At 74.2% G+C, this 56666-nt stretch carries 50 protein-coding genes (1 of these 50 running past the window's edge); 29 read left to right on the forward strand and 21 right to left on the reverse strand.

The genetic code is table 11. The features are described 5' to 3' along the window. The 3 genes from BMW99_RS11860 to BMW99_RS11870 form a co-directional block, all read left to right on the forward strand. Positions 1 to 1771, forward strand: a 1771-nt coding sequence (locus BMW99_RS11860; protein ID WP_177226070.1) for an RICIN domain-containing protein, incomplete at its 5' end; no start/stop codon positions are given. A 145-nt stretch (positions 1772 to 1916) separates the two neighbouring features. Further along, positions 1917 to 3044 carry an SGNH/GDSL hydrolase family protein gene (locus tag BMW99_RS11865; protein WP_075016760.1) on the forward strand — a complete coding sequence of 376 codons (1128 nt, stop codon included), beginning with the start codon at positions 1917 to 1919 and terminating at the stop codon, positions 3042 to 3044. A gap of 32 nt (positions 3045 to 3076) precedes the next feature. Then, positions 3077 to 4738 (forward strand): glycoside hydrolase family 27 protein, encoded by a 1662-nt coding sequence (locus BMW99_RS11870; protein ID WP_079176020.1) that lies wholly within the window; start codon positions 3077 to 3079, stop codon positions 4736 to 4738. A 65-nt stretch (positions 4739 to 4803) separates the two neighbouring features. On the opposite strand, the gene BMW99_RS11875 is transcribed toward BMW99_RS11870, so the two are convergent. After that, the gene (locus tag BMW99_RS11875) at positions 4804 to 5820 is read right to left on the reverse strand and encodes an alcohol dehydrogenase catalytic domain-containing protein (RefSeq protein ID WP_075016761.1); all 1017 of its coding nucleotides are present in this window, start codon (positions 5818 to 5820) and stop codon (positions 4804 to 4806) included. 317 nt (positions 5821 to 6137) lie between these two features. Between BMW99_RS11875 and BMW99_RS11880 the strand changes: the two genes are divergently transcribed. Both BMW99_RS11880 and BMW99_RS11885 read left to right on the forward strand, forming a co-directional pair. Next, positions 6138 to 6962: a hypothetical protein gene (locus BMW99_RS11880; protein ID WP_069466824.1), complete on the forward strand. Its 825-nt coding sequence runs from the start codon at positions 6138 to 6140 to the stop codon at positions 6960 to 6962. A 19-nt stretch (positions 6963 to 6981) separates the two neighbouring features. Then, complete coding sequence (locus BMW99_RS11885; RefSeq protein ID WP_069466823.1) at positions 6982 to 8295, forward strand: copper amine oxidase; 1314 nt, start codon at positions 6982 to 6984, stop codon at positions 8293 to 8295. A gap of 140 nt (positions 8296 to 8435) precedes the next feature. On the opposite strand, the gene BMW99_RS11890 is transcribed toward BMW99_RS11885, so the two are convergent. Continuing rightward, complete coding sequence (locus tag BMW99_RS11890) at positions 8436 to 9047, reverse strand: CGNR zinc finger domain-containing protein (RefSeq protein WP_069466822.1); 612 nt, start codon at positions 9045 to 9047, stop codon at positions 8436 to 8438. 113 nt (positions 9048 to 9160) lie between these two features. After that, positions 9161 to 10204, reverse strand: a complete 1044-nt coding sequence (locus BMW99_RS11895; protein ID WP_075016762.1) for a hypothetical protein — start codon at positions 10202 to 10204, stop codon at positions 9161 to 9163. Between the two features lie 246 nt (positions 10205 to 10450). Here BMW99_RS11895 and BMW99_RS11900 point away from each other — a divergent pair, with 246 nt between their 5' ends. The 4 genes from BMW99_RS11900 to BMW99_RS11915 all read left to right on the forward strand — a co-directional run bounded on the left by BMW99_RS11900 (position 10451) and on the right by BMW99_RS11915 (position 13627). Beyond that, positions 10451 to 11020, forward strand: coding sequence for a TetR/AcrR family transcriptional regulator (locus BMW99_RS11900; protein ID WP_069465780.1), 570 nt, complete (start codon positions 10451 to 10453; stop codon positions 11018 to 11020). 177 nt (positions 11021 to 11197) lie between these two features. Beyond that, entirely contained in the window at positions 11198 to 11401 is a 204-nt protein-coding gene (locus BMW99_RS11905) for a cold-shock protein (protein WP_031512004.1), read from the forward strand. Positions 11402 to 11497: 96 nt separating this feature from the next. Continuing rightward, positions 11498 to 13192 carry a DEAD/DEAH box helicase gene (locus BMW99_RS11910; protein ID WP_075016763.1) on the forward strand — a complete coding sequence of 565 codons (1695 nt, stop codon included), beginning with the start codon at positions 11498 to 11500 and terminating at the stop codon, positions 13190 to 13192. Positions 13193 to 13213: 21 nt separating this feature from the next. Continuing rightward, entirely contained in the window at positions 13214 to 13627 is a 414-nt protein-coding gene (locus BMW99_RS11915) for a nuclear transport factor 2 family protein (RefSeq protein WP_069466006.1), read from the forward strand. A gap of 113 nt (positions 13628 to 13740) precedes the next feature. On the opposite strand, the gene BMW99_RS11920 is transcribed toward BMW99_RS11915, so the two are convergent. Next, positions 13741 to 14886, reverse strand: coding sequence for an SLAC1 family transporter (locus BMW99_RS11920; RefSeq protein ID WP_407640286.1), 1146 nt, complete (start codon positions 14884 to 14886; stop codon positions 13741 to 13743). Further along, entirely contained in the window at positions 14883 to 15341 is a 459-nt protein-coding gene (locus BMW99_RS11925; protein WP_069466008.1) for a DUF6884 domain-containing protein, read from the reverse strand. The genes BMW99_RS11920 and BMW99_RS11925 overlap by 4 nt, the downstream gene beginning before the upstream one ends. Before the next feature lie 347 nt (positions 15342 to 15688). Between BMW99_RS11925 and BMW99_RS11930 the strand changes: the two genes are divergently transcribed. After that, positions 15689 to 18454, forward strand: coding sequence for a multifunctional oxoglutarate decarboxylase/oxoglutarate dehydrogenase thiamine pyrophosphate-binding subunit/dihydrolipoyllysine-residue succinyltransferase subunit (locus BMW99_RS11930; RefSeq protein WP_079176021.1), 2766 nt, complete (start codon positions 15689 to 15691; stop codon positions 18452 to 18454). Between the two features lie 36 nt (positions 18455 to 18490). Next, entirely contained in the window at positions 18491 to 20419 is a 1929-nt protein-coding gene (dxs, locus tag BMW99_RS11935; RefSeq protein ID WP_075016764.1) for a 1-deoxy-D-xylulose-5-phosphate synthase, read from the forward strand. Positions 20420 to 20509: 90 nt separating this feature from the next. Here the strand turns inward: dxs and BMW99_RS11940 are convergent, their stop codons facing one another. Next, positions 20510 to 21604, reverse strand: a complete 1095-nt coding sequence (locus tag BMW99_RS11940; RefSeq protein ID WP_107485358.1) for a GlxA family transcriptional regulator — start codon at positions 21602 to 21604, stop codon at positions 20510 to 20512. Positions 21605 to 21686: 82 nt separating this feature from the next. On the opposite strand from BMW99_RS11940, the gene BMW99_RS11945 reads away from it, so the two are divergent. Then, a complete protein-coding gene (locus BMW99_RS11945; RefSeq protein WP_069466329.1) occupies positions 21687 to 22139 on the forward strand; it encodes a winged helix-turn-helix transcriptional regulator in 453 nt (150 codons plus the stop codon). Between the two features lie 75 nt (positions 22140 to 22214). On the opposite strand, the gene BMW99_RS11950 is transcribed toward BMW99_RS11945, so the two are convergent. Beyond that, the gene (locus BMW99_RS11950; protein WP_069466328.1) at positions 22215 to 22613 is read right to left on the reverse strand and encodes a nuclear transport factor 2 family protein; all 399 of its coding nucleotides are present in this window, start codon (positions 22611 to 22613) and stop codon (positions 22215 to 22217) included. A gap of 308 nt (positions 22614 to 22921) precedes the next feature. Here BMW99_RS11950 and BMW99_RS11955 point away from each other — a divergent pair, with 308 nt between their 5' ends. Further along, the gene (locus BMW99_RS11955) at positions 22922 to 23677 is read left to right on the forward strand and encodes a DUF1206 domain-containing protein (protein ID WP_245791399.1); all 756 of its coding nucleotides are present in this window, start codon (positions 22922 to 22924) and stop codon (positions 23675 to 23677) included. Positions 23678 to 23777: 100 nt separating this feature from the next. Here BMW99_RS11955 and BMW99_RS11960 read toward each other — a convergent pair whose 3' ends face one another. Next, positions 23778 to 25253: a bifunctional aminoglycoside phosphotransferase/ATP-binding protein gene (locus tag BMW99_RS11960; protein WP_075016811.1), complete on the reverse strand. Its 1476-nt coding sequence runs from the start codon at positions 25251 to 25253 to the stop codon at positions 23778 to 23780. Positions 25254 to 25699: 446 nt separating this feature from the next. On the opposite strand from BMW99_RS11960, the gene BMW99_RS11965 reads away from it, so the two are divergent. The 3 genes from BMW99_RS11965 (at position 25700) to BMW99_RS41280 (ending at position 28050) form a co-directional block, all read left to right on the forward strand. Next, entirely contained in the window at positions 25700 to 26113 is a 414-nt protein-coding gene (locus BMW99_RS11965; protein ID WP_075016766.1) for an SHOCT domain-containing protein, read from the forward strand. 146 nt (positions 26114 to 26259) lie between these two features. Continuing rightward, positions 26260 to 26961, forward strand: coding sequence for a response regulator (locus tag BMW99_RS11970; protein ID WP_069465265.1), 702 nt, complete (start codon positions 26260 to 26262; stop codon positions 26959 to 26961). A gap of 93 nt (positions 26962 to 27054) precedes the next feature. Then, positions 27055 to 28050, forward strand: coding sequence for an Acg family FMN-binding oxidoreductase (locus tag BMW99_RS41280; RefSeq protein ID WP_069465261.1), 996 nt, complete (start codon positions 27055 to 27057; stop codon positions 28048 to 28050). 130 nt (positions 28051 to 28180) lie between these two features. Here BMW99_RS41280 and BMW99_RS11980 read toward each other — a convergent pair whose 3' ends face one another. Then, positions 28181 to 29920 carry a sensor histidine kinase gene (locus BMW99_RS11980; protein WP_069465264.1) on the reverse strand — a complete coding sequence of 580 codons (1740 nt, stop codon included), beginning with the start codon at positions 29918 to 29920 and terminating at the stop codon, positions 28181 to 28183. A 204-nt stretch (positions 29921 to 30124) separates the two neighbouring features. Between BMW99_RS11980 and BMW99_RS11985 the strand changes: the two genes are divergently transcribed. The 5 genes from BMW99_RS11985 to BMW99_RS12010 all read left to right on the forward strand — a co-directional run bounded on the left by BMW99_RS11985 (position 30125) and on the right by BMW99_RS12010 (position 34960). Then, positions 30125 to 31390, forward strand: coding sequence for an APC family permease (locus tag BMW99_RS11985; protein WP_069465263.1), 1266 nt, complete (start codon positions 30125 to 30127; stop codon positions 31388 to 31390). 333 nt (positions 31391 to 31723) lie between these two features. Beyond that, positions 31724 to 32380 (forward strand): helix-turn-helix domain-containing protein, encoded by a 657-nt coding sequence (locus BMW99_RS11990; protein ID WP_069465260.1) that lies wholly within the window; start codon positions 31724 to 31726, stop codon positions 32378 to 32380. 200 nt (positions 32381 to 32580) lie between these two features. Further along, the gene (locus BMW99_RS11995; protein WP_075016767.1) at positions 32581 to 33156 is read left to right on the forward strand and encodes an Rv1733c family protein; all 576 of its coding nucleotides are present in this window, start codon (positions 32581 to 32583) and stop codon (positions 33154 to 33156) included. A gap of 324 nt (positions 33157 to 33480) precedes the next feature. Continuing rightward, the gene (locus BMW99_RS12005; RefSeq protein ID WP_069466451.1) at positions 33481 to 34353 is read left to right on the forward strand and encodes a universal stress protein; all 873 of its coding nucleotides are present in this window, start codon (positions 33481 to 33483) and stop codon (positions 34351 to 34353) included. Positions 34354 to 34444: 91 nt separating this feature from the next. Next, positions 34445 to 34960: a flavodoxin domain-containing protein gene (locus BMW99_RS12010; protein WP_069466450.1), complete on the forward strand. Its 516-nt coding sequence runs from the start codon at positions 34445 to 34447 to the stop codon at positions 34958 to 34960. Positions 34961 to 35041: 81 nt separating this feature from the next. On the opposite strand, the gene BMW99_RS12015 is transcribed toward BMW99_RS12010, so the two are convergent. Both BMW99_RS12015 and BMW99_RS12020 read right to left on the reverse strand, forming a co-directional pair. Next, positions 35042 to 35719: a helix-turn-helix domain-containing protein gene (locus BMW99_RS12015; protein ID WP_069466449.1), complete on the reverse strand. Its 678-nt coding sequence runs from the start codon at positions 35717 to 35719 to the stop codon at positions 35042 to 35044. A gap of 350 nt (positions 35720 to 36069) precedes the next feature. Beyond that, a complete protein-coding gene (locus BMW99_RS12020; RefSeq protein WP_069466448.1) occupies positions 36070 to 36435 on the reverse strand; it encodes an SgcJ/EcaC family oxidoreductase in 366 nt (121 codons plus the stop codon). A gap of 361 nt (positions 36436 to 36796) precedes the next feature. Between BMW99_RS12020 and BMW99_RS12025 the strand changes: the two genes are divergently transcribed. The 3 genes from BMW99_RS12025 (at position 36797) to BMW99_RS12035 (ending at position 39978) form a co-directional block, all read left to right on the forward strand. Next, positions 36797 to 37210: a VOC family protein gene (locus BMW99_RS12025; protein WP_069466447.1), complete on the forward strand. Its 414-nt coding sequence runs from the start codon at positions 36797 to 36799 to the stop codon at positions 37208 to 37210. Positions 37211 to 37256: 46 nt separating this feature from the next. After that, positions 37257 to 37907, forward strand: a complete 651-nt coding sequence (locus tag BMW99_RS12030; RefSeq protein WP_069466446.1) for a mycothiol-dependent nitroreductase Rv2466c family protein — start codon at positions 37257 to 37259, stop codon at positions 37905 to 37907. A gap of 82 nt (positions 37908 to 37989) precedes the next feature. Then, positions 37990 to 39978 carry an AfsR/SARP family transcriptional regulator gene (locus BMW99_RS12035; protein ID WP_265737202.1) on the forward strand — a complete coding sequence of 663 codons (1989 nt, stop codon included), beginning with the start codon at positions 37990 to 37992 and terminating at the stop codon, positions 39976 to 39978. Between the two features lie 32 nt (positions 39979 to 40010). Here BMW99_RS12035 and BMW99_RS12040 read toward each other — a convergent pair whose 3' ends face one another. Together BMW99_RS12040 and BMW99_RS12045 are read right to left on the reverse strand one after the other, a co-directional pair. Continuing rightward, positions 40011 to 41966: a multicopper oxidase family protein gene (locus BMW99_RS12040; protein ID WP_245791400.1), complete on the reverse strand. Its 1956-nt coding sequence runs from the start codon at positions 41964 to 41966 to the stop codon at positions 40011 to 40013. Positions 41967 to 42241: 275 nt separating this feature from the next. Beyond that, a complete protein-coding gene (locus tag BMW99_RS12045) occupies positions 42242 to 43216 on the reverse strand; it encodes an aldo/keto reductase (RefSeq protein ID WP_069467583.1) in 975 nt (324 codons plus the stop codon). Positions 43217 to 43427: 211 nt separating this feature from the next. On the opposite strand from BMW99_RS12045, the gene BMW99_RS12050 reads away from it, so the two are divergent. Next, entirely contained in the window at positions 43428 to 44339 is a 912-nt protein-coding gene (locus BMW99_RS12050; RefSeq protein ID WP_069467581.1) for a helix-turn-helix transcriptional regulator, read from the forward strand. Between the two features lie 112 nt (positions 44340 to 44451). Here the strand turns inward: BMW99_RS12050 and BMW99_RS12055 are convergent, their stop codons facing one another. The 5 genes from BMW99_RS12055 to BMW99_RS12075 all read right to left on the reverse strand — a co-directional run bounded on the left by BMW99_RS12055 (position 44452) and on the right by BMW99_RS12075 (position 49017). After that, the gene (locus BMW99_RS12055) at positions 44452 to 44862 is read right to left on the reverse strand and encodes an SgcJ/EcaC family oxidoreductase (protein WP_075016770.1); all 411 of its coding nucleotides are present in this window, start codon (positions 44860 to 44862) and stop codon (positions 44452 to 44454) included. 51 nt (positions 44863 to 44913) lie between these two features. Next, on the reverse strand, positions 44914 to 45939 hold the full coding sequence (locus BMW99_RS12060; RefSeq protein ID WP_107451396.1) for a sigma-70 family RNA polymerase sigma factor: 1026 nt from the start codon (positions 45937 to 45939) through the stop codon (positions 44914 to 44916). 26 nt (positions 45940 to 45965) lie between these two features. Next, positions 45966 to 46175, reverse strand: coding sequence for a hypothetical protein (locus BMW99_RS12065; protein WP_069461783.1), 210 nt, complete (start codon positions 46173 to 46175; stop codon positions 45966 to 45968). A 28-nt stretch (positions 46176 to 46203) separates the two neighbouring features. Beyond that, on the reverse strand, positions 46204 to 47169 hold the full coding sequence (locus BMW99_RS12070; protein WP_079138153.1) for a MurR/RpiR family transcriptional regulator: 966 nt from the start codon (positions 47167 to 47169) through the stop codon (positions 46204 to 46206). A gap of 84 nt (positions 47170 to 47253) precedes the next feature. Then, positions 47254 to 49017: a serine hydrolase gene (locus BMW99_RS12075; RefSeq protein WP_069461782.1), complete on the reverse strand. Its 1764-nt coding sequence runs from the start codon at positions 49015 to 49017 to the stop codon at positions 47254 to 47256. Positions 49018 to 49298: 281 nt separating this feature from the next. On the opposite strand from BMW99_RS12075, the gene BMW99_RS12080 reads away from it, so the two are divergent. Continuing rightward, complete coding sequence (locus BMW99_RS12080; protein ID WP_069461786.1) at positions 49299 to 50417, forward strand: tyrosine-protein phosphatase; 1119 nt, start codon at positions 49299 to 49301, stop codon at positions 50415 to 50417. A 105-nt stretch (positions 50418 to 50522) separates the two neighbouring features. On the opposite strand, the gene BMW99_RS12085 is transcribed toward BMW99_RS12080, so the two are convergent. Then, positions 50523 to 51509 (reverse strand): alpha/beta hydrolase, encoded by a 987-nt coding sequence (locus BMW99_RS12085; protein ID WP_069461781.1) that lies wholly within the window; start codon positions 51507 to 51509, stop codon positions 50523 to 50525. A gap of 308 nt (positions 51510 to 51817) precedes the next feature. Here BMW99_RS12085 and BMW99_RS12090 point away from each other — a divergent pair, with 308 nt between their 5' ends. After that, complete coding sequence (locus tag BMW99_RS12090; protein ID WP_069461780.1) at positions 51818 to 53338, forward strand: GMC family oxidoreductase; 1521 nt, start codon at positions 51818 to 51820, stop codon at positions 53336 to 53338. 245 nt (positions 53339 to 53583) lie between these two features. Here BMW99_RS12090 and BMW99_RS12100 read toward each other — a convergent pair whose 3' ends face one another. Beyond that, complete coding sequence (locus tag BMW99_RS12100) at positions 53584 to 54204, reverse strand: TMEM175 family protein (RefSeq protein WP_079138151.1); 621 nt, start codon at positions 54202 to 54204, stop codon at positions 53584 to 53586. A 289-nt stretch (positions 54205 to 54493) separates the two neighbouring features. Between BMW99_RS12100 and BMW99_RS41285 the strand changes: the two genes are divergently transcribed. Both BMW99_RS41285 and BMW99_RS12110 read left to right on the forward strand, forming a co-directional pair. Further along, complete coding sequence (locus BMW99_RS41285) at positions 54494 to 55117, forward strand: TetR/AcrR family transcriptional regulator (RefSeq protein ID WP_069461778.1); 624 nt, start codon at positions 54494 to 54496, stop codon at positions 55115 to 55117. A gap of 227 nt (positions 55118 to 55344) precedes the next feature. Next, positions 55345 to 55725, forward strand: a complete 381-nt coding sequence (locus BMW99_RS12110; RefSeq protein WP_069461777.1) for a hypothetical protein — start codon at positions 55345 to 55347, stop codon at positions 55723 to 55725. A 61-nt stretch (positions 55726 to 55786) separates the two neighbouring features. Here the strand turns inward: BMW99_RS12110 and BMW99_RS12115 are convergent, their stop codons facing one another. Continuing rightward, a protein-coding gene (locus BMW99_RS12115) for a PucR family transcriptional regulator (protein WP_069461776.1) crosses the window boundary here: on the reverse strand, positions 55787 to 56666 show its 3' portion. Its footprint extends 386 nt past the window's final position; the window shows 880 of its 1266 coding nt (coding positions 387-1266); the start codon falls outside the window, past its right edge — the gene reads right to left on this strand; its stop codon occupies positions 55787 to 55789.

The raw sequence follows: 56666 nt of genomic DNA on the forward strand, positions 1-56666 counted from the left end.
CACCTGGGCCACCGCCCAGGTCACCCAGTTCGCCCAGCCCGGCTGGACGTTCGTCGACTCCGCCTCCGGCTACCTCGGCGGCACCGAGTCCAACGGCAGCTACATGACGCTGAAGTCGCCGAACGCCTCCGACTACTCCACCGTGCTGGAGACCACCACCGCCACCGCCGCGCAGACGGTGAACGTCCACGTCCAGGGCGGTCTGTCCACCGGGACCGTCCACGTGTGGGCGACACGGGTGAACAGCCCCAGCGCCGCGACGGACTTCGTCCACACGCAGGACGTCACCCCGTCCGGCGGGTCGTACACGCTGACGCTCCAGCCCGGCTGGATCTACACCGTGAGCACTACCACCGGCCAGGGCAAGGGCACCGCCACCGGACCGGCCGCGCACGCCCTCGCGCTGCCGTACACCGACTCCTTCGACGGCGACGCGACCGGTGCCGAGGCCCGCTACCTGTCCGACATGCAGGGCGCGTTCGAGGCGCGGTCTTGCGCCGACGGCCGCACCGGCCAGTGCGTGCAGCAGGTGGCACCGGTCAAGCCGATCGAATGGCAGGACGACTCCGACGCCTTCTCCCTGGTCGGCGACCCCACGTGGACCGACTACACCGTCACGGCCGACGTCGACCTGCAGCAGGCCGGGACCGTCGAACTCCTCGGCCGGGCCAACACGCAGAACCGTCCGCAGAGCCACCAGGCCGCCGACGAACTCCGCGTCGCCGACACCGGGGCCTGGTCCCTCGTCAGGACCTCGGCCGCCGGCACCACCAGCACGCTCGCCTCCGGCACGCACGCCGCGCTCGGCACCCGCTCCTGGCACACCCTCGCCCTCGGGTTCTCCGGCGACCAGATCACCGCGTCGCTGGACGGTGCGACCCTGGGCACCGCGACCGACGACGCCTACTCCGCGGGCCAGGTCGGCATCGGCGTGGCCGGCTACCAGACCGACGAGTTCGACAACCTGTCCGTGACCGCCAACCCGCCCGGCAACCACGGCGGCATCCTCAAGGGCAACGCCTCCGGGCTGTGCGCGGACGTGCCGGCGGCCGGCCGGACCAACGGCACCCAGGTCGCCCTCTGGGACTGCAACGGCGCCGACAACCAGTTCTGGACCCTCACCCCCGCCGGCCGCCTGACGGTCTACGGCGGCGCGAAGTGCCTCGACGTCAACGGCGGGGCCACCGCCGACGGCACGGCCGTGCAGATCTGGGACTGCAACACCACGGCCGCTCAGCAGTGGACGGTCAACCCGGACGGCACGGTCGTCAACCCCAACTCCGGCAAGTGCCTGGACGCGACCGGCAACGGCACCACCCCCGGCACCCTGCTGGAGATCTGGACCTGCAACGGCGGACCCAATCAGGCCTGGGCGCGGGGCAGTGCCGCAGGCCTGGTCAAGGGCCAGGAGTCGGGGCGCTGCGTCGACGTCCCCGGCTTCAGCCAGACCAACGGCACCCGGCCGGCGCTGTGGGACTGCAACGGCGGCACCAACCAGACATGGACCTCCACCGCCACCGACCAGCTGACCGTCTACGACACCAAGTGCCTGGACGTCACCGGCGGTGCCACCGCCGACGGCAGCCCGGTCGAGATCTACGACTGCAACGGCACCGCGGCCCAGCAGTGGCGCGTGCGCTCCGACGGCACCATCGTCAACACGGGCTCCGGCAAGTGCCTCGACGCCGTCGCCGACGGCACCGCGAACAGCACGGCGCTCGACATCTGGACCTGCACCGGCGGCGCCAACCAGATCTGGCGACGCGCCTGACCGTCCCCGTCCCCGCCGGGCCCGCGCGCGGGCCGCTCCCGACCGGGCCCGGCGGGCCCCCACCCCGGACGCACCACGGCGCGCACCGCATCCTCGCCCCCACGGGACCCCGGGCGCGCCGTTCCCCCCACGAAGGAGACCAGCGATGACCACGTACGCGTTACGGGCCGCGGTGCCCGCGCTCGCCCTGCTCGCGGCGGCAACCGTCGGCGCCGCGTCGCCCGCCCTCGCCACCACCGGCGCGGCCGCCGCCCCCGCGGCCGTACGCCAGGCCGCGCTGCGCGTGATGCCGCTGGGCGACTCCATCACCTGGGGCGTCGGCAGCAGCACCGGCAACGGGTACCGCGGCCCTCTGTTCGGCACCCTCGGCGGCGAGGGCTACGTCCCCGACTTCGTCGGCTCCGGCCGCGGCGGCACCATGACCGACCCCGACAACGAGGGCCACTCCGGCTGGCGCATCGACCAGATCGCGGGCATCGCCGACGCGGAGCTCGCCGCCTACGAGCCGAACGTCGTCACGTTGATGATCGGCACCAACGACCTGAACCAGAACTACCAGGTGCCCACCGCCCCGGACCGGCTGCACGCCCTCGTCGACCGGATCACCGCCGACGACCCCGGGGCCACCGTCCTGCTCGCCGACCTGATCGTCTCCACCGCGCCCGCCGTCGTCCAGGCGGAACCCGCCTACAACACCGCCGTCGCGCAGATCGTCCAGTCCGAGCAGGCGGCCGGCAAGCACGTGTCCTACGTCGACATGGGCGCGCTGACCAGCTCCGACCTCGCGGACTCCCTGCACCCGAACGACACCGGCTACCAGAAGATGGCCGACGCGTGGAACAAGGGCGTCCAGGCCGCCGACGCCGCCGGCTGGATCCAGCAGCCGCCGGCCGTCACCGGGCCGGTTCCCTCCGGCATCGCCGGCAAGTGCCTGGACGTCAACGGCGGTTCGTCCACGAACGGGACCGCCGTGCAGATCTGGACCTGCAACTCCACCCCGGCGCAGTCCTGGACCGAGGCCACCGACGGCACCCTGCGGGCCGTGGGCAAGTGCCTGGACGCCACGGCGAACGGCACCACGAACGGCACGCCGGTGGAGGTCTGGGACTGCAACGGCGGCGGCAACCAGCAGTGGCAGCCCTACAACGGCGGCTTCCGCAACCCCGTCTCCGGCCGCTGCCTCGACGACCCGAACCGGTCCACCACCGACGGCACCCACCTCGTCCTCTGGGACTGCAACGGCGGCGCCAACCAGCAGTGGACCGTCGGCTGACCCCCTTCCACCCCGACCAAGGAGCTACGCCCATGCCCCTCAGCGAACGCCTCTTCTCCCGGCCTCCGCGCCCGTCCCGCTCGCCGCGCTCCAGATGGTCGCGGCTCGCGGCCGGCGCGACGGTGCTCGGGCTCGCCGCCGTCACCGCGCCGGCCCTCGTGCTGCTGGCTCCGGCCCCGCAGGCCCAGGCGCTGTCCAACGGACTGGCCGCCACGCCGCCCATGGGCTGGAACGACTGGAACTCCTTCGGTTGCAACGTCACCGAGCAGAAGGTCAAGTCCGTCGCCGACTTCATCGTCTCCTCCGGGCTCGCCGCGGCCGGCTACGCCTACGTCGACATCGACGACTGCTGGATGTCGGGCAGCCGCGACTCCGGCGGCCATCTCGTCCCGGACCCCGCGAAGTTCCCCGACGGCATCAGCGGCACTGCCGCCTACGTCCACGGCAAGGGCCTGAAGCTCGGCATCTACGAGAGCGCCGGGACCAAGACCTGCGCCGGGTACCCCGGCAGCCTCGGCCACGAGCAGACCGACGCGAACAGCTTCGCCTCGTGGGGCGTGGACCTGCTCAAGTACGACAACTGCAACGGGGACGGCTCGTCCCCGCAGTCGCGCGACACCACCATGCGGGACGCCCTGGCGAAGACCGGCCGGTCGATCCTCTACAGCCTCTGCGAATGGGGCCAGGACAGCGTGTGGACGTGGGGCGCGGGCGTCGGCAACATGTGGCGCACCACCGGCGACATCAACGACAGCTTCGGTTCGCTGCTCTCCAACTTCCACACCAACGTCCAGCTCAGCGCGTACGCGGGTCCGGGCGGCTGGAACGACCCCGACATGCTCGAAGTCGGCAACGGCGGCATGTCGTTCACCGAGGACCGCAGCGAGTTCAGCCTCTGGGCCGAGATGGCCGCGCCGCTCATCGCCGGCAACGACCTGCCCGGCTCCTCCGCCGCGACGCTGTCCCTGCTCGGCAACCGGGACGTCATCGCCGTCGACCAGGACTCGCTGGGCAAGCAGGGCACTGAGATCTCCTCCGCCGGCGGTCTGGACGTGCTCACCAAGCCCCTGGCGAACGGCGACCGGGCCGTCGTGCTCTTCAACGAGAACGCCGGCGCCGCGACGATCTCCACGACCGCGGCCGCGGCCGGCCTCCCCGCGTCGTCCTCGTACACGCTCAACAACCTGTGGTCGCACGTGAAGACCACGACCAGCGGCGCCATCTCGGCCACCGTGCCGGGACACGGCAGCGTCATGTACCGGGTGTCCACCGGCTCCTCGACCACCACCGGCACCACCCACCCGCTCGTCGGGGCGTCCTCCAACCGGTGCCTCGACGCCTTCAACAACCAGACCGCGCCCGGAACCAAGATCGAGATCTGGGACTGCAACGGCGGCACCAACCAGCAGGTGACGGCCACCGCCGCGAACGAACTCCGGCTCTACGGCGGCACGCAGTGCCTGGACGCCACCGGCGGTGGCACCGCGACCGGCACCGCGGTCGAACTGTGGACGTGCAACGGCGGGGCCAACCAGCAGTGGCGCCTCAACCCGGACGGCACGATCACCGGCGTGCAGTCCGGCCTGTGCCTCGACGTCACCGGCGGGGACCAGGCCGCCGGCAACGTCAACGGCACCGCGCTCGAACTGTGGACCTGCAACGGCGGCGCCAACCAGCAGTGGCGCCTCGGCTGACCTGACGGGGGGTGCCGGGCGGGCACGGCCCGCCCGGCACCCCCCGGGGCCCACGCTCCGGGGTCTCAGGCCGCGGTGTCCAGCACGACGCGGAACCGCGCCTCGCCCGAGAGCATCCGCGCGTACGCCTCGGGCGCGCGCTCGAACGGCATCACCTCGACGCTGGGGCGAATGCCGTGGGCCAGGCTGAACGCGAGGTTGTCCTCGTTCTCGATGGACGAACCCGTCAGGCTGCCGACCACGGAGCGCGTGCCGAAGATCAGGTCCGGGGTGGCGAGCGTCAGCGGGTCGGGTGCGGCCCCGACCACGACCAGCGTCCCGTTCGGGGCGAGCCCGCCGACCAGCGGGTTCATCGACGCGCCGCTGGAGGCGGTGGCGACGATGACGGAGGCGCCGCCGAGGGCGCGCAGCGCGGCGCCGGGGTCGGTGGCGGCACTGTCGATGTACGCGTGGGCGCCGAGCTTCCGCGCGAACTCCTCCTTCTCCGTGCCGCGGGCGACGGCGGCAACCTGGTAGCCCAGGCTGCGCGCGTACTGCAGCGCCAGATGGCCCAGGCCGCCTATGCCCTGCACGGCGACCAGGGCGCCGGCCCGGGCCGGCGCCTGCTGGAGGGCGGCGAAACTCGTCAGGCCCGCGCAGAGCAGGGGAGCGGCGTCGATCGCCGAGAGGCCGTCGGGAATCCGCACCAGCCCGCTGGCCCGGGCGTGGACGATCTCCGCGTAGCCGCCGTCGATCGTGGTCCCCGTCTGCTCCTGGTCGCGGCAGTTCACGAAGTCGCCGCGGCGGCACGGCTCGCACTCCCCGCACTGGCCGTTGAGGAAGCCGACACCGGCCCGGTCGCCGGGCCGCCAGGCCGTGACACCGGCCCCGACCGCGTCGATGACGCCGACGATCTCGTGCCCGGGGACGAGGGGCACCGACGGGTCGGCGCGCAGTCCCTCCACCGCCAGCACGTCCGTGTGGCAGACACCGCAGGCCTCCACCCGCAGGCGCACGTGCCCGGGCGCCGGATCGCCCAGCTCGCGTTCCACCAGCCGCAGGTCGCGGACGCCGGTGGCCTCGAAGGCCCGGTAAGTGGACATGACTGCTCCTTGACGTCGCTTGACGATCCTTGCCGACGCGCGTCACCGCCCGCGCCGGACCTCGATGAGGTTGATCCGCCCATGGGAAAATGACCGGTCATCTTGAGGGTAGCCCACGCCGCACCGACCGCGCCTGTGCCCCCGGTCACGTCCGGGACCTGCCGTGACGCCCGCGGCGAGCCGGCCCTCGCGGTCTTTGGCGCCAACTCACGTACGGCTGACGTCAGTTGGGCTGGATGTGTGACGAAATCGGGACAACCCCGAGTGCCGGGAGCGTATCTGCCTCGGTGACCGCACCACACACAGGGGAGTCACAGGTGACCGAGCAGGGGGAAGACCAGCGCTCCGGAGCACGGGACGGAGCGAGGGCACGCACGCTCAGGCGGGCACTGTGGGGCGCCGGCGCAGCCGTCGCCGCCACCGCGGCGATGATCGCCGTCACGCTGCCGAACGGAGCCTCGGCCCACGGCGGTCCCACCGCCGCGGGCGCCGCGGCGTCGACCGGGGGAGCGGACGGCGCGGGCGCCGCCGCCGTGACCGAGAACGCCGCACCGCAGGGACCGCAGACGGGGATCGGGCCGCTGACCGAGGCCGAGGTCGACCGCGCGAAGTCCCTTGCGGCGCGGCACGGAACACCGCCCGGTTACCGCACCGCGGAGGGCACGCAGGGCGCGGAGTACCTGGACACCGATCTGGTGGACGCACCGGACGCCACGTCCGGCACGCCCCGCCGCGTCGAGGTGCTGTTCTACGACTACGGGCACGACCAGCTCGTGAAGCAGACCGTCGACCTCACCACCGGCACGGTGGAACGCACGGACACGGCGACCGGCGTCCAGCCGCCGCCGTCGAACGACGAGACGCGGCAGGCGGCCGCACTGCTCATCAGGGATCCGCTCGGCCAGGGGCTGCGGGCCGACTTCGCCGCCGCCACGAAGGGGCAGACCCTCACCTCGCCCGCCCAACTGCGGCTGCGCGGCATGTCCTTCAACGCCGGCGAGCAGTCCGCGCCGGCCGGCCTCGACCAGTGCGGGACGCACCGCTGCGTCCGGCTGTTCACGCAGGTGAGGGGCGGTCCGTGGATCGACACCACGGACTACGTCATCGACCTCAGCGACCACACCGTCGGCCGGATCCACTGAGAGCGGAGAACAGGCAACCATGAACATCCTCGACGCCCGCCGCGCGCTCGGCGCGACCTCGGCACTCCTGCTGCTGCCCGCCCTGTTCACCGGGACCCTCGGCGGCACCGCGGCCGCCGCCGCCCGCACCGCGCCCGCCGCGGTACGGCGGACGGCGCCCGCACCGGCCCCGTGCGGCACCGCACGGCCGATCACCAGGACGCTGCCCAGCGGCACCAGGTGGACGATGTGCTGGCGGATGAGCGGAACGAAGGGGCTGGTCCTGGAGAAGATCTCCTACCAGCCGAAGAAGGAGCCCCGGCCGATCACCGTGCTGGCCTCCGCCGCCCTCGCCCAGGTCGACGTCCCCTACGACTCCGGGTCGGTGGAGTACAACGACCTGTCGGACATCGGCTTCGGCAACACCGCCGTCGACATCGGCCCCTCCGAGTGCCCCGGCGGCAGCATCGGTTCGGCGTACATCCCGCAGCAGGGGCAGAACGTCAAGGCGCTGTGCGTCACCACCGCGCCGCACGGCTACGCCTACCGCAGCGACGTCACCGACGCCCACGGCAACCCGAAGAAGTACACCGCGCAGGGCAGCGACCTCGTCGTCTTCTCGGTGTCCCAGCTGGGCTGGTACGAGTACGTGACCCAGTGGAACTTCTCCGACGACGGCACGATCACCGCCAAGGTCGGTGCCACCGGCGACCTCTCCCCGAGCGACTACAGCGGACAGGGCACCGGCTGGCCCATCGGCAGGGGCGACCACGACCGGGCCACCAGCCACTACCACTCCGTCTTCTGGCGGCTGGACTTCGACCTGGACGGCTCGTCCCGGGCGAAGGTCGAGCAGTACGACACCAAGAGGGCCGGCCAGGGCAGCGGTTCGGCCGTCCTGAAGACCACCGCGACGCCCGTCACCAGGGAAGTCGCCGCCACCTCGGCGTTGCGGCGCTGGTGGCGCGTGGTGTCCACGGCCGGCCGGAACGGCGATCAGCACCCGCGGTCGTGGGAGCTCGTCCAGCAGCACTCGGACCACTACGACGCCCACGCCTACACCTCGAAGGACCTGTACGTGACCCAGTACCGGGCCTGCGAGCAACTGGCCAGCGGCAACAGCGACCCCGCGTGCGCGGGGCGCGGCACCTCGGTCGACCGGTGGGTCGACGGCGAGACGCTCTCCCACCCCGTCATGTGGGTCAACGTGGGCTTCCACCACATCCCGCGTGACGAGGACCAGAGCCCGATGCCCCTGCACTGGCAGGGCTTCCAGCTGTCCCCGCGCGACGTCACCGCGATGAGCCCCCTCACCCCGGACGCCCTCTCGGGCGACGACGGCCAGGGCCACTGACCGTCCCAGCGACCCGCGGCGCCCGCCCGGCCCTCCCGGGCGGGCGCCGCGGCGTGCGCGGTCCGCGCCGGCGGTGCGTGGGACGGGCGAGGTCGGCTTCCGGCATCGGGCGGGCGCCGGGCAGTCGCCGGCCGGGTCCGTCAGACCGTCTCCTGGCGCAGCCGCCGACGTGCACGATAGGCCCGCAGGTTGGCCGCGTTGCCGCAGACCTTCACGTCGTGCCAGACACCGCCGTTGTTGCGGGAACGGTCGTAGAACGGCACCCCGCAACGGGAGTTGCGGCAGGTCTTCAGCCGTTCCCAGGTCCCGTCGCGCTGGGCGGAGAACATCTCCACGGCCACGACCGAGGCCACCTTCCGCCACCCCGAACCGCGGGGGAGGAGCCGCACACGGCCGGCCTCGTCCCAGCGGGAGCCCAGCGCGACGGTCGGCAGGGCCACGGAGTGCGGGGGGACGCCGTCGTGCGTGCCGTCGTGGGACGCGGCGACCAGGCGGTGCAGGTCGTCGCGGAAGCCGCGCAACTGCTCCAGGTCGTCATGGGCGAGGGTGACGCCGACCGGCGCCGTACCCGCCGCCTCCGCCCACGCGGCCAGCGCGCCGCCCAGCCAGTCCTGGGCGGTCGCGAGGTCGGCCAGGAGGTCCTCCCGTTGCTTCCCGCCGGCGGCGACGGTGGCCAGCAGGTCCTGGACGAACGCCAGACCTTCCGGCGCCGGGTCCACGCCGTAGCGGCCCAGAGCTGCCCAGGTCACCATCGACTTCCTTTCGCTCAGACATAAGTATGACGGCTTCACATCTTACTGTGGTGTTCCTCACTCCCCGCAGGGTCCCGGACGGATCCCCCGGAGCCTCCGGAACGCAGCCCGTCTCAGGCGTTCCGGCTCCGGGCCCTTCCGGCGGCCGAGCGGGCCCACACCAGCAGCGCGGGACCGACCGCCCATGCCGCGAGGGTGGCGAGCGGGACGAGGGCGTGGGCGCCGCCGAAGTAGCTCAGGTCGGTGATCGCCCGCACCGCGGCTCCCGGCGGCAGGACGCCCGACACCAGCCGCGCCGCGCTGGGCAGCAGGTCCGCGCCGACGGACGCGCCGCTGGTCGAGTTGCCGACGGTGAGCAGCAGCAGGGTGGCGAGGGGGATGCCCACGGAGCCGAAGAAGGTGCCGAGGAGCTTGGTGGTGAAGGCCGCGGCCGCGCTCAGCAGGGCCAGCGTCGCCGCGAGGGGGAGGAAGGGTGCGGGCACGGCGCCCAGGACGGGTCCGGCAAGCGTGGCGCCGACCGTGCCGGCGATGGCCGCGAACACCGTCATCAGAGTGAAGCGGTGCTTCAGGTGCAGCAGCCTGGACAGTCCCAGGACGTTCTGGGCCAGGACGAAGCCGGACAGCGTCACCCCGAAGGCGACGTAGAAGCCCGCCAGGCCGCGGCTGTCGTAGCGGGTGAGCGGGACGTCGTCGTGCACGCTCACCGTCGTGCCGGCACCGTGGGCGTAGGCGGAGACGACGTTCTCCACGGCCGTGGTCGTCGACAGGCCGTTGGCTCCCGCGACGTTCAGCGACAGGCCGTCGGCGCCGTGCGCCGTCAGCACCGCGACGACGTCCCGGTGCTTCAGGGCCTGGTCGGCCGCCGCCCCGCTCGGCTCCGGATGGACGTCGACGCTCGCGCCCAGGGCCTGCTGGACCTGGGTGGACAGCTGGCCGCCGACCACGGCGACCGGCAGCTGGTGCGGCTTGGGGGACCGCGCCAGTCCCACGTAGCAGCTGATGAAGGCGGCGACCACGATCAGGGCGATCAGTGGCGGCTGCAGCCAGGCGCGGACCGGCGGCCGGGCCGGGGGCGCGGCGGGGCGTGCGGCGCGCGGCAGGGGAGCGGAGGCGTCGGTGTCCGGCTCGGTCGTGGGAGTGGCGGGTGCGGTGTCCATAAGCGGGGCCCTTGGGGGTCTCGGGGGTGGCGGGTGCTGCGAGGCCCTGTCCTGAGGCGGTTCCGTGTACGCCCCACCGACAGAGGTGTACAGGGATAGCATCTTTCGTTGGCTCGTTCTTCCCGCCTCTGTGGGGGCGGGCGATCCCGGACCCCGTGAGGCGGAGCCGGGCACTTGACAGATCAAAAATGACCAGTCATCTTGGAACGAGGACTGTGCCGCACCGATCGTCGAGGAGCGTGGGTCATGCCCAGGGCCAGCATGCGCGAGCAGTTGATCGAAGCCGCGTCCGACCGCTTCCACGAGCACGGATTCAACGCCACCGGCATCAAGGACATCACCGACGCCGCGGGCACGCCCAAGGGCTCCTTCTACAACCACTTCGAGAGCAAGGAGTCCATGGCGCTCGAAGTGATGCGCCGGTACTCCGACACGCGCGAGATGGCGATGCTCGCCGACACGTCGGTCGCCCCCGTCGAGCGGATGCGCCGCCACTTCGCCCACCTGCGGGCGGACCTGGAGCGCTTCGGCTACGCCCGGGGCTGCATGTTCGGCAACTTCGCGACGGAGCTGTCCACGCAGAGCACGGTGATACGGGACCAGGTGGGCGACCGGCTCGAGCGCTGGGAGACCCTGCTCGGCTCGGTGCTGGACGAGGCCCGCGCGGCCGGAGCGCCGGTGGCCGAGGTCGAGAGCGCCACGCTGGCACGCTTCCTGGTGAGCGCGTGGGAAGGCGCGGCGATGCGGGCGAAGGTGCTCCGCAGCGGGGCGCCCCTCGACGACTTCTTCGCCGTCTTCGACTCCCTCACCGCGTAGACGCTCCCCGTCGATGTGGGAGTGCCCGGCGGGCGGCGCCCGGCTGTGCTACGCTTTCCTTGTTGCAGTTGTGGTACCCATGAAACTATGTGCGCCTAACGGAGATAATTCCTGCAGGCGCATTATTTGTTATCCGGCATCTCCGGATGGGGCCTCTGCCTACAGAAGGAGAATGTCATGGCACAGGGAACCGTCAAGTGGTTCAACTCTGAAAAGGGCTTCGGCTTCATCGAGCAGGACGGCGGCGGCCCGGACGTCTTCGCCCACTACTCGAACATCGCCTCCCAGGGCTTCCGCGAGCTCCACGAGGGCCAGCGGGTCAGCTTCGACGTCACGCAGGGCCAGAAGGGCCCGCAGGCGGAGAACATCGTCCCCGCCTGATCGCCGGACGCGTCGTCACTCACCGGGGTCCGCACCTTCACGGTGCCGACCCCGGTTTGTGCTGTATTCGCTGTATCCAGGAAGGCAGATAGCTGCATGTCCCGCAGGCCCCAGAAGCCCACCCGGCGCGCCTTGTCGCCCGCACCGTCCCCGTCGTCCCCGAGGGAATTCCGGCTGCCGGAGAACACGACGCCCGCACTTCCCGCCGTCGCCGACTTCGCCGACCTGGACATGCCCGCGGCTCTGCTGAAGACCCTCACCGCGCAGGGCGTGACGACCCCGTTCCCCATCCAGGCCGCCACGCTGCCGAACTCGCTGGCCGGCCGCGACCTGCTGGGCCGTGGACGCACCGGCTCCGGCAAGACCCTCGCGTTCGGGCTCGCGCTGCTGGCCCGCACGGCCGGACAGCGCGCCACCCCCAAGGCACCGCTGGCCCTCGTGCTGGTGCCCACCCGTGAACTCGCCCAGCAGGTGACGGACGCGCTGACCCCGTACGCGACGGCGGTGAACCTCCGGATGGCCACCGTGGTCGGCGGACTGTCCCTCACCAAGCAGGCGGCCACGCTCCGGCGCGGCGCCGAGGTCGTCGTGGCGAGCCCCGGACGGCTGAACGACCTGGTGGACCGTGGGGACTGCGTGCTGGACGACGTCCGCATCACCGTGCTGGACGAAGCCGACCAGATGACCGACATGGGCTTCCTGCCGCAGATCACCCGGCTGATCCAGCAGGTGCGGCCCGACGGCCAGCGCATGCTCTTCTCGGCCACGCTCGACCACAACATCGACCGCCTGGTGCAGCGCTTCCTGACCGACCCGGTGGTGCACTCCGTGGACCCGTCCGCGGGAGCGGTCACCACGATGGAGCACCACGTGCTCCACCTCCAGGACGAGACCGACAAGAAGGCCGTCACCGCGCGCATCGCGGCCCGCGACGGCCGGGTCATCCTCTTCCTCGACACCAAGCGGTCCGCCGACCGGCTGACCAAGCGGCTGCTGTCCGTCGGCGTCCGGGCGGCCGCCCTGCACGGCGGCCGCTCCCAGCCGCAGCGCAACCGCACCCTGGAGCAGTTCAAGAGCGGCCAGGTCACCGCGCTGGTGGCGACGAACGTCGCGGCCCGGGGCATACACGTCGACGACCTCGACCTCGTCGTGAACGTCGATCCCCCCACCGACCACAAGGACTACCTCCACCGGGGCGGCCGTACGGCCCGTGCCGGCGGTTCCGGCAGCGTGGTCACCCTGGTCCTGCCCGACCAGAAGCGCGACTTCACCCGGCTGATGACGCACGCGGGCATCCGCCCTCGGACGGCTCGCCTCACCTCCGCCGACGCGGAGCTGGCGACGATCACGGGCGCCCGCGAGCCGTCCGGGACGCCCGTCACCATCGAGGTCCCGCAGCCCACCGCCCCCGCGTCGTCCCGCCCGGAGCGGCAGCCGGGCAGCAAGCCCGCGCGGCGCCGCCGCGGTGGCGGGGGAGCGGGCACGGCGAACGGAGCGACCGCCGGGACCGGCGGTCGCGGCACGACCGGCGGAACGCGGAGCGCGGGCGGCCGCGGCTCCACCCGCCGCGCGGCGGCGGGCGGCGCGAAGGCCGGTGCGGTGGGCGCGAGCGGCCGTGGCGCCGAGCGCGGCACCGCGGCGGGCGGCTCGGGCGCGGCCAAGTCCGGCGGTGGTGCCGCCCGCCGGACCACGGCCGGCAACACCACGGCCGGCAACACCACGGGCGGCACTGCCGCGGGCACCGGCCGCAACGGCGGCCGCCGAGGCGGCCGGCGCGGCTCCACCACGTAGGCGCGACCAGGGAGGACCGGTATGGGCACAGCGCAGGGGGATCTCGTGGCCGCACTCCACGAGGCCGAGCAGCGGCTGCAGACGGCTGTTCGCTCGGGGGACGTCGAGGTGCTGGACGTCCTCATGGACGACCGTGCCGTCTACACCGGGCCCGACGGCCGGTCCTTCACCAAGGACGAGGACCTGACGGCACACCGGTCCCGGGCCCTGGCCGTCGACGTGCTCGACCAGCACGACCTGCAGGTGACGGTGGTGGGCGCGACGGGCGTCACCCGCCTGCTCGCCTCCCTCCAGGGCACGGCCGCGGGCACTCCCTTCGCGGCGCGCCTGCGCTACACCCGCACCTGGGTCCACACCGACGGCATCTGGCGCGTCCTCGCCGCCCACGCCAGTGCCGCCCCGGACACCCTCCCGGGTCTGTCCGCAGCCGAGTAGAACGGCGTGTGCTCCCCGGGCGGGTAAGCGCCCGGTGGCAGGCCCGGCGCCCGCGGGAGAGCGGGCGCCGCACCGGTCGACCGCCCAGGAGCGAGGGCGCCCCTGGGCTGCCGCTACCTCACGAGCCGTGGCGCGGGCGGCGTCCTCCCACGTCGGCGGCCCCCTCCCGGCGCGTGCGCGGCGGCGTGTCCGAGGGAACGGGCGGCCACCACGGCCCAGGCCGCGACGAGCGCCACGTAGAGCACGACGGCCGCCCACACGAAGACCAGCGAGCCGGTCCGGACGGCCAGGGCGGTGGTGCCGGTGACGTACGCGCCCAGCGGGAAGATGAACGACCACCAGCTCGGTGCGAAGGGGAGCCGGCCCGCGCGGAGCTCGCGCAGGGACAGCGCAGCCGCCAGCCAGAGCCACAGCAGGGCGAAGCCCCACACCGCCAGCCCGCCGAGCAGCGCCGCGGCCGCCGCGCCCTGGGCGTAGGCGGGCGCCAGCGTGCCGGGCACCACCGTGGCCAGCGCCCCCAGGGCGGTCACCACCTGGCTCAGTGCGCCGAGGCCGATCCACAGGGTCGGCACCACGGTGCCGGTCGGCGCCTCATGGTGCACCATCCGGCTGTAGACCATGGTGATCACCAGCAGGACCGCCACCAGTCCGAGCCCCAACACGGCGTAGCAGCCCAGCAGCATGGCCAGCCGCACCTGTCCGGCCGGCGCGTGGACGACGAGCAGCGCACCCGTCGTGGCCGAGACCAGCGGAGGCACGACCGGCATCAGCCAGCCCCCTGACGCGGCGTCAGGCGCGTAGTGATGGCGGGTCACCATGAGGTACGGCACCGTGCACGCGGTGGCGAGGCCGAGCCCGGTACCGAGCAGCCACAGCACCCAGTCCGCGGTCAGCGCGGCGTGTGCCCCGATCACCGGCCCCCCGAGTTGCAGCGTCCCCGCGCCGACCGTGAGCAGCGCGACGGCCGGCGCGCCGAAGAACTGCAGCTGCGCCGGGTCCGCGGCGTGGTGCCGTACGGTCCGCTGCCGCAGGTAGGCGGCGGCCAGCACGACCAGCAGAAGGGCGGCCGCCGCCCAGACCACCGTCGCGGCGGTCCGGAGTCCGGGGACGCTCCGCGGCAGGGCGACCGCCGCGTTCGCGACGATTCCCGTGCCCATGACCGACGCGAACCAGCTCGGGGCGAAACCCGGCCGGCCTCCGGTGCGGCCCTGCCGAGGTGCGCGCCTCGGCGCGTCCGGCTCCCGCACGGCAGGCGTCACCGGGAGGCCCCCGGAGCGGCGGAACGGGCGATGGCCGCGAGGCGGGCGACCTGCTCTCCCATGCCGCGCGTCCCGCGCAGCGGCGTCAGCGCGTGCGGCCACACGGCCGACGCCAGCGCGGCGTGGCGGGCGCCGCCGAGGACGATGACCGGGTCGAGACCGGCGATGCCTTGCCGTACGGCCTGATCGCGCAGTACCGCGGCGGTCACCGAGCCGGTGTCGCCGTGGCGGGTGTCGTAGGGGTCGATTTCGTCGTCGGGGTCGAGCAGCCCGTAGCGGGCGGAGAGGATCACCAGCCGATCGGGCCGCAGCGACGCGGCAGCCCTTCGACAGGCCCGATGGTACGAACCGACGTACATCTCGCCCGCGCGGGCACGGTGGTCCAGCTTCCGTGCACCGCAGGGGACGACGATCAGTTCGGGGGCGAAGGCGACCGTGGGGTCGTCCGGGACCATGCGCATACCTCCAGGTGTTCAGGCCGGTGCGAGGAAGAACGCGGTCCTTCGGTGCGGCCATGGCCGCACGGAAGGACATGCCGCCCTCGCATCCGGACGCGGCACCGACGACCCCCGTGACGCGGTCGGCGGGTCGCCCTCCGGGGAGCGTCCGGCCATGTCCTGATCTGCCGCTGTCCTGACCGTCTCCGCGGGCCCGGCGGCCCGCTTCCGCTCGTAGCCTCGGACCCGTCGACGGACCGGACGGTCCCCGTCAGCGGGAATCGCCTCGGCCCCGGCCCAAGGCGGCCGCCCGTCACCGGGCCCGGTCGCGACGTGGTTCCCCAGGAAAGAAGGCGTCATCCGCCGTGGCTTCACCATCAGGCAGCGTCCCCTCCGACTCGCGCGTCGCGGAATTCGGCATCAACGAGTGGCTCGTCGAGGAGTTCCGGCAGCGCTACCAGGACGATCCCGACTCCGTCGACCTGATCTGGCGGGACTACTTCCGCACGTCCCCGCCGGCCGAGGTGGTGGTGCCGGCGCAGGCGGGGGCGCGCGACGGCGAGGCGGCCGACCGGGCGGCGAAGGCGGTTCGTGTCGCCGCGCTGATCCACGCCTACCGGGTCCGCGGGCACCTGGCGGCCGCCACGGATCCTCTCGCCGCCGCGTCCGCCGAGGGCCACCCCGATCTGGAGCCCGCCGGGCACGGCCTGACGGCGGGGGACGGCCGGCGCGCGTTCCCCGTCGACGGCTTCGCCGGACGCCGGGAGATGACGCTGGACGAGGTGCTCACCACGCTCCGCGCCGCGTACTGCGGCACGACCGGCATCGAGTACATGCACATCCAGGACCCGCGGGAGCGGCGATGGATCCAGCAGCGCGCGGAGGGCCCGCAGCGCCCGTTCAGCGGCGCCGACCAGCTGGCGATCCTCCACCGGCTTGGGTCCGCCGAGGCGTTCGAGACCTTCCTGCACACGAAGTACGTCGGGCAGAAGCGGTACTCGCTGGAAGGCGGCGAGTCGGCGATCGTCCTGCTCGACGCCCTGCTGGAGCGCGCGGCCTCGGCGGGTACGCGGGAGGCCGTCATCGCGATGGCGCACCGCGGCAGGCTGAACGTCCTGGCCAACATCGTCGGCAAGCCCTACGCACGGATCTTCGGCGAGTTCGAGGACGCCGTCGACATCCGGTCCGCGCACGGCTCCGGCGACGTGAAGTACCACCTGGGCGCCGAAGGCACCTTCCACACCTCCGACGGCCGGGCGATCGCGGTCTCCGTCGTGGCCAACCCCTCGCACCTGGAGGTCGTGGGACCGGTGGCGGAAGGGATCGTCCGCGGGCGGCAGGACCTCGCGGACGGCAGCCACGGCCCGTTCTGCGTGCTGCCGGTGGCCGTCCACGGGGACGCCGCGTTCGCCGGCCAGGGCGTGGTGGCCGAGACACTGAACATGTCCCAACTCCCCGGCTACCGCACGGGCGGCACCGTCCACGTCGCCATCAACAACCAACTGGGCTTCACCACCGCCGCCGACGGCGCACGGTCGAGCACCTACGCCACCGACATCGCCCGGACCGTCGCCGCGCCGGTGTTCCACGTCAACGGCGACGACCCCGAAGCCGTCGTGCGGGCCGCCCGCACGGCGTTCGACTACCGGCAGACGTTCGGCAAGGACGTCGTCATCGACCTCGTCTGCTACCGGCGCCACGGCCACAGCGAGGTCGACGACCCCTCGATCACGCAGCCCGTGATGTACGACCGCATCAGCGAACGGCCGTCCGTGCGCGCGCTCTACGCGCAGGCCCTGCTCGCCGCGGGCGACATCGACGAGCAGGAGGCCGAGCGCGCCCGGCAGCGCTACCGCGAGCAGCTGGAGCGGGCCTTCGCCGAGACCGCGGCGGCCGCCAGGACACTCGCCGCCGCGGCAGGCGCCCCGCCCGTCCCGTACCCGACCGCTCCCGCGGGCGCGGCAGACGGGGAGGGGCGGCCGAGGACCGCGGTGGACGAGCCGACACTCCGGCGCGTTCTGAGCACGCAGACCGACCTGCCCGCGGGCTTCACCGCACATCCGCGCGTGCTGCCCCAACTGCTGCGCCGGGCAGCCATGCTCGACGCCGGGAACGTCGACTGGGCCACCGCCGAGGCGCTCGCCTTCGGCTCCCTGCTGCTGGAAGGGGTGCCGGTACGGCTGTCGGGGGAGGACTCCCGGCGCGGCACGTTCGGCCAGCGGCACGCCGTCCTCACCGACCGACGCACCGGACGCCCGCACATCCCGCTCAACACCCTCGGGCCGGACGCGGCGCCGTTCACGCCCTACGACTCGCTGCTGTCCGAACTCGCGGTGCTGGCCTTCGAGTACGGCTACTCGGTGGCCCGCCCCGACGCGCTGGTCCTCTGGGAGGCGCAGTTCGGCGACTTCGTCAACGGCGCCCAGACCGTCGTCGACGAGTACATCGCGTCGTCCGAGCAGAAGTGGGGCCAGCGGGCGGGCGTGACGCTGCTGCTCCCGCACGGGCTGGAGGGGCAGGGGCCGGACCACTCCTCGGCCCGCGTCGAGCGGTTCCTGCAACTGTGCGCGGACGACAACATCACCGTCGCCAACCCCTCGCTGCCCAGCAGTTACTTCCACCTGCTCAGGGAACAGGGCCTCGCCCCGCGGCGCCGGCCGCTGGTGGTCCTCACCCCCAAGTCGATGCTGCGGCTGAAGGCCGCGACGTCCGGACTCGAGGAGTTCACCGGCGGCGCGTTCCGGCCCGTCCTGCCGGACAATGCCCCGGAACCCGAGCGGGTCGAGCGCGTGCTGCTGTGCAGCGGCAAGATCTGCCACGACCTGGAGGCCTACCGGCGCGAGGCCGGGGACCGCAGGACCGCCATCGTGCGGCTGGAGCGGCTGTACCCGTTCCCCGACGCCGAACTGCGCGCGGAACTGCGCAGGTTCCCCGCGGCCACCGAGGTGCGCTGGGTCCAGGAGGAGCCGGCCAACCAGGGCGCGTGGACGTTCGCCGCTCCCCGGATCGCGCCGCTGCTGCCGCGCCTCCTGGCATGCGTCAGCCGGCCCGCCGCCTCCGCCCCCGCGGTCGGGTCCGCCCGCCGTCACGCCGCGGAGCAGCAGGACCTCGTCCGGCGCGCCTTCGCCTGACGCGACCCACCCCTAGGGACGGAGAAACGAGAACACATGGCCCTGCTGGAGCACATCGGGGAACCCGCGGATCTGCGCGGCCTCAGTCACGCACAACTGGGCGCGCTCGCGGACGAGATCCGCGGGTTCCTTGTCCGGCACGTCGCCCGGACCGGCGGTCACCTCGGGCCGAACCTCGGGGTCGTCGAACTCACCCTGGCGCTGCACCGCTGCTTCGACTCCCCGCGCGACGCCCTGCTGTGGGACGTCGGCCACCAGGCCTACGTGCACAAGATCCTCACCGGCAGGACCGCCGGGTTCGCGCGCCTGCGGCAGCGCGGCGGTCTGTCCGGCTACCCCAGCCGGGCGGAGTCGGCGCACGACCACATCGAGCACTCGCACGCCTCCATGGCACTGTCCTACGCCGACGGAATGGCCAAGGCCCGGCAGCTCGCGGGTGACGGCGGCCGGCACATCGTCGCCGTCGTCGGCGACGGCGCCCTCACCGGAGGGCCGGCCTGGGAAGCGCTCAACAGCATCGCGGCAGCTCCCGACCGCCCGGTGGTGATCGTCGTCAACGACAACGGACGGTCCTACGCGCCGACGGTCGGGGGCCTGGCGCGTCACCTCTCGGCGTTGCGCACGCACGCCCGCCACGAGCGGCCGGCGGACCTGGGCAGGCGGGCGCTCGACGAAGCCGGTGCGCCGGGGCGACGTCCGCACCGCGCCGTGCACGCCACCAGGCAGGGCATCAAGGACGCGCTCGCACCGCGGACGTTCTTCGCGGACCTGGGGCTGGCCTACCTCGGCCCGGTCGACGGCCACGACCTGCCCGCGGTGGAGGACGCGCTGGAACGCGCCAAGGGCCTCGGCTGCCCCGTGGTCGTGCACTGCGTGACCCGAAAGGGCCTGGGATACCGTCCGGCCGAGGACGACGACACCGACCACTTCCACGGCGTCGGGGCGATCGATCCGCGCACCGGGGTGCCGCTGCGCACCAGCGGCCTGACCTGGTCCGCCGCGTTCGGCCACGAACTCTCCGCGGCGGCCGCCGAATCACCGGAGGTCGTCGCCATCACGGCCGCGATGCCGGACTCCGTGGGACTGACCGCCTTCGCGGCCCGGTACCCGTCGCGCTTCTTCGACGTCGGGATCGCCGAGCAGCACGCCGTGGCCTCCGCCGCCGGGCTCGCGATGGGCGGCCTGCATCCGGTGGTCGCGGTGTACGGGACGTTCCTCAACCGTGCCGTCGACCAGGTGCTGATGGACCTCGCGCTGCACCGGCTCGGCGTGACCCTCGTGATCGACCGGGCGGGCCTGACCGGCGACGACGGCCCGAGCCACAACGGCCTGTGGGACCTGGCGCTCCTCCAGCCGGTGCCCGGGCTGCGCCTCGCCGCGCCCCGCGACCTGCCCACGCTCCGCGAGGAGCTGCGGGAAGCGCTCGGCGTCGCCGACGCCCCGACCGCGCTCCGCTTCCCCCGCGGCGCGGTGGCGCCGGATATCCCCGCGCTGCGGCGCACCGGCGGCGTCGACGTGCTGCGCGAGTCGCACGGCGGGGTGCTGGTGGTCGCGGTCGGCGTCATGGCGAGAACCGCGCTGGACGCGGCGGAGCTGTGCGCGGCCCGCGGAGTGCCGACCACGGTGGTCGACCCCCGGTGGGTCACGCCGCTGCCGGCCGAGCTGCTCCGGCTCGCCGGCGGCCACCGCGCGGTGGTGACGGTCGAGGACGGACTGCGGTCGGGCGGCGTCGGGACCGCTGTGCTGCAGCAGCTCGCGGACGCCGGGATCACCGCGCCCGTGCGCGTGCTCGGCGTCCGGGACGGCTTCCCCGGGCACGGCACACGGGCGGAGCTGCTGGCCGAGGCCGGGCTGACGCCGGAAGCCGTCGCCCAGGCCGTGGTGTCGGTGGCGGGAGAGGCGTGGACGGCGGGGGCGGCCGATCCGCCGCCCACCACCCGCGGCGCGACGCCGCCGGCACGGTGAACGCGCCCCGCGGTGAGCCGGCCGCCGGTGCCACGGGCGGCCGGTGTCTCGGGCGCCGGTGTCCGTGGCACCGGCCCCGCGGCCGGAAGGTCAGGTGCCGGTGCCGCCGGTGGGCGCCGCCGCGCCGGCCCGGCGTACCGCCCGGGCCGGCCCCGCTCCGCGCCGGGCGGGCGCGGCCGGCACGACCACCCCGTCGTTCCCCGTGACCCCTGTGGTGTGGAACCGGGCACGGAACGCGCCCGGCGTCACGTGGAGGTTCCGCACGAACGCCCTGCGCAGCGACTCCGGCGAGCCGAACCCGCTGCGGCGCGCCACCACGCTCATCGGGTCGTCGCCGCTCTCCAGCATCGCCCGTGCCGCCTCCAGCCGGACCTGCTCCACATAGCGGGCCGGCGTCATGCCCACCTCCTCGCCGAACATCCGCGTCATGTGGCGCGAGCTGACGCCCGCCCGGCGGGCCATGGCCGCGAGCGTGTGGTCCGCGCCGGGGTCCGCGGCCACCGCGTCCAGCACGCGTCGCAGCATCTCCTGCCGGATGTGCGGGGCCCGGGCCCGCACGCTGAACTGCGACTGCCCGCCGGGCCGCTGCATGAAGACGACCAGATCCCGGGCCACCTCCCGGGCCACGTCCGCGCCCGACTGCTCCTCCACGAGTGCCAGCGACAGGTCGATGCCGGCGCTGACCCCGGCCGAGGTCATCATCCTGCCGTCCTTGACGAAGATCGCGTCGGGCTCCACCCGGACCGCGGGGTAGCGCATTGCCAGCTCGCGCGTGTGCCGCCAGTGGGTGGCCGCCCGGCGCCCGTCCAGCAGCCCCGCGGCTGCCAGCAGGAACGCGCCGGTGCACACCGAGACGGTGCAGCGGGACTTCGCGTCCAGCCCGCGCACGACCTCCAGCAGGGTGTCGTCCTTCAGCATCTGCTTCCAGCCCGGGCCGCCCGGGATCAGGAGGACGTCACTGGTCTCACGGGCGTCCTCGGCGGCGCCGTCGACGTGGAGGCGGGTGCCCGCCGACGTGGTGACCCCGTCGCCGCCCACCGACACCATCGACAGCCGGTAGCGTCCGCCGAAGTCGTTCGCCGACATGAACACCTCGACCGGACCGGAGACGTCGAGCGGACGGACCCCGGGGAAGACGAGCACTCTCACCAGCAGCGAGCCGGTTCCCGTGTGGCTGCGGTTCATCGGGGGCCTCCGGACCTGGCGTGCGCTTCTCGCCGATGGTAAGCCCGGTAAGTTTGCAGAACAAACCGACTACCATGGCCCCATGCCCGCCGTTCAGCCACGTGCCTGCCCCATCGCCGGGACGCTCGACCTCGTCGGAGAGCGATGGTCGCTCCTCGTCCTGCGCGAGGTGTTCATGGGCGTGCACCGCTACGCGGGCATCCTGGCCAACACCGGGGCTCCCCGGGACGTCCTCACCAAGCGACTGAGGTCGCTGGAGGCGGCCGGAATCCTGGAACGCCATCGCTACCAGGAGCGCCCTCCGCGCTTCGAGTACCACCTGACCAGCGCGGGCCAGGCACTCGAACCCGTGCTCATCGGGCTGCGGGAGTGGGGCCTGCGCCACCTCGAGGAACCACCGCCCGCGCCCCGCTTCCTGCACACCTGCGGCGCCGACGTCGAGACGCGGGTCGTCTGCGCCCGGTGCGGCGAGCCGCTCGAAGGCGGCGGCCTCGTGACCGTACTGGGGGACACGCCGGTCCAGGCCGCTCCATGAGTGCGGAACGCGGGGTCACGTCCGGACACGGGGAAGCGGATCGCCGTCAGCGGGTCACCCGCCACCGGTCGGCCGTCAGGCGCCCTGCGGTCCGGGGGTCGGCTCGGCGAGGGCGGCGCGTGAGGCCGGTGCGTCGAAGGGGTCCGCGAAGTACTGCGTCTCGTGCACCACTTGCCCGTCGGCGAACTCCATGACGCTGACGGAGAACGTCGGTTCACCGTCGTAGGTGATGACGCACTCGCTCACCCACAGGTCCCCGTGACCGGTGATACGCCGGACGGTGAAGTGCCGGTCGGCCGGATGACCGCCACGCTGCGCCGCGATCGTCGCGCGCCCGCGGAACCGCTCACCCGACTGCGGGTAGTCCAGGACCGCGTCCGTGGCGTAGACGGCGTGCTCGGCGTCGGTGTCCCCGCGTTCCGAGGCCCGCCAGTGCTCCTCGATCGCGGCCCTGATCCGTGCGTCGGCGTCCATGGCACCGTCCTTTCACAAGGCAGACCCTAGGCGCCCCCGACGGGCACGGCCCGCAGCCGGGCGGCCGTGGACGGGGGACATCCCTCCATCGGCCCCGGCCCGCGGCGAATCCCCGAGAGTCGGGACGGCGGACCGGGGCAGACGGGCGGTGAGGGAACCGGCGGAGCGGCGCCGAGGCCGGTGCGGTGCGCGCCGGTTCCGGTCGTGTCGCCCGCCGTCGCCGCGCAGCACACGGAAGGACGACCCGGATGTCGACACACGCCTTGGGACGACGCGCGAGACGGACCGCGCGCCCGCTGCGGGAGGTCATGGGACCCGCGGGACGGGCCGGCTTCACCGCGCGGGGGGTCATCTACCTGCTCGTCGGATTCCTCGCCGTGCGCGTCGCGTTCGGCGACGCCGCCACGCAGGCGGACCGGCAGGGAGCGCTGCGGCAGATCGCCGCGCAGCCGTTCGGCACCGCGCTGCTGTGGCTGCTCGCGGCGGGCCTCGCCGGCATGGCGCTGTGGCGCGGCGCGCTCGCCCTGCTGGTCGACCGCAAGGCCGGCAAGCGGCTCGCGAACGGCGGCCGGGCCGCGTTCTACGCGCTGGTCTGCTGGGGCACCGCGGCCTACGCGGCCGGCGCCGGCGGTTCCTCGGGCGGCAGCGACCAGGAGCCGAAGGACTGGACCGCGCACATCCTGAAACTCCCGGCGGGCCGTTGGCTCACCGGTGCGGCCGGCCTGGCGCTGTGCGGGGTGGGCGTGGTCATCGCCGTCCGCGCGTTGCGCCGGAAGTTCCTGAAGAAGCTCGACACCGCGCGGATGGGGCCGCGGGTCCGTACGGCCGTCACCGTCTGCGGCGCGCTCGGCGGTGCGGCGCGAGGCGCGGTGTACGCGGGCGCCGGGGTGTTCGTCGTGATCGCCGCGGTACGTTTCCAGCCGCACCAGGCCAAGGGCATGGACGAGACGCTGCGCGCCTTCGCCCACACGCCGGCCGGACCGTGGCTGCTGGTGGCGGTCGCCGTGGGGCTCATGCTGTTCGGCCTGTTCTCCTTCGCCTCGGCGCGCTGGCGCCGGCTGTGACGGTGCGCCCGCCCCGGACGGCCGCGTGGACCCGGCCGGCGCGCTCGCCGGGCCCCGGCCGGGGCCCGCGGGCGGCGTCGGCCGTGCACACGGCCCGCCCTCAGTCCGGTTCCATGTACGGCCGCCGGAAGACCGGGGCCTGCCGGGTCCCGTAGGGGCGGACCACGGCCAGCGCCTGCTGCACCGCGGACTCCAGGGGGCCGCCGGTGTCGACGTCCACGGCCTCCGGCCACGGCGTGTCCACGGCCGCCATCGCGGCCGCCACCTCGGGACCCGCGTCCGAGGCTCCCGGCTTCCGGGTCCTGAGCCGCTCCGCCGCGACCGCCTCGGGCGCGTGGCAGTGCAGCGCCACCAGGTCCGCACCGCAGCGTTCCGCGGCCCGTACGGCGGCCTCGCGCTGCCGCCCGTCAGTCCAGGTCGCGTCCAGCACCACGGACTCGCCGGACGCGGCGAGCGCCGCCGCCCGGTCGAGCAGCGCCGCGTAGGTGCCGGCGGTCCGCTCGGGCGTGTAGAGGCCCTCGCCGTACGCGGCCGCCGCGGACTCCTCCACCGGGAGGTGCGCCAGCTCCTTGCGCAGCCGGTCGCTGCTGAGCAGCGTGACGCCGAGGCGGTCGGCCAGCGCGCCGGAGAGCGTCGACTTCCCGCTGCCCGGGAGGCCGCCGACGACCACCAGGGAGACCGCGGACGTCCGCAGATGGCCCAGCGCGCTCCTGAGCAGCCGTCCGGCCGCGGCCTGCGCGCCGGAAGCCCCCTGGGCCGCCTGGATCAGGGAGACCTTGGCACGGACGAACGCGCGGTAGGCCACGTAGTGGTGCCACAGCGACGGCGGCGCGGGGTCCCCGGAGTACTCGGTGTAACGCGCGAGGAACCAGGCCGCGGCCGCGTACGCGTCGAGCTGCTCCAGATCCATCGCGAGGAACGCGGCGTCGTCGAGGCCGTCGACGTAGCGCAGGCGGTCGTCGAACTCCAGGCAGTCCAGGACGCGGGGCCCGTCGTCGAGGCAGAAGACGTCCTCGGCGAGCAGGTCGCCGTGGCCGTCGACGATCCGCTTCTGGGCGATGCGCGCGTCGAACAGCCGCCGTCGGCCCTCGAGATAGCGGTTCGCCAGACGCTCGATCTCGTCGGCGCCCTCGGCGGGGCGGCCCCCGGCGGTCAGCGCGCGGACCTGGTCGAAACCGGCCGACCAGCGCCGCGACAGCGCGTCCCGCGTTCCCTCGGCGTCGATCCGCGGGCCCCGGGGAGCGTCCGCGTGGCGCGCGGCGAGCAGCCGTGCGACGGCCCTCAACTCGTCGTCCACCGGCGCGCCTTCGCGGACGAGGTGCGCGAGACGTCGCTCACCGGGCATGCGGCGCATGACCAGCACCGGTTCCGGCGGCGCGGGCCCCGGCCCCCGGAACTCGCCCAGTCCCAGGTAGACGTCGGGGGCGAAGCGGCGGTTGAGCGCGATCTCCCGCTCGCAGTCGGCGCGCCGCGCCTCCACACTCGTGAAGTCGAGGAAGTCGAGGTCGACCGCCTTCTTGAGTTTGTAGACGCGGTTTCCCAGGAAGAACAGCACCGCCGTGTGGGTCTCGCACACCTCGGCACGCGCCGGTATCCGCCGGGCCGGGGCGTGCTCGGGAACGCTGCTCGCGGCGGGGGCCTCGATGAGGACCTCGGCGAAGCCGGCGCTGACGGTGGGCTCCATGACGGCTGCCTCCCTCACTCTGCGGACGGGTCTCCGCGGATGCGCGTTGGGCGGGCGGGCCCTGACGCGTGCGCGCGGGAGCGGCCCCGCGGCCCGCGGCCCTCCCCACCCCAGCCAAGCCGTGCGCCGCCCGGCCCGGTAGGGCCGACGGTCCCCGCGCCCCGTCCTTCCGGCCCCGCCCCGCCCGACCGGCCCAGGAAGAGGGGAGGCCCGACTGGGCCGACCGGCACTGTCGCGGCGATCCGGCGGGCGGTTGGCTGGCGGCAGCGGAGGGTTCCACCGCTCGCGGCCGGGCCGTGGGCGGTGCTCCACCGCGCTTCACGCGAGGAGTGAGGTCCATGAACGGCACTGTCGATCTCGCCTACAGCTATCCGGTCCTGGGCACGTTCCTGACCGTGCTGTGGGTCTTCCTCTGGATCGTGTGGCTGATCGTGCTGTTCCGCGTCGTGGTGGACATCTTCCGGGACGACACGATGGGCGGCGGCGCCAAGGCCGGCTGGATGATCTTCGTGATCCTGCTGCCGTTCCTGGGAGTGTTCGTGTATCTGGTCGCCCGCGGCCGGGGGATGGGCGCACGCGAGGTCCAGCAGGCCCGGGCCCAGAAGCAGGAGGTCGACGACTACATCCGGGCGACCGCCCGCGGCGACGGCGCGAGCCAGGTGGACGAACTGGCCAGGCTCGCCGAGATGCACGACAAGGGCGGACTGTCGGACGCGGAGTTCGCGCGGGCCAAGGAGAAGATCCTCCACTGACCGGCACACCGGTGCCGACGGCCCGCCCGGCCCCGAACCGCGCATGGGGCCCGTTCGGCCCTAGTACCGGCCGCGACGGGCGGTTAAGGATCTACTCCAGGACCGGTCCATGAGGCGCCGGTGTCGTCACAGGTGAGGGGCCGATGATGAGCGAGCCGCGGCAGTTCTCACCGCAGTCCCCGATCCGGGTGTTCCTGCTGGACGACCACGAGGTGGTGCGCCGCGGCGTGCACGACCTGCTGGACGCCGAGCCGGACATCGAGGTCGTGGGCGAGGCGGGCACCGCGGACCACGCCCTGGCCCGTGGCCCGGCGCTGCGTCCGGACGTCGCCGTGCTGGACGTGCGGCTGCCGGACGGCGACGGCATCACGGTGTGCCGGGAGCTGCGGTCGTCGATGCCCGGCCTGGCCTGCCTGATGCTGACGTCGTTCGACGACGACGACGCGCTGCTCGACGCGATCATGGCGGGTGCCGCCGGGTACGTGCTGAAGCAGATCAAGGGCTCCGACCTGGTGGCGGCGGTGCGCACGGTCGCCTCCGGCCAGTCCATGCTGGATCCCGCCACCACCGCGCGGCTGATGGGCAGGCTGCGCGACGACGGGTCGCCGTCCGATCCCGAGCGGCAGGCGCTGTCCGGGCTGTCGCCCAGGGAACGGGAGATCCTGGAGCTGATCGGCGAGGGCCTGACGAACCGCCAGATCGGCAAGCGCCTGTACCTGTCGGAGAAGACGGTGAAGAACAACGTCTCCCGGCTGCTGGCGAAACTCGGCGTGGAACGGCGCGTCCAGGCGGCGGTGATCGCCACCCAGGGCGCGCCCGAGCACGGGCAGCACCGCGGCCGCGGCTGAGGGCCGTTCGGGCCCGGGGACGGTGACCTGCGGCCCTGCCCGCCGCGCGGCCCCGCGGCCACGCTGGAACGGGGACGACGCGAGGAGGCCACCATGACGACCGCAGCGCTGGACGCGGGGACGCTGGAACAGCTGGTCACCGCGGCCGTGGCCGCGCCCTCCCTGCACAACACCCAGCCGTGGAGGTTCCGCCTCGACCCGGCCACCACGACGATCGAGGTGCGGGCCGCAGGTGACCGGGCCCTGCCGCACACCGACCCCGCCGGCCGTGCCCTGCACCTGTCGGCCGGTGCGGCCGTGTTCAACCTGCGGGTCGCGGTCGCCCACTTCGGCTGGGAGCCGGTCGTCCGGCTGCTGCCCCGCCCCGCCGAACCCGGGCTCCTGGCCGCGGTGCGGCTCGCCGGCCGGCACCCCGCGACGGGCGAGGGCACCGGTCCGGCACCGGACGAGGCGGACCTGTACGACGCGGTGTGGCGCCGGCACAGCAGCCGCTTCCCCTTCGACCCGACGACCGTTCCCGACCTGGTGCGCGAGGAGATCACGGCGGCCGCGACCGCCGAGGGCGCGCTCCTCGTCTTCACCGGGCCGTCGGAGACCGCGCGCATCCTCCAGCTCACCGCCGAGGCCGAACGTCTCGCCGCGGCCGACAGCGGGCGCAGCGCGGAGAGCCGCGCCTGGGTCCGCGACGGCACGGCGGACGGCATCCCCGCGGTCGCGCTCGGCCCCCGGGACGCGGCGGGCCGGCTGCCGGTACGGGACTTCACCACCGGGCGGGCCGCGCACGTCCAGGCCCCGGCGCCGTTCGAGCAGCGCCCGGCCCTCGCCGTGCTGGGCACCCAGCACGACCGGCCCGCGGACTGGCTGCGCGCCGGGCAGGGACTGGAGCACGCGCTGCTGACCGCGACCGCGCACGGTGTGCGGGCCTCCCTGTTCAGCCAGGCGGTCGAGTGGCCGGAGGTCCACTGGGCGCTGCGCGACCCGCGCGGCGGCACCGCGCACGTGCAGATGCTCGTCCGGTTCGGCTACGGCCCCGAGGGCCCGGCGACGCCGCGCCGGTCCGTGCGGGACGTGCTCGACGCGGGCCCGTGAGCCGGACGCGGGCCTGTGAGCCGGTGGCGGCCCCCGGGAGGGGCCAGGGTTCGCCCGGCTGAGATGGACCGCGGGCACGAGCCGGATGCGGCCGGGGGCCGGGCCCGTACGAACGGGGGAAGCCTGGGGCTCAGCGCGTGGCGCCAGGGTCGATCGGCACGCACCAGGCGATCCGCGTCCCTCCCCGGGGACCGGCCGCGACCTCGAAGCGCCCGCCGAGCCGCTCGGCCCGGTCCGCGAGATTGCGCAGCCCGCTGCGCGGTGCGCCGTCCGGGATGCCGCGGCCGTTGTCGGTGACGGTGACCGTCAGCCGGCCGTCCGCGACCACGAGCGTCACCTCGACGCCCGTGGCCTCGGCATGGCGTGCGGTGTTGGAGAGCGCCTCGGTCAGAACGGCGACCGCGTCGTCCGCCGTCGTCGCCGGCACGTCGGTGTCGAGCAGTCCCTCCATGTGCAGGACCGGCGTGAACCCGAGCGTCCCCGCGGCCTGTTCGACGCTCCCGGCGGCCCGGGCGCGCAGGCCCGGCGGCCGGTGCGCCGCCTCCTCGGACCGGAGACCGAAGATCGTGGAGCGGATGATCTTGATGGTCTCGTCGAGGTCGTCCACGGCCCGCAGCAGCCGCTCGCCGGCTTCGGGGCGGTCCACGAACCGCAGCGCGCTCTGCAGGGTCATGCCCGTGGCGAACAGCCGCTGGATGGCCAGGTCGTGCAGGTCCCGGGCGATCCGGTCGCGGTCCTCGAGGACCGCGAGCTGCTCCGCGGACCGCCGCCGTTCGGCGAGTTGCAGCGCCAGCGCCGCCTGGCCGGCGAACGCCAGCAGCGGCGCGGTCTCGGCCTCGGTGAACGGCGGCGCCTGCTCCTTGCGGGCCAGCAGGACCGCCCCCCGTGTCCCCTCGTCCGTCACCATCGGCACGGCCACCGTGGGTCCCAGACCGCTGAACCGCGGCGGGCCCGCCGTCACCCGGGGGTCCTTCTGCACCTCCGGCGTGGTGATGGGGTCGCCCGCCCTCATGGCCGCGCCCATGAACGACCCCTCGCGGGGCAGCACCAGACCGCGGTGGTCGTCGGCGTCGATGCCCACGGCGATCATCACCCGCAGGCGTTCCGCGTCCACCGGGAGGCCGACGACGCCGAGGTCGGCGCGGGCGATCGTCCGCGCGTGCCGGACGATGCGCTCCAGCACGTCCCGCTCGTCGGCGCCGGACAGCAGCGCGGCGACGATGTCGGCGTTGGCCTCCATCCATCGCTGCCGGTCCCGGGCCGACGCGTACAGGCGCGCGTTCTCGATGGCCACCCCGGCGGCGACCGCCAGGGTCTTGAGGACCGTCTCGTCCTCGTCGTCGAACGCCCGGCCACCGCGCTTCTGCGTGAGGTACAGGTTGCCGAAGATCTCGTCGCGGACCCGGATCGGCACCCCGAGGAAGGTGCGCATCGGCGGGTGGCGGGGCGGGAACCCGTACGACTCCGGATGGTCCGCGAGGTTGTCGAGGCGCAGCGGCTCGGGGTGCCGGATCAGTTCGCCCAGGATGCCGTGGCCGGACGGCAGCGGCCCGATCGCCCTTGCGTCTTCCTCGCTGACGCCGACCGTGAGGAACTCCGACAGCCGGTCGCCCTCCACCACACCCAGCGCGCCGTACTCCGCGTCGACCAGCACCACGGCGGACTCCACGATCCGGCGCAGCACCTGCGGGAGGTCGAGCTCGCGGCCGACCGACAGCACCGCCTCGAGGAGGCTGTGGATGCGGTTCTGGGTGCCGCGGGCGGCGTCGATCCGCACCTGCAGCTCGTCCAGGAGTTCGTCCAGCTCCAGCCGCGGGAGGTAGGCGTGCTCGCCACCCCTGTCCTCCGGGCTGCCACCGGCCTCGCTCACCGCTGCCTCCACGCGCGCCCGCCCGCCGCGACCGGGATCTCCTGCTACCGGCCACGGTAGTCGCGGTGCCCGCCGCCTGCCTGCCGCGGACCCCCGCCGGCAACTGTTCCCCGGCCCGACATTCCGGTCGGGTACTGTGCACCGGCCCCGGCACCGGCCGGGGCGTCGCGCTCCCGGCGACGGGCGAGGAGGAACAGCGTGGACATGTCGGTGGCACAGGGGCGACCGGAAGGGCTGCGGCGGCGCCTGGGCGTGTCCGACGCCGTGGTGATCGGGCTCGGCTCGATGATCGGCGCGGGGGTCTTCGCCGCGTTCGCCCCGGCGGCCGCGGCCGCCGGCTCCGGGCTCCTCCCCGCCCTCGCGCTCGCGGCCCTCGTGGCCTACTGCAACGCCACCTCCTCGGCCCGGCTCGCGGCCCGCTACCCGCAGTCCGGCGGCACCTACGTCTACGGGCGCGAGCGCCTCGGTCCCTTCTGGGGCTACCTGGCCGGATGGGGCTTCGTCGTCGGCAAGACCGCGTCCTGCGCCGCCATGGCGCTGACGGTGGGCTCCTACGCGTGGCCCGCCCACGCGCACGCCGTCGCGGTCGCCGCGGTCGTGGCGCTGACCGCCGTGAACTACGCCGGGGTGCAGAAGGCCGCCTGGCTGACGCGCGTGATCGTCGCCGTCGTCCTCGCGGTGCTCGCGGCGGTGGCCGCCACCTGCCTGGCCGGCTCCGCCGCGGACACCGCGCACTGGGCCGTCGGCGCGGACACCGGAGCCCGCGGTCTGCTCCAGGCCGCGGGGCTGCTGTTCTTCGCGTTCGCCGGGTATGCGCGCATCGCCACGCTGGGGGAGGAGGTCCGCGACCCGCGACGGACGATTCCCCGCGCGATCCCGCTGGCGCTGGGCGTCACCCTGGTCGTCTACACCGCCGTCGCGCTGGCCGTCCTCGCCGTGCTCGGCCCCGACCGGCTGGCCCACGCCTCCGCGCCGCTGGCCGAGGCCGTCCGCGCGGCCGGCGTCCCCGCGCTGGTTCCCGTGGTGCGGGCCGGGGCGGCGGTCGCGGCCCTCGGGTCGCTGCTCGCGCTGATCCTGGGGGTCTCGCGCACCACCCTGGCGATGGCCCGCGACCGGCACCTGCCGCCGGCGCTGGCCGCGGTGCACCCGCGGTACGCGGTGCCCCACCGGGCCGAGACGGCCGTCGGCGCCGTCGTCGCCGTGCTGGCGGCGACCGCGGACGTGCGCGGCGCGATCGGCTTCTCCTCCTTCGGCGTCCTCGTCTACTACGCCGTGGCCAACGCCTCCGCGTGGACGCTCAGCCCGGCGGAGGGCCGTCCGGTGCGGATCGTGCCGCTCGCCGGCGCGGCCGGCTGCCTGCTCCTGGCCTTCGCGCTGCCGCTCGCCTCGGTGCTGTCGGGCGCTGCCGTGATCGCGCTCGGCGCCGCCGTCTACGCCGTGCGCAAAGGGCTGCGGAGGGCTGCCGCGTAACGGCGGCGGTGGGGCGCCTTCCGGACGAGGGCCGGTGGGGCGCCGGCCGGACCCGGGCCGGTGGGGTGAGGCGCGGGACGGTCCCACGGAGCCCGACCGCGCGGGTTCCCACCCCGGCCCGGACGTGAGCCGCCGGGACCGCCGTTCAGGGGCTCGGCACGACGGCCTTCGCGGGCGATCGCGTGCCCGGGGACGTACGGCCCCCCGCCGAGGGCCGTGCTGCCCATGCGCGCGTCCCGGCTTCTGGTGACGCTGGAGGTGCGCGCGTGCACGGCTCGCCCGGCGGCCGGAGGCCGCGTGCACCCGGCAGGACCGACGGAGGGACGTGATCCCATGACGCGGCATTCCGCTCCGGTGGGCGACATCGGCCGGCGCCTGGCGCTGCGTCGCCAGGAGCTCGGCATGAGCCGTGAACAGCTGGCCGAGCGGGCCGGCATCGCCTCCAGCTACCTGCAGTACGTCGAGGAGGAGCCGTTCGCGTTCCCCGGGCCGACGTTCCTGCTCCGGGTCGCGGAGGCCCTGGGGACGAGCGTGCCGCAGCTGCACGGCGCGGACGCCGGCCTGCCGCCCGGACTCGGCGAGGCCGCCGAGAACGCTGTCCTGGCCCCGCTCGGGCCGGAGGAGTGCATGGCGCTGCTCTCCGATCACGGGGTCGGCCGGGTCTCGGTGACCACCGGTGACGGACCCGCGATCGTGCCGGTCAACTACACCGTGGCGGACGGTTGCGTCGCGTTCAGGACCGCGCCGTCGGCAGCGCCCGCCCTGGCGGCGAACCACGAGGTGGCGTTCGAGGTGGACCGGTTCGACGAGGCGCTGAGCGAGGGATGGAGCGTGCTCGTGCTCGGCCCCGCCGCGATGGTCACCGACGCCGCGGACGCGCGGGACCTCCAGGAGCGCGCGCACAGCGGACCCTGGGCCGGCGGCGACCGGCCCGTGTGGATCCGCATCGCACCGCGCCGCGTCACCGGCCGGCGCGTCACCGCCGCCTGACACGCCTCGCGCGCCCGGCCGCCTGCCCCGGCCGCATCCCGCGGGAGGAACCGGCCTCCGGCCCCGCGACGGGAAACGGCCTCCGGCCCCCCAGCGGGGGCCGTTCGGCCCCTCGTGCGGTCTGCGCGGCCCCTCCCGACACGCCGTCGCGACATGCGACGGTCGCAGGAGAACGGCCGGACCGAAAGGGGGCCGTGAGCATGCGGACGACCGTGAGGTTCTGGCGCTGGCGCCGCAATCCGCTCAAACGAGGCACGGACCGCGCCGAGGCGTGGAGCGTGGTCGCCCTGACGGCGGCGCTCGTCGTCGGAGCCCCCGCGGCAGGCGCGGCGACGGGACTCGGCGTGGCCGCCGCCGCTCACCGTCCGGCCGGCTGGCACGCCACCACGGCCACCCTCACCCGGCAGGCGCCGCCGGCCCCCGCCGGCTACAGCCTCACCGGCAGCACCGGGGCCGTCCGCTCCGACGTGCACTGGACCACCGCGGACGGCCGCGTCCACCACGGGCTGGCGATCGTCCGCCCGGACAGCCCGGCGGGCAGCCGCACGACGGTCTGGCTCGACCGCGGCGGCGCCCTCCACGACGATCCTGTCGACCCCGTCGCCGTGCGCGGCCGGGCCATGGCCTACGGCACCTGTGCGGCGACCGGCACCGCGCTGCTCGCGGGCGCCGGCTGGACGTGCACGCGCCGCTGTCTGGACCGCAGGCGGGCCGCGGACCTGGACCGGGAATGGGCCCGGGTGGGCCCGCAGTGGGGGACGACGGCGCGCGGGTGACGGCCGGAGGTCCGCACGGGACCCGTCCGGGGCCGAACCTGGGGCGAAGTGCACGGCTGTTCGCGGTCGGTCGGACGTCGCGGCCGGGGGCCGACCGGCCCACCCCGCTGGACGGTCCGGCCCTGACCGCCGCCACGGTCGCCGTGCGACGGTGAGGGTGGAGGAGGCGAACGCCGGCGCCCGCCGCCGTCGCCCCGGCGCGGACGGACACGGCCGGGCCTCGGACGGCCCCGCGACCGGGGTGGCACCACCGGGAAGCCCCGCGACCGGACCGTGCGACAGGTGCCGGTGTCCCGCAGTGCGACCCGACCACGGGAGAGGCCCATGACCAGGACCGAGCGAGTGGTGGCGGGCGTCTCCGGCGCCCACCCCGAGGTGAGCGGGCACGTCGTCCGCTGGGCGGCGGACGCGGCGGACGTCCGCGGTCTCCCGCTGCACATCGTGCACGCCCAGGACTGGCCGCGCGGCACCTCCCCGGACGCCGGACCCGGCCACCCCGCACACGTGTGGTCGCGGCACTTCCGGGCCAACGGCGAGGCCCTGCTCGACGACGCCAGGCGGATCGCCGCGGCGGACCGGCCCGCGCTGACCGTGACCACCGAACTGGCCGCGGGCCGCGCGGTGCAGGTCCTGCGCGAAGCCGCAGACGCCGCCGCCGTGCTGGTGCTCGGCGCCCGGCGCCTCACCGGCATCGAGGGCGCCTTCGCTGGCAGCGGCAAGGGGCACGCGCTGGCCGGCCATCTCCCGTGCCCGGTCGCGCTGGTGCCCGAGCCGGACACCGGCGTGCCGGACTACGCGCCCCTCGTCGTGGGTGTCGACGGCTCGCCCGCCTCGCACGTGGCGCTCGACCTCGCGTTCGAGGAGGCCGCCGCGGCCAAGGCCGACCTGGTCGCGGTCGAGGTCCGCCGCCCGCGGGACTACACCTGGGCGGAGCTTCCCGAGGACACCGAACTCAACCTCGCCGAGGCGCTGGCCGGTTACGGCGAGCGGTACCCGGACGTCGCCGTGAGCCAGGAGATCCTGTCCGGCAACCCGGCCGCCGTGCTGGCATCCGCGTCCGAGCGGGCACGCTGCCTCGTGGTCGGCAGCCGCGGACTCGGCGGGTTCCGCGGCATGCTGCTCGGGTCCACCAGCCGGGCCCTGATCCACCACACCGACTGCCCGCTGGTCATCGCGCCCCTTCCGCACGGCCGTTGACGACGCCCTCCCGCGCCGGACACCCGTCACGGCGCGGCGGCCGGGTGCGGACGGGACGTCCCGCTCCAGCGTGGAGGAGAGGCGAACGACGATGACCGCTCCCCATGTGCTGATCGCCTACGCGTCGAGGAACCGCGGCACGGCCGAGATCGCCGACTGGATCGGCCTGACCCTCACCGCCGAGGGCGTCCCGGCCGACGTGCGGGCCGCCGCCGACATCCAGGACCTCTGCGGCTACACCGCGGTGGTGCTCGGCTCCGGCCTGTACGCGGGACGGTGGCTGCGCGACGCGACACGCTTCGCCCGCGGCCACCGCGTGGCCCTGCGCGCGGTCCCGGTCTGGCTGTTCAGCAGCGGACCGCTGGACTCCTCGGCCGCCGAACGCGACATCCCGCCGGTCAACGGTGTGGTGAAGGTCGCCGACGAGCTCGACGCCGTCGAGCACGCCACCTTCGGCGGGCGGCTGGTGCCCGGCGCGCACGGACTGGTCGCGCGGATGATCCTCAGCAGGGGCCGGGGTGGCGACTTCCGGGACCGTGCCCAGGTGCGGGCGTGGGCCCGACGCATCGCCGCCACCGCGGCCTTGGAGCGCCCGCAGCTCATCTGACCGCGGGCGCCGGCCCTTGTCGCGTGCGGCGGCTCTCCGGCCGGGGCGAGCGCTGCCGGTCTGCGGCCTGGGCGTCGGCCGTCAGGAGACGGGCATGGTCGTGATGTGGCGGCCCGTCACCTGGGTGGGGCTGATGCGGACCCACAGCGGCCGGCTGCCGCCCGCCCAGGGTTCCAGCGCGTGCATCCGCGCGAGGTGGTCGGCGGCCTCCGGATCGTCGATGCGCTCGGCGGTGCCGGTGACGAGCACGCTCCATCCGCGGCTCAACCGGTCGTCGATGCTGTCCGCCTCGAACGACACGACGGCGCCGTCCGCCGGCGCGGCCGGGCCCTGCGGCACCGTGCGGTACAGGACGGTCTTCGCGTCGACCGCGTAGTTGACCGGGAACGCGCCCGGTCCCGACGACGACGCGAGCACCACGCGCCCGACGCCGTGCGTGCCGAGCCGATCCCAGCACTCCGCCTCGGTGAGCCGGGCGAGCACCGGACGCTCACCCGCCGCGGTCTGTCCCGGGGGCTGGTCGTGGCGGTCTTCGAAGAGCCGGTGGTAGGGCAGTCCCAGCGCTCCCGCGATACGGGCGAGCGCGGACGGGTCGAAGTCCGGCGCGGCGTTCAGCACCTGGTCGAGGTAGCACGGCGACATGCCTGCCTCGCGCGCCAGCTCCTCCTTGCTCAGACCCAGTTGCTTGAGCCGTCCGGAGACGCGTCCGGCCGTCTCGCGGGACTCGGGGTGAGCCGTGCTGCTTTCGGGGCCGTCCATGGCCGCCTCCTTCCACGGGCACTGCCCCCGAGGCGTTCCGCTCCCTCTCCAGCTTCACCCGCGGCGGTCCACGCCGCCACGCGCGAGCGGCCCGCGAGGGGGGACCGAACGGCTCGGCGTGGCCGGCTCAGGGAAGGACCTCCAGCAGCCGGTCGGCCGGTACGGCGGCCGAGCGCGGGCTCTGGCCGGTGATGAGGTTGCGGTCCTCGACGCGGTACGGCATCCCCGACGCCCTGCTCCGCCGTCGCACTTCACCCTCCGCGCCCGTCCGGTCACAGCCGTCGCCCTCCTCACGGCAGGCACCCAGCGTGACCGTCGCACGCCGGCCGCCCGGGGACACGGGACCCGGCTCAGGCCCCGGACCTGACCGGGGAGACGTGGTACTGGCGGATCCGCCAGGCCGGTCCCTGCCGGACCAGGACGAGGGACATGTGCACGTGGGCCTGGGGGCCCTCGGGGTTGCGGATGGTGACCTCGGCGAAGCCGCCCGCCACGTCCTCGCCGAGGGCGAAGGTGTGGAGGACCTTCCCCTCGGCGCTGCGGTCGGCGGCGACGGCCGCGTAGTAGGCGCGCACGGCGTCACGCCCGCGGGTGGGCTCCGGGCCGTAGCCCTGGAAGAGGGCGTCGGAGGTGAAGAGTTCGGCCATGGCCTCCGGGTCGTGGCGGTTGAAAGCGCTGATCCAGCCGGACAGCGCGGCATGCAGGGGGTGGCTCATCGTGGGCTCGCTCTCAGAGTTCGGCAGGGGAGACGCCAGGTTTAGACGACCGGTCGATTAGCATTAAACATGCAGGTCGCACCTCCGCGCGGACCTGAGCCGGCGGCCGGACCGCCGCCGACCTGCGAGGCGAGTCCCGGCCTCCCACGTGGGAGGAAGCCGGTCCTGGCCGCACCCCTGCCCGCCTTTGACGCGGTCCGATCCGGGCGCGTTTACTCCGAATAGCCGACCGACCGACTACGAGCACTCCCGGTGCCGTGGCCGGTCCCGCCGGCACGGGCGACCCCGTACGCGGGTTTCCCGTTCTTCTCGTCCGTTCCGATCTGCCCGTCGTTTCCCGTCACGAGGACCCACACCGCACATGAGCACGTTCACCGGCTTCGCCCACATCGCCATCGTGGTCCGCGCCATGGCCACCAGCGTCGACTGGTACCGGCGCGTCCTGGGATTCGAGCCCGTCGGCGCGGTGCGCCCCGGGCCGGCCGGTGCGGGGCGTCCGCGGCAGATGATGCGGCACGCCGACAGCGGGCTGGTCCTGGCCGTGCACGAGCCGGAGCGCCGCAGCGGCGACCTGTTCGACCCGTCCCGCACCGGGCTCGACCACTTCTCGCTCGCCGTCGCCGACCGCGGCGCCCTCGACGACTGGACCCGCTACCTGGACGACCTCGGGGCGTCCCACTCCCCGGTGCGGGACACCGGCTCCTCGGCGTTCCTCACCGTCACCGACCCGGACGGCATCGTCTGGGAACTGTGGGCGGCGGCACCGCAGAACTGAGTCCCGAGCACAACACCCGGCACGCAAGCGGAAATTGGAGTCACCCGTGTCCCCCAACGCCCCCGAGTCCCCGGTACCCGTCGACTTCTGGTTCGACCCCGTCTGCCCGTGGACCTGGCTGACGTCCCGCTGGATGCTGAACGTGGCCGAGGCACGGCCCGTCGCGGTGTCCTGGCACGTGATGAGCCTGTCGGTGCTCAACGAGCACCGGACGGACGACCTGCCCGAGCGCATCCGCGTGCTGATGGGCCAGGCGTGGGCGCCGGTGCGGGTGCTCACCGCGGTGGAACGCCTCCACGGTCGCGAGTGGCTCGCCCCGCTCTACACCGCGCTGGGCACGCGCTACCACGTGCGGCAGCAGCCGGTGAACCGCCGGACCCTCGAAGCAGCCCTGCGCGACACCGGGCTCCCGGCCGAGCTGGCCGACGCCGGCGACACCGACCTCTACGACGCGGACCTGCGGGCGTCCCACAGCCGGGGCATCACCCTGGTCGGCCAGGACGTCGGCAGCCCGATCATCGCGGTGCCCGGCCCCGACGCCGACGGCGCCCCCGTCGCGTTCTTCGGCCCGGTCGTGTCTCCCGCCCCCAAGGGCGAGGACGCCGTACGGCTCTGGGACGGCGTGCTCGCCGCCGCCTCCGCTCCCGGCTTCTACGAGATCAAGCGCACGCGCACGGGCGGCCCCGATTTCTCCTGACCCGCGGACTCCTGAGCACACCGACCGCGCCCTGCGGTTCGAACTGCTCGGACCGGTACGGGCCTGGCGGGGCGACCGTGAGATCCCGCTCGGGTCGCCGCAGCAGCGCGCCGTCCTCACGGCGCTGCTGCTGCACGAGGGAGCGGCCCTGACCATGGACCGGCTCGTCGCCGCCCTCTGGGGCGACCTCGCGCCGCCCGGCGCCGGGGCCACGATCCGCACCTACGTGTCGCGGCTGCGCCGGGCCCTCGCCGGCTGCGGCCCGGCGCCGGTCATCACCTCGGTCGGCGGCGGGTACGCCCTGCCGGCCGCTTCGGGCACGAGCGACCTCGCCGAGTTCGAGCGTCTGCTGCGCGCGGCGCGCGACGCCGGGTCCGCGGGCGACCCGGCCACCGAGGTGGAGCGGTTGGGTGCGGCACTCGCGCTCTGGAAGGGCACGCCGCTCGCCGGGGTGCGGGCGGAGTACGCGGAGCACGAGCGCATCCGGCTGGGCCAGCGCCGCCTCACCGCCGTGGAGGAGTGCGCGGCGGCGCTGCTCGCCGTGGGCCGGCCCGCGGAGGCCGTGCCGCTGCTCGCCTCCGTCGTCGTCGAGGAGCCGCTGCGCGAGCAGACGAGGGTGCTCCTCATGCTGGCGCTGTACCGCTCGGGCCGGCAGGCGGAGGCGCTCGGGGTCTACCAGGAGGCGCGGCAGTTGCTCGCCGACGAACTCGGCCTCGAACCCGGACCCCAGCTCCGGAGGACGCAGCGCCGCATCCTGGCGTCCGACCCCACCCTGGAAGGACCGCATCGGCCCCACCCGGCCGCCGCTCCCCGCACGCCCTCGCCGTCCGACCGGGCCCGGCGTCCCGACCCCGCCGACCCGGCGCCCGCGCATCCACCCACGGCGGCGGCACCGGCCGCCGGTCCACCCGGCACGCACCCACCGGCCACACCGGCGGCGGCACCGGCACCGCCGCTCGCGGCACGTGCGACGCTCCGGCCCAGACAACTGCCGCCGGATCTGCGGCAGTTCACCGGCCGCAGCGCTCTTGTGCGGGAGATGGCCGAAGCCCTGAGACCGGGAGGGTCCGCCACATCAGCGGCGTTCGTGCCGGTCCTGGGCCTGACCGGACCGCCGGGCGTGGGCAAGACCGCGCTCGCGGTCCACGTCGGCCACACCGTCGTGGCGGACTTCCCCGACGGGCAGCTCTTCGTCGACATGGGCCCGGGGGCCGGCGACGGCACCGGCGCGCCCGCCGTGCCCGCGGAGGTGCTGGGCTGCCTGCTGCGCGCCGTGGGCGTCCCCGACGAGGCCGTACCCGCGTCAGGGGCCGAACGGGCCGCGCTCTGGCGGTCCGTGACCACCGGCCGCCGGCTGCTCCTGGTCCTGGACGGGGTCACGGCCGCCGGGCACGTCCAGGACGTGCTGCCCGGCCCGGGAGGCCCGGCCGTCCTCGTCACGGCCTGCCGCCGGCTGTTCGGGCCCGCGCACGCGCGGTGGACGACGGTCGATGTGCTGTCCGCCGACGATGCGCTCGCGCTGCTGGCCACACTGGTCGGCACGGAGCGGATCGCCGCCGAACTCCGAGCGGCCCGCGGCCTGGTGGACCTCACCGCGGGACTGCCGCACGCCCTCCACGCGCTGGGGGCCAGACTGGCGTCGCAGCCGTGGCGGAGCCTGGCGACCGCGCGGGAGCGCCTGACCGGCCGCGCGCACGCCGCGGACGTGGAGCCGGGTGAGTGCGTGGCGCTCGCCGACCGCTACGACTCCGTGTTCCGTACCCTGCTGCCGGTGCAGGCCCGCGCGTTGCGGCTGCTGGCGCTGCCGGACGGCCCCGATCTGTCGCTCGGCGCGGCCGCCGCCGCCCTCGGCCTGCCGCCCGCGGAGGCCGAGGCGCTGCTGGAGTCCCTGGCCGACGTCCACCTGGTCGAGGTGGGCGACGGCGGCCGGTACCGCCTCCTCCACCCACTGCGGGCGTACGCCGGCAGCCGGGCCCCGCACGACGAGGGCCGCGCCGCGTGCGCCGCCGCCCTCGCGAGGTTCGGCGCGTTCCACGTCGCGGAACGGCCGCGGCCCGGCGGGCGGAGCTGAACGCCCTCCGTCCCGCCGGGCCGCGGCGCCGGTCACTTCGTCATACCGGGCATGTCCCCGGACATGCCGCCACCGATGGTCCTGCCCATGAGGGCCATCTGCCGCTTCTGCACGTCCAGGACGGCCGGGGGCATCACCACGACAGGGCGCATCATGCCGTCGTCCTCGTGGTCGAGCAGGTGGCAGTGGTACATGAACCGGCCGGTCTGCCGGCCGAACCGGCCCGCCACGCGCACCATGGAGTGCCCGGGCACCAGGACGGTGTCCTTCCAGCCCGACTCCTCGGCGGCGATCGGCTGCGCCGCGCCCGGCGTGAGGGGCTGCGCGGTGCTCTGCGTCGCCGAGTCGACCGTGCCCACCAGCGCGTTGCGCTGCAGCAGCTGGAAGTCGATGAGGTGGATGTGGATCGGGTGGGCGATGGGGATGCTCCCTGCGTTGAGGAACGTCCACACCTCGAACGCGCCGGCGGCCGCGTAGAAACCGGTGGGGTCCTCGAAGTAGTTCGCCGCCCCGCGGAACGTCCGCAGCCTGCCGTCCAGTTCGAGCTGGACGATGCCCGGGCCGGGCTTGGTGCCGGGCGCGGCCTCCTGGAGCTCCTGGAGAGCGGGCATGCCGAACCCGTCCACGATCAGCGCCACGAAGCGCTCCACCGCACCGGCGGGCACGTCCTCGGCGGTCAGCGGCCGGAAGTCGGCGGACAGCCGCTTGGGGACGCGGTACTTCGGGGCTGCGGCGCCGGACACGCGGAACTGCATCACCTCGGGGCGGCCGACGCCGGCGTCCGGTACCGGCGCACCCGCGGGCGCACCCGGGATCGTGTTGACGAACCGCAGCCGCTTGCCCGCGAACACCGAGAAGTCGATGACGACGTCGACGCGTTCGGCCGGCATGAGCGAGATCGTCTCGCCCGCGCCCCGGGGCTCGCCCAGCAGCCCGCCGTCGGTGCCGATGACGGTGACGGCGCCGGTCAGCGGCTTCCCGGTGGTCTCGTCCAGGAGGGCCAGGATGTACTGGCGGGTCAGGGAGTTGTTGACCATGCGGAAGCGGTAGGCGCGCGCCTCCACGTCGAGGTACGGCCACACGACCCCGTTGACCATGGTGAACGGGCCCTCGAAGGCCAGGGACGGCGGGTTCGCGTCCGGCGACGACGCCGGGGCGGGGGCGATCCGCTTGTAGAGGATCCGTCCTTCGAGCCGGCCCTGGGCGTCCTGCTCGAAGTTGACGTCCGCCAGCGACAGGGTGACCTCGTAGCGGCCCCTGGGGAGGTCGAGGCGGTCCTCCCGCTCGTCGCGCACCAGGTAGGAGCCGGCAAGCCCGCTCAGCACGTTGGGCCCGGTCACCGGCATCGCGTGGTCGTGGTAGAAGAGGTGCGCCGCCTTCTCGTTGGCGTACTCCGACAGCTGGCTGTCGCCAGGCGTCACCGCGTCGTCGGGCTGCCCGTCGCTGATCGCGTGCTGGTATCCGCCGTGCAGGTGCACCGAGGTCCACGGGGTCAGCGCGGCCATGTCGGGGCGTTCCGCGGCGCCGCCGGACCCGGCCTCGTTGTACGGATGAAGGCCCGGCGGCGGCCCCGCCGGAGCGACGTGGACCGCCTTGACGGGCAGCGTGCCCTGAAGGCGGTTGGTCCAGGCGAAACGCAGCCGCTGCCCCCGCCGCGCCTCGATCGTCGGACCGGGGAAGTGTCCCGCGTACGTCCACATCGGCACCGGGGGCAGCTGGGAGTGCAGCCGGATGTTCCGGTTGACCATCTCGACCTCGGTCGTCCCGTCGTGCGTCGGCGCGAGCGTGGGAGGGAGCCGCAACTTGTCCTTGAACGGCGTCAGATCCGTGTACCGCGGGCTCGACACCCCGTCGAACCCGCCGTCCTCCGCCGCGTTCGCACGCATCAGCGCGGTGGCGCTGTAGAACGCCCCCGAGGTGACGGCGACCCCGGCCATGCTGCCCCCCGCCATGCTGAGGAAACGCCGTCTGCTGTGCTTTCCGGTCACTCGTGTCACTCCTTGGTTCTTCGTCCGCGCCCCGCCCGCCCGTCGCCGCTCGCACGCCGCTGACCAGGTAGAACGCACAGGTTCGCCTCAAGGTGACAGGGCCGTGTCGGAGTTCTGTCGACGTTCCGCAAACGGTCGGGGGACCCGGCCGCGCCGCGGGGAGGAGTGACGGGCGGCCTCCGACGGAACGGGCCGGGAACGGCGACCCCGCGGTGCGAGGTCGCCGTTCCCGGCCCGCAGGACGCGGCCGTGACGGCCGCGGATGCCGGTCCGGATCAGTACCGGGCGCCTTCCGGCGCGGGGATCGCGTCGAGGTCGGCGAGGTCCGCCGGGGACAGGGTGAGCCCGGCGGCGCCCGCGTTGTCCGCGAGGTACGCGGGCGTCTTGGTGCCGGGGATGGGCACGACGTGCGGGCCCTGGGCCACGAGCCAGGCGAGGGCGACCTGCGCCGGAGTCGCGCCGATCCGGTCGGCCACCTCCCGGACCCTGCCCGCGATCGCGAGGTTGGCCCTGAGGGCGTCCTGCTGGAACCGCGGCAGGCGCCTGCGCTGGTCGTTCAGCGGCAGCTCGTCGAAGGAGCTGAAGCGCCCGACGAGGAAGCCGCGGCCCAGCGGCGAGTACGGCAGCAGGCCGATGCCGTGCTCGGCGCAGTAGGGCAGCACCTCGGCCTGGACGTCCCGCGTCCACAGCGAGAACTCCGACTGCACGGTCGTCACCGGGTGGACGGCCTCCGCACGCCGGATCTGCTCCACGCTGACCTCGGACAGACCCAGGTGGAGTGCCTTGCCCGCCTGCACGGCCTCCGCCAGGGCGCCCCAGGTCTCCTCGATCGGCACCCCGGGGTCGACGCGGTGCAGCTGGTACAGCTCGACATGGTCGGTGCCCAGGCGGCGCAGGCTCGCGTCGATCGCGGCACGGACGTGCTCCGGGCGGCCGTTGGGCCGGACCAGCGGGGAGCCGCCGGGGCCACCGGTGGGGTCGATGGCCTCCATGCCGACCTTGGTCGCGATGACCGCCCGGTCGCGCCGGCCGGCCAGGGCCCGGCCGACGAGCTCCTCGTTGGTGAAGGGACCGTAGACGTCCGCGGTGTCGATCAGCGTCATGCCGAGGTCGAGCGCCGCGTGGATCACGGAGACCGAGGTCGCCTCGTCCCGCGGGGTCGCCATGTCGTAGGCGAAGCTCATGCCCATGGCGCCCAGGCCGATGACGCCGGTCTCGGGGCCGCTGGTGCCCAGGGTGGTGGTGCGCATGCTGTCGGTGCTCCCGTGGTGTTCGGCGGGCTGCCGGTCACAGCCCGTGAGGGGGTGCCGCCGGATCGTGCGGATCCCGGGCGGCTCGTTCACGGTCGCGCCTCACGGCACGCGGTGGCAGGGCGGACGGTGCAGGGGAGCCGCGTTCCAGGGAGCGGCACGGCCCCCCACGGCCGGCCCCGAGCGAGCACGACGCTGGCAGACTGGAGAGGTGAGCACTCCTGACCAGCAGAGCAACGATCTGGCGCGGTTCCTGCGGGCCCGCCGCACCCAGCTCACACCCGAGCAGGTCGGGCTGCCGGCCGGCCCCGGGATCCGGCGCACGCCGGGACTGCGACGCGAGGAGCTCGCGACCCTGGCCGGGGTCAGCATCGACTACTACACCCGGCTGGAGCGAGGGAAGGAGACCCACCCGAGCCATGCCGTCGTGGACGCGCTGGCCCGGGCGCTGCTCCTGGAGGGCGACGAGCACGAGCACCTGCGTCAGCTGGCCGCGCGGGCGGCCCGCAACGCCTCCGAACCCCCACGGGCGCCCAGCCGTGCGCTGCGGCCCGGCCTGGAGTACCTGCTGGAGACCCTGCGACCGGGTCCCGCCTACGTGCTCAGCCGCACGCTCGACGTCCTCGCCGCGAACCCCGGCGGCCTGCACCTGTACGCCGGCATCGAGGACTGGCCGGCGAAGCAGCGGAACCTGGCCCGGTACTACTTCCTGCATCCCGCCGCCCGCGACCTGTTCACCGACTGGGACAACCAGATCCGCGGCTGCGTGGCACGCCTGCGGGCCCTCGCCGGCACCGACCCCGACGCACCCGACCTGGCCCAGCTCGTCGGCGAACTCCTGCTGAAGAGCACCGACTTCGCGCGTCTGTGGGAGCGCTACGACGTCCGCGCGCACCGCTCGGGCACCAAGCACTTCCGGCACCCGCTGGTCGGCGACCTGACCCTGGGCTACCAGCCGATGCAGCTCGAAGCCACCCCCGGTCACCGCCTCGTGGCCTACTACGCCGAGCCGGGCGGCGCCGACCACGACGCCATGGTCCTGCTGGACATGGTCGGCAGCCGCGAGACGGCCACGCGGGAGGACCGGTCCGTCGGGACCGACGCCCGGAAGCAGACGCCGTAGGGCACCAAGGGTGCGTCCGTCGGCCCGTCGGCCCGTGGGCCCCTGGGATGCGGGCACGCGTCCCGCATCCCAGGGGGTGCTCAGCACGTGAGCGTGAAGAGGGCGGGGCGGTTCACTGCTCGGGGGCCAGCACCGGGCTGTTGTGGTAGGCGGCGATCAGCCACCGGCCGTCCCGCTTCTCCAGGACCCAGGTCGCGTTGACCTTCCCGGCGTCCGGAACCTCGGTCCGGCCGGGGAACAGGATGCCGGACTCGGTGACGACGATCGCCGCGTCCCGGCCGGCGAAGCGCAGGCTGAGCCGCCTGTTGTACGTCGAGGTGCCCTTGAGCGGGCCCTGGAAGGCCAGGGCCATGCTCTCGCGGATGACGTCGCGGCTGCCGCGCAGCGAGCCCGTCATGATGGCGGACGCGTCCGCGGTGTAGTCCGCGACCATGCCGTCGGCGTCGCCGGCCTCCCACGCCTTGTACGAGTCGGCCAGGACCGCCTCGATGGCCGCCTCGTCCTGCGCACGGCTGTCTGACATCGGGATCTCCCTTGTGAACGGCCCGCCGGGGGGATTCCGGCGGACTCGTCACTACATACCGGCGCGGGGTCCGGAACTCATCGCGTCCGCGGCGCCCGGTTCGGGTTCCTCTCCCGCGTCGTCGAGCCGCGGCGGCAGGCCGAACGACGCGAGGACCGCGGGGTCCGTGAACACCGAGTTGCGGCTGATTCCCCCGGCGGTGACGGTGAGGACCTGGAGCGTGTGCAGTTCGTACCCCTCGCCGTCGCGCTGGTAGGCGGCGAACCCGGGCTGTCCGTTGGCCGCGATCTCGCGCACGGACCAGTCCGTGCCTCCCTTCCCGAAGACCCAGTCCATGAACAGGCCGTAGTTGCCGGGGCCGGCGAACCAGTTGAGCATCGGCGGCATCTCCATGATCACGTCCTGCGTGAGCAGCCGCTTGAGCGCCTCGACATCGGCGCGCTGGAACGCCCGCATGTAGCGGTCGACCCACGCGCGCTGCTCGGCCGCCGACGGTTCGCCCAGCTCGTCCTGCCGGACCCCGGCCTCCTTCACCCGGGCCCGCGCCCGCTGCAGCGAGCTGTTCACCGACACGACCGTGGTGTCCAGGATCTCCGCCGCCTCGGCCGCGGAGAAGGCGAGCACGTCACGCAGGATCAACGCGGCGCGCTGACGCGCCGACAGGTGCTGCAGGGCGGCGACGAACGCCAGCCGCAGGCTGCTGCGGTCGACCACGGTCCGCGCCGGATCGCCCGCGTCCAGCAGCGCGTCGGGCAACGGCTGCAGCCAGCTGACCTCGTCGCCCCGGACGAGCGGGTCGAGCGGGGCGCGTGACGCGACCAGCCCCGAGGGCAGGGGCCGGCGGCCGCGGACCTCCAGGGCGGTCAGGCACGCGTTGGTCGCGATCCGGTAGAGCCAGGTGCGCGGTGAGCTGCGGGTCGCGTCGTACTGCTCCCGGGCCCGCCACGCCCTCAGATACGTCTCCTGCACGAGGTCCTCGGCGTCGTGGGCCGAACCGAGCATCCGGTAGCAGTGCGCCAGCAGCTCCGCCCGGAACGGTTCGACCAGGCGATCGAAGCCCTCTGTCCTCGTCGTCACGTCCACGACTCTTCTCCCCCCGGCCGTCAGGAGCACCGTAGCCTGCCGTGGGCGGTGAGGGTGGCCGCCAGCGGCAGGTCGTCGGTGAGCCGACCGACGCGGGTGTCCCGCACGGACGGGGACACGCCCGTGCACCCGTGGACCTGCGACGGTGAGCAGCCGCCGACCAGCACGGTCGCCGCGGCCACCGTCCCGGCGGCGAGGAGCGCGGCCGGGACGGCGCACCGGTGGGGCACGTTCAGGATCCGCCGGCGCTCCGGTTCGTCACCGGCCGTGCGGGCGGCGCGGGTTGGGGTCCGGGCCGGTGTCCGCCGGGGCGTGCGAGGGTGCGGCGGTGTCGCCGGCGGCGCTGAGCCGGTGGTCGCCGACCGCGTCGTAGGTGGCCTTGAGGGCCTTGCGGGCGCTGTCCAGGTGGCGTTGCGCCACCCCGACGAACAGGCAGTCGACGACGGTCAGTTGGGCGATGCGGCTGGCGGTCGCGCCGGAGCGGAAGGTCGTCTCGGGCGCCACCGTCGTCAGCAGCAGATCGCTGACCTCGTGGATGGGCGCCCGGGGGAAGCTGGTCAGGCCGACGGTCGTCGCGCCGTGGCGGCGCGCCTCCCGCAGTGCCTCGACGGTGTCGGCGGTGGCCCCGCTGTGGGACAGCCCGATCGCCACGTCGCCGGCGCTGAGGACCGCGGCCGAGGTCAGCATGATGTGGGTGTCGCTCCACGCGAAGCTGACCCGCCCGATGCGGTGCAGCTTCTGCTGCAGGTCGGCGGCCACCAGCGCGTTCGCGCCGACGCCGTAGATGTCCACCCGCCCCGCCGCCGCGACGGCGTCGACCACCTCGCCGAGGACGGCGACGTCCAGCTGGCGGGCCGTCTGCTCGACGGCGCGCGCGTCGGCGAAGGCCACCTTGCCGACGACCTCGGCGAGTTCGTCGGTGGGGGTGATGTCGGCGCCGAGCCGCCGGTCGTCGCGGACCTCGGCCCGCGCCGCGTCGGCGGCCAGCGCGATCCGCAGTTCGGGGTAGCCGCGCAGGCCGACCGCCTTGCAGAAGCGCACGACCGTGGTCTCGCTCGTGGCGGCGGCCCCGGCGAGCGCGGTGATGCTGCTGCGTGCGGCGGCGACCGGGTCGGCCAGCACGGCCTCGGCCACGCGCCGTTCGGCCGGCGCGAGGTCCGGCACCAGCGACCGGATGCGGACGAGAGGGCTCGCCTCGTGGGGCTGGGAACCGGCGGCTGCCACGGGCACAACGTACCCACGGCGATCACGCAGGTCAACGCGGTCGGCGCCGCCCCCCGCGCCGCCGGCTCCCGGCACCTCGGCCTCCTAGGACAGCGGGGCCGTGGCCCGCACCTGCTGCCAGGCGCCGGCCGGCGTCAGGGCGCACGAGCCGGGCACCGTCCGGCCGCCCGCCGTCACCGACAGGTGCGCCAGGTCGACGCCGCGGCCCTCGTAGACCGGGTCGGTGGAGTAGCGCCAGCGGAGCTGCAGGGCCCCGGCCGGCTGCGGAACCTCGGCGTGCACGTGCCACCAGGCCCGGACCGCCTGGCCGGACAGGGCGGCCGGGGTGCCGGCGGGCGCTCCCGTGCCGGTGACGGTGAGCGGGAGCGCGTGCCAGGTGGTGCCGCCGTCGGTCGAGTCCTCGACGGACAGCAGGTCGGTGGACTCGGTGTTGACGAAGGCGGAGAAGTCGACGTCGACCTTGGCCGCGGCGGTGAGCGGACCGGTGGTCAGGGTGCTGGTGGTGTTGCCGCCCTGGCCGGAGTGCCACAGGGGTCCGCCGCCGGGTGCGGACACCGGCATCGCCTGCGCCATGGCCTCGGCGATGGCACGGCGCGGCGGGTTGGTCGACGGCGTGTTGCGCGACGGGTGCACCCGGTTGCTCAGCAGGATCACGAACGACCGCGACTGCGGGTCGATGACGAGCGAGGTGCCGGTGAAGCCGGTGTGGCCCAGTGTCTGCGGGCCGGACAGGCCGCCCATGTACCAGATCTGGTCCAGCTCGAAGCCCAGGCCGTGGGAGTCCGAGGGGAAGGCCTGGTTGAAGTTCTGCTCCATCAGCCGGACGCTGGTCCCGCTGAGGATGCGGTGGCCTTTGTAGATGCCGCCGTTGAGGATGGTCTGGGCGAGCACCGCGAGGTCGTCGGCGGTGGAGAAGACGCCGGCGTGGCCGGCCACGCCGCCCAGGGCCCAGGCGTTCTCGTCGTGCACCTGACCCCACACCATGCCGCGGGCCGGGCTGGTCTGGTACTCGGTGGCCGCGATGCGGGACTTCTCGGCCGCCGGCGGGTTGTAGCCGGTGTCGGTCATGTGCAGCGGCGCGGTGATGTCGTCGCGGACCAGGGCGTCCAGCGGCCTGCCGGTCACCTTCTGCAGGACCAGCTGCATGCTGAGCATGTTCAGGTCCGAGTACAGGTAGGTGGTGCCGGGCGGGTTGATCGGCTTGGCGTCCAGCACGGCCTGCTCCCGCGACGCGATGTCGGGGTAGCCCTGCCACAGGGACGGGACCGGGTCGGCGTCGAATCCCGAGGTGTGGGTGAGGAGTTGCCTGATGGTGATGCCGCCCTTGCCGTTGGCGGCGAACTCCGGGATGTAGTGGGCCACGGGCGTGTCGAGGTCGATCCGGCCGGCCTGCAGCTGCTGCATGGCCACGATCGAGGTGAACAGCTTCGACAGCGACGCCAGGTCGTAGATCGTGTCGGTGCGGGCCGGGATCCACTGGTCCTGGGGGAGCGTGGTGGTGGCGTCGGCGTACTTCACCGCGTAGCCGCCCGCGCCGCGCTCGACCACCACCCCGTCGTGCGCCATCAGCGTGGTGGCGCCGGGGAACAGGTATCCGGCGCCGGCCGCCGGGTCCTCCCAGCCGGCCATCTGGCGCTCGAACGCGTCGATCGGCGCCGGGTCCAGTCCCGCCTCGCCCGGTGTGCCGGGGCGCAGCACCGTGCCGGCCGGGGCGAAGGCGGTCGAGGGCTGGTCGAAGCGGGCGCTGTGCGGGGCGTGGCCGGCCGGAGCCGCGGCGGCGGCGCCCGACAGGGGCAGGGTCAGGGAGGTCAGCAGCGCGGCGGCCGCCGTCAGTGCAGGAATCCGCATGGGTACCTCGTCGGTAGAGGACGGGTTTGAAAATTGTTCACCAAACGCCCATCGAGATCGGTAAGTTACTGACGCGCTGATGCCCGGTCAACTGCCGTCGCGTCAGGGAGCGCGGGCCCGGCCCGGCTCGGAGCAGGCGCCGGCTGTTGTCCGCCGGTCGCCGGGGGCGCATGCGCAGGTGAACGGAGCCTGGGTGCGGGGCCGGGGAAGTTCACGAGGGCCTACCGGGCGTTCACCTGGGTGTCGCCGGATCTGCCCCCGCTCTTTCTATGGTCCGCCGCATGAACACGTTTTCGCACGTCAAGCGGGGTACGGCGATCGCTGCCTGCGCCGCGGTACTGGTGGGGGCGACGGCAGGAGCCGCCGCCGCGGAACCTCGCGGCCACGCGGCCCCGCACCCGATGGGCTCCGTCTCCCACCACGCGGCGAGCCCTTTCACCGCGGCCGCCGTCGCCACCGGGCCGAAGCCGGGCACCCTCGCCGTCTCCTTCTCCGCCGACCGCCACGAGCGGGTCCGGGTCTACGCGGGGAGCAGTGCGAAGGCCCAGCAGCACCTCGTCGCCACCGCGGCCGGTTCCGCGCGGCTGACCGTGACGTCCGCGCACGGCTCATGGATCAGGCTGGTCCCCTCCTCCGGCGCCCCGCTGGTCCTCACCGTCCGCGAGCTCGGGCTCGCCTCCGACCCCAACCTGCGGGACGCGGGCGGGTACCGCACCGCCGACGGCCGCTGGGTCGCCATGGGCCTGGTCTACCGCTCGGCCGCGCTGACCCTGACCGCCGCCGACCGGAAGGTCGTCGACGGCCTCGGCATCACCGGCGACTACGATCTGCGCACTCCGTCGGAGATCGCCGCCGCTCCCGACGTCGTGCCGGCCGGCGCCACGTACGCCAACCTCAACGTCATGGGCACCGACTCGGCCGGCATGGGCTCGTCCCCGATCACCACGCCCGAGCAGATGGCGCAGATGATGGAGGACGGTGAGCGCGGCTTCGTCACGCAGGCCAGCGCCAAGAAGGCGTTCGCCACGCTGCTCACCTCGATCGCCGACGCCAAGGGCGCCACGGTCTACCACTGCACCGCCGGCAAGGACCGCACCGGATGGGCCAGCGCCGTCCTGCTCACCCTGCTCGGCGTGGACCGCGCCACGGTCACCCAGGACTACCTGCTGAGCAACACGTACTTCTTCGACAGCCCCGCCGTCCAGGCGCAGTTGGCCGCCATGCCGCCGGCGCAGGCCGCGATCTACACCCCGGCCATGCAGGTGCGGGCCGCCTACCTCGACGCCGGGTTCGATCAGGTCGCCAAGGACTACGGCTCGATGTACGCCTACGCGGTGAAGGGCCTCGGCCTGTCGCCGCGCACCGTCGCCGAGCTCCGCGCCCGCATGCTCAAGGGCTGAACTTCCCTCGGTGGGCGGTCAGTTCGCTGACGGCCCACGCCCCCAGGGGCCTCCCGCCGCCCGGGTCGCGAAACCCGGTGCGGTGCGGGAGGCTCCGTGGTGAGGTCAGCAGGGTGTCCTCCAGGACTGGTCGAGCAGGCGGCGCAGCCATCGGAGCGACGCGTCGTACGCGTCCCGGGAGATCGCGGCTCCCGGCGCCATGACGGCGAATCCGTGGAACCCGCCGGGCCACACGTGCAGTTCGGCCTGCCCGCCGGCGGCCCAGAGCCCGGACGCGTAGGTGACGCTCTCGTCGCGGAACGTCTCCGCGGAACCGACGTCGATGAAGGCGGGCGGCAGTCCGCCCAGGTCGGCCGCGCGTGCGGGAGCGGCGTACGGGGAGACGTCAGGTTCCCCGGCCCGGCCTGCGAGCAGCGCGTTCCATCCGGTCGCGTTCGACGTGCGGTCCCACAGCCCGGCGTCCGTCATCTGGACGCTGGACACGGTGTCGTTGCGATCGTCCAGCATCGGGCACGAGAGCATCTGGCCCAGCAGGCGCGGTCCCCCGCGGTCCCGGGCCAGCAGCGCCAGGGCTGCGGCGAGACCGGCTCCCGCACTGGCACCCGCCACGATGATCCCGGCAGGGTCGGCTCCCATCTCGGCGGCGTGGCCGGCCAGCCACGTCAGCGCCGCGTAGCCGTCCTCCAGCGCCGCCGGGTAGGGGTGTTCGGGCGCGAGGCGGTAGTCGACGGACACGACCGCCACCCCGAGTTCGGCAGCGAGGTCCAGCACGACGTCGAGCCCGGATGTCGGATCGCCGAGGACCATCCCGCCGCCGTGCAGGTGGCAGATCACCGGCACGGGGCCCCGGGCCCTGGCCGGCCTGAGCAGCAACAGGCGCACCGGCGGCTCCCCTTGGCAGCCGTCCACCCTTCGCTCCTGGACCTCGAACTGCCCGTTCCGGGCGAGGTCGTCAGGTGAGAGGACCATGGCCGCGGCACCCGCCCTCGCCGTGGCGATGCCGTCCGGCAGCAGCGGTGGCATCTGTGCGGTGAGGACCTTCAGCGGACCTGCCAGGTCCGGGTCGAACGGCGGGCGCGCACCGTCGTGCATGCGGAGTCCCTTCGGCGAGGAGGAGGGGTTCGTGCGGGTGATCCCGCGCTCTCCGACGCTAGGGGCGGCCCGCTGCTGTCGCGATGTCCGTACGGGACAGGAGGGTTCGGCGCGGCTGTGGCCCGCGCACATCGGTCGCGCCGCAGGCCGGCGGGTCGTGGGACACCCACCGTGGCCGCATCGTCGTATGTGGGCAGAGCACATCGGACGGGGCGAAACGCCTGCCTAGGCTGCCGTGCGGCAGCGCACCCCACCACGGTGCGCGGTGTGCCGGGGCACCCCGGCGAACGAACCACTGGAGACCAGAGATGACCGCGACCACGCACGACTACATCATCGTCGGGGCCGGCACGGCGGGCTGCGTGCTCGCCGCCCGGCTGTCGGAGGACCCCGGAACCCGGGTGCTCCTGCTGGAGGCCGGCGGGGCGAGCGGGCCGGAGGCGGCGTCCCTTCCGGATCCGCTCGCGTCGTTCGGCCTGTGGGGCTCCTCCGTCGACTGGGCGTTCTCGACCACGCCGCAGGCCGGGACCGACGGGGCCGTGCACGCCTGGCCGCGGGGAAAGGTGCTCGGCGGGTCGAGCGCCATCAACGGCATGGTGCACCACCGCGGGCATCCCGCGAGCTACGACGCGTGGGAGGCGCAGGGCGCGACCGGTTGGAACCACCGGGCGCTGCTGCCCTTCTTCCGGCGCAGCGAGACGGCGGAAGGCCGCGACCCCGAGGTCCGCGGTACCGACGGCCCGATGCGCGTCGGGATCCCGGCGGAGCCGAGCGCGCTCGCGCGGGCCGCGTTCCAGGCCGCCGTCGAGGCGGGACACACACCGCTGAAGGACGGCAACGGCCCTGAGTCCGAAGGCGTTTCGTGGCGGGAGACGAACGTCGTGGCCGGGCGGCGGCAGAACGCGTTCGACGCCTACCTGCGGCCCGTCCTCGACCGTCCCAACCTCCGCGTGGCCACTGGTGCGTGCGCCCGGCGGCTCGTCATGGACGGCACTCACTGCCGCGGGGTGGAGTACGCCGTCGACGGCGGGACGCACACCGCGCTGGCGGAACGCGAGACGGTGCTGGCGGCCGGCGCGATCGGCTCCCCCCACCTGCTGATGCTCTCCGGCATCGGGCCCGCGGACCACCTTCGGGAGCTGGGCGTCGAGGTGGCCGCGGCCTTGCCCGGGGTCGGCGGCAACCTGCACGACCATGTGACCAGCTACGTCGTCTACGAGACCGCGGACCAGCCGGCGCCGGGCGGACCCGGCGCCGAGGCCCAGGTTCTCGCGCGCAGTTCGGCCGGAGCCGCGCCCGACCTGCTCCTGCTGTTCGTGGCGGCCGAACTCCAGCCGCGCTGGACGGGTGCGGGTCCCGGCGGACACTCGATCCTGTTCTCGCTCATGGATCCCGCGAGCAGGGGGACGCTCCGGCTGCGCAGCGCCGATCCGGCCGCGTCACCGCTGCTCGATCCCGGGTACCTCACCGACGACCGCGACCTCGAACGCCTTGCCGCCGGCCTGCGGCTCGCCCGTGAACTCGGCCGGACGGAGCCGCTCGCGTCCCGGGGAACCGCCGAACTCCGCCCGGGGGCAGCCGTGTCGGACGCCGACTGCCGTGCCTACCTGCGGGCCACCGCCAGTACGTACTTCCACCCCGTCGGCACCTGCCGGATCGGAACCGACGAACACGCCGTGGTCGACCCCTCGTTGCGGGTGCGGTCCACGACAGGGCTGCGGATCGCCGACGCGTCCGTCATGCCGTCCGTCGTGTCCGCCCCGACCAATGCGACGGTGCTGGCCATCGCGGAACGCGCCGCGCACATCCTGACCGGGACCACGTCATGACGGCGCCCCCCTGACGAGTGCGCCCGCCTGACGAGCGCGACCGCCTCGTGGCGGCCCCTCTCACGGCCGCGGGCAACGGCCGCAGCCGTCGCAGAAGGGGCCGCCGCAAGGATGCCTGCCCCCCGTCCAGCGGTACACCAGGGCATCGCGCACGGGCTCGGGGCGCCGGCGCCGCCAGACGAACCAGTAGACGACGCCGAGGGCCCGCACGACCGCCAGCAGCGCAGGCACCAGGAGCCGGTCGATCACGACACGGCCCCGGCGACTCCGGCGGGCCGGCGGCTGAACCACTGCCGGACCGGAACGACCAGGATCCACCAGTACTCCGACAGGTTCGGTGAGACCAGCGCCAGCGGCACGGAGGTGGCGAACACCGCGGCGACCGCGCAGGACAGCCGTACCGCGTGGGTCACGCTCGATCGCGGCACCTCGTCCCTGCGCAGACCCGGGCGGACGCGCAGCAGATGGAACATGAAGGCGATCAGCGAGGCCGCCAGGGCGATCGTCGCCGCGTAGAACGACGTCGCGAGCGCGTTGCCGCCGTAGGCGCTGATGACCCGTGTCGGGAACGGCAGCGCGGCGACGATCCCGAGCAGCGCCAACCCGGCGCGGAGCAGCACGTGGTCCAGCTCCTTCACCATGCCGAACAGGCGGTGATGGGACAGCCACAGGGCACCGACCACGACGAAGCTCAAGGCGTACCCCGCGACCTCGGGGAGTGCCGCCCGGAGCGCGTGGCCGAGCTCCCCGGCCGGCAGGCCCTCAGGCACCGTCATGTCCAGTGCGAGAAGGGTGATGGCGATGGAGAAGACCGCGTCGGCGAAGGCTCGCATCCGCTCGACGTCGATCCCGTGGTGCAGTCTCACAGAAACTCCTGATCCGCATTCTCTTGATCTTCGCTCCGAGGAAAACGCACGGAACGGGGGAGCGGAACGTCGGGAAGCACCTGCGGCCCGCCGAAAACTGTCGCTGGGCCACAGGGGACACCGGGCCGCCGGGATGTCCGGCCTTTCCGTAAAGAATGCCGAAAGCCTTTTGCGGAATTCTGTATCGCGGTGGCGCATTCATCTGTTCCGCGCGAGGGAATGGCGGTGTTCGCCCCCTGTCGTGCCACCGCGACTCCGAGCGCCAAAGCGGGGTGTTAATGTCGCTGACATGGAGCAGACGAGTGCGGGGCGGGGCCGCTACCACCACGGGGCACTGAAGGAATCCCTGATCGAGGGGGCCTGCCGGCTCCTCGCCGACAAGGGCGTCACGGGGTTCAGTCTGCACGAGCTCGCCCGGCGGGTCGGTGTCAGCGTGGCGGCGCCCTACCGCCACTTCGAGAACCGCGACGCCCTGCTCGGCGCGGTGGCGACGCGCGGTTACGAACAGCTGCTGCGCATTCTGGGCGAGTCGATGAACGAGACCGCCGATCCGGTCGATCAGCTCCGGTGTTTCGGTGTCTGCTACATCCAATTCGCGATCGACAATCCCGAACTCTTCGGGATCATGTTCAACGACCGCTACCGGAGCGAGACCGAGGCGGCGCAGCGGGCGTCGTTCGCGCCGATGATCGACTTCGTGGGCCAGGCCCAGCGGGTCGGCGTGCTGACTCCCGGCGTGCCCGCGCCCGAGATCGCGCGGTTCCTCTGGGCGAGCGCGCACGGTCTGACGGTGCTCCACCTCAACGGCGGCTTCAAGGCGCTGGGCATCGACGACACGCCGCGGGCCCTGATCGACTCGGCGTGGTCGGCGTTCCTCGGCGACCAGCCGCGCGAGGACGTGGCGCCGGGCTGAGGCCTCGCCCGATGCGCCGTCGTGCCGGGGTGTGCCGTCGCCCCAGTAGCCGCCTCTGCGGTTGTCCTCTCGCCACATGGCCTGCGGTCCGGGGCGCGCCTAGTGTTCCGAACGGCGGGCCGCGCATGACGCCCCGTCACCTCATCGGGCGCTGAAGCCGGCGGGACGCCGGCGGGTCCGTCGTGGCCTCGTCCGGCACGCGCCCCCTCGGACCTCAGGAGAACCCCATGTTCCGTACCCAGACCACCGCGCGAGCCCTCGCCGCCACGGCCACGACCGGGCTGGCCGGCCTTGCCCTGGCCGGCGTCGCGGCCGGCAGCGCCGCTGCGTCCTCCGCCTCCTCGGTCCCCGTCTCCACCTTCGAACTCTGCGCCGGCGGCTACACCGCGGACGCCTACCAGAACGGTTCGGTCGTCCTGTCCGTCCCCGGCGGCCAGTGCGCGACCGTGGGATGGCACCGGACGAGCGCCCCGACGCAGATGATCACGATCACCGTCGTCGTCCATGGCGGGGGAACGGCCGGGAACGTCAGCTTCGACGCCAACCACGCGGGGCTCGGGGTGCGGGCCGGCGGCACCTCGGCGCATCCGGCGCTCACCGAGTTCTGACCGCCGCCCACGGGTGCCCGCCGCTGGACGAGCGGCGGGCACCCCGTGGCGGGTGGGGAGTTCAGCCCCGGCCCGCGCCGACGACGCCGCAGAGCCTGAGCGCGATGAGGAGTTCGGTCCGCCGGTCCAGCAGGCAGGGTCCGAGCGTGCGGCTGGCCGTCGCGATGCGCAGCCGGACGGTGTTCTCGTGGATGCCCAGGCGGGACGCGGTGAGGGTCTGCGAGCCGCACGACAGCCAGACCGACAGGGTCTTGCGCAGCCGGGCCGCGCGGGCGGTGGGTTCCGCGAGTTCGCCCAGCTCGTCGATCGCGAAGGCCCTGGCGGCGTCGACGTCGCTCAGGAGGACGGATTCCAGGGCGAGTTCGGTGAACGACAGCACCCGGTCCTGACCCGGCGCGAGCACCGCGCGCATGTCCTCGATCCTTCGCGCCTCGGTGACGGACCGGCGGAACCCGTCGATGCCGTGGCGGGCGCCTCCCACCGACGCGACCACGCCGTGGTCGCGCACCGCGCGGTGCACCGCGGCGAGACCGCGGGCCCCGGGGTCCCGGGTGTATCCGAGCCAGCCGGCCCACTGCGGGGCGGACAGCGGGACCAGCAGCCGGTCCCTGGCGCCGGTGGCCGCGGCGACGCCGCGCAGCACGCGTTCCGCCGCCTGCCGCGACGGCATGTCCAGCAGCACGGCGATGTGCGTGAGCGACAGGCGGTATCCCAGGGCCGCCTCCAGTCCGGCCGTGGCGGTGTCGTGCGCTCCGTCCAGGATCTCCCTCGCCGTCGCGTGGCGCCGGAGGTCCCCGCCGCGCAGCAGCGTGGCCGTGGTCCTGGCGTGCTCGGCCTTCGCGGCCGTGGTGCCGCGGTCGGTGAGTTCCATGGCGTACTGCGTCGCCCGTGCCACCCGCTCCGCCGGTACCGGCCCGGGGGACGCCGGGGACCCTGACGGT

The sequence above is a fragment of the Actinacidiphila rubida genome (assembly GCF_900110255.1).
GTDB classification, from domain to species: Bacteria; Actinomycetota; Actinomycetes; order Streptomycetales; family Streptomycetaceae; genus Actinacidiphila; species Actinacidiphila rubida.

Bases quoted from the DNA above. Each gene is read 5' to 3' on its own strand.
- BMW99_RS11865 (WP_075016760.1), top strand. From the start codon at position 1,917: ATGACCACGTACGCGTTACGGGCCGCGGTGCCCGCGCTCGCCCTGCTC.
- BMW99_RS11870 (WP_079176020.1), top strand. From the start codon at position 3,077: ATGCCCCTCAGCGAACGCCTCTTCTCCCGGCCTCCGCGCCCGTCCCGC.
- BMW99_RS11875 (WP_075016761.1), bottom strand. From the start codon at position 5,820: ATGTCCACTTACCGGGCCTTCGAGGCCACCGGCGTCCGCGACCTGCGG.
- BMW99_RS11885 (WP_069466823.1), top strand. From the start codon at position 6,982: ATGAACATCCTCGACGCCCGCCGCGCGCTCGGCGCGACCTCGGCACTC.
- BMW99_RS11890 (WP_069466822.1), bottom strand. From the start codon at position 9,047: ATGGTGACCTGGGCAGCTCTGGGCCGCTACGGCGTGGACCCGGCGCCG.
- BMW99_RS11895 (WP_075016762.1), bottom strand. From the start codon at position 10,204: ATGGACACCGCACCCGCCACTCCCACGACCGAGCCGGACACCGACGCC.
- BMW99_RS11900 (WP_069465780.1), top strand. From the start codon at position 10,451: ATGCCCAGGGCCAGCATGCGCGAGCAGTTGATCGAAGCCGCGTCCGAC.
- BMW99_RS11905 (WP_031512004.1), top strand. From the start codon at position 11,198: ATGGCACAGGGAACCGTCAAGTGGTTCAACTCTGAAAAGGGCTTCGGC.
- BMW99_RS11910 (WP_075016763.1), top strand. From the start codon at position 11,498: ATGTCCCGCAGGCCCCAGAAGCCCACCCGGCGCGCCTTGTCGCCCGCA.
- BMW99_RS11915 (WP_069466006.1), top strand. From the start codon at position 13,214: ATGGGCACAGCGCAGGGGGATCTCGTGGCCGCACTCCACGAGGCCGAG.
- BMW99_RS11925 (WP_069466008.1), bottom strand. From the start codon at position 15,341: ATGGTCCCGGACGACCCCACGGTCGCCTTCGCCCCCGAACTGATCGTC.
- dxs (WP_075016764.1), top strand. From the start codon at position 18,491: ATGGCCCTGCTGGAGCACATCGGGGAACCCGCGGATCTGCGCGGCCTC.
- BMW99_RS11940 (WP_107485358.1), bottom strand. From the start codon at position 21,604: ATGAACCGCAGCCACACGGGAACCGGCTCGCTGCTGGTGAGAGTGCTC.
- BMW99_RS11945 (WP_069466329.1), top strand. From the start codon at position 21,687: ATGCCCGCCGTTCAGCCACGTGCCTGCCCCATCGCCGGGACGCTCGAC.
- BMW99_RS11950 (WP_069466328.1), bottom strand. From the start codon at position 22,613: ATGGACGCCGACGCACGGATCAGGGCCGCGATCGAGGAGCACTGGCGG.
- BMW99_RS11955 (WP_245791399.1), top strand. From the start codon at position 22,922: ATGGGACCCGCGGGACGGGCCGGCTTCACCGCGCGGGGGGTCATCTAC.
- BMW99_RS11965 (WP_075016766.1), top strand. From the start codon at position 25,700: ATGAACGGCACTGTCGATCTCGCCTACAGCTATCCGGTCCTGGGCACG.
- BMW99_RS11970 (WP_069465265.1), top strand. From the start codon at position 26,260: ATGAGCGAGCCGCGGCAGTTCTCACCGCAGTCCCCGATCCGGGTGTTC.
- BMW99_RS41280 (WP_069465261.1), top strand. From the start codon at position 27,055: ATGACGACCGCAGCGCTGGACGCGGGGACGCTGGAACAGCTGGTCACC.
- BMW99_RS11985 (WP_069465263.1), top strand. From the start codon at position 30,125: ATGTCGGTGGCACAGGGGCGACCGGAAGGGCTGCGGCGGCGCCTGGGC.
- BMW99_RS11990 (WP_069465260.1), top strand. From the start codon at position 31,724: ATGACGCGGCATTCCGCTCCGGTGGGCGACATCGGCCGGCGCCTGGCG.
- BMW99_RS11995 (WP_075016767.1), top strand. From the start codon at position 32,581: ATGCGGACGACCGTGAGGTTCTGGCGCTGGCGCCGCAATCCGCTCAAA.
- BMW99_RS12005 (WP_069466451.1), top strand. From the start codon at position 33,481: ATGACCAGGACCGAGCGAGTGGTGGCGGGCGTCTCCGGCGCCCACCCC.
- BMW99_RS12010 (WP_069466450.1), top strand. From the start codon at position 34,445: ATGACCGCTCCCCATGTGCTGATCGCCTACGCGTCGAGGAACCGCGGC.
- BMW99_RS12015 (WP_069466449.1), bottom strand. From the start codon at position 35,719: ATGGACGGCCCCGAAAGCAGCACGGCTCACCCCGAGTCCCGCGAGACG.
- BMW99_RS12020 (WP_069466448.1), bottom strand. From the start codon at position 36,435: ATGAGCCACCCCCTGCATGCCGCGCTGTCCGGCTGGATCAGCGCTTTC.
- BMW99_RS12025 (WP_069466447.1), top strand. From the start codon at position 36,797: ATGAGCACGTTCACCGGCTTCGCCCACATCGCCATCGTGGTCCGCGCC.
- BMW99_RS12045 (WP_069467583.1), bottom strand. From the start codon at position 43,216: ATGCGCACCACCACCCTGGGCACCAGCGGCCCCGAGACCGGCGTCATC.
- BMW99_RS12055 (WP_075016770.1), bottom strand. From the start codon at position 44,862: ATGTCAGACAGCCGTGCGCAGGACGAGGCGGCCATCGAGGCGGTCCTG.
- BMW99_RS12075 (WP_069461782.1), bottom strand. From the start codon at position 49,017: ATGCGGATTCCTGCACTGACGGCGGCCGCCGCGCTGCTGACCTCCCTG.
- BMW99_RS12080 (WP_069461786.1), top strand. From the start codon at position 49,299: ATGAACACGTTTTCGCACGTCAAGCGGGGTACGGCGATCGCTGCCTGC.
- BMW99_RS12085 (WP_069461781.1), bottom strand. From the start codon at position 51,509: ATGCACGACGGTGCGCGCCCGCCGTTCGACCCGGACCTGGCAGGTCCG.
- BMW99_RS12090 (WP_069461780.1), top strand. From the start codon at position 51,818: ATGACCGCGACCACGCACGACTACATCATCGTCGGGGCCGGCACGGCG.
- BMW99_RS41285 (WP_069461778.1), top strand. From the start codon at position 54,494: ATGGAGCAGACGAGTGCGGGGCGGGGCCGCTACCACCACGGGGCACTG.
- BMW99_RS12110 (WP_069461777.1), top strand. From the start codon at position 55,345: ATGTTCCGTACCCAGACCACCGCGCGAGCCCTCGCCGCCACGGCCACG.